Here is a 57,671-nt window from a genome sequence, read left to right on the forward strand (position 1 = left end):
ACTACTATTGATATAACAAGCATTGATTCCATTGGTTTTTAAACTATCAACCTGATCTTTCATCAAGGCGATTAATGGAGATATTACTATTGTAATTCCTGGTAAAACTAAAGCCGGTAATTGAAAACAAATTGATTTTCCTCCACCAGTTGGCATAATCGCTAAAGTATCCTGACCAGAAAGAATTGTATTTATAATTGTTTCCTGATTTGGTCTGAATTTTTCAAAACCAAAATTCTCTTTTAGCTTGGCGTGTAATATTTCTGAGTTCATTTGGCAGATATTTTCATCATTGTTTTGAGTGCTGTAAAAATATTAAATATACTAATTTTCCTATAAAATAAACATCTTACCACCATTTATTAATCACATAAAAAAAGGAACTCAATTTGAGTTCCTTTAATTTATTTTGAAAGACATAAATTAATCTTCATCGTCTTCATCATCTTCGTCAGCGATATCATCCGGATCTCTATCTTCATCATCATCGTCTCCACCATCAGTATCAGGTTTATCTTGTGTATCGTCGTCATCGTCGTCGTCATCGCTATCATCATCAAGATCAAGACCTTTTACTGGTTCGATTGTGTCAACATCAAGATCGATGTCGTCATCTTCATCGTAGTTTTCAATTCTGTCAGCAAGTTTAGTACTAATTTTTACTAAATAAATAGTGTCTTCAGTACGAACTTCAACAGCTTCGATCAATTCGTTTTTAGCATTTCTAAAACGGATTACATCCGAATCATCATAACCATCAGGAAATTTCTCTACTAAAAGGTTCAAAATTTCGTTGGTAAGTTTAGCGTAGTCTACTATAACTCTTTTCATAAATATCCTATAAATCTAATAAATAAGCAAAAATTAACGGTGCAACAATTGTAGCATCCGACTCAATAATAAATTTAGGGGTTTTAATATCTAATTTACCCCAAGTGATTTTCTCGTTTGGAACAGCTCCTGAATAAGAACCGTAACTTGTTGTTGAATCTGAAATCTGACAGAAATAACTCCAAAACGGGATATCATGCATTTCCATATCCTGATACAACATTGGCACAACACAAATAGGAAAATCTCCTGCAATACCACCACCAATTTGGAAAAATCCAATTCCGTTAGTACTATTTTTTGGATACCAATCTGCAAGGAATGTCATATATTCAATTCCTGACTTCATGGTAGAAGCTTTTAATTCTCCTTTTATTACGTATGAAGCAAAGATATTTCCCATTGTACTATCTTCCCATCCCGGAACAATAATAGGTAAATTTTTCTCTGCTGCAGCATACATCCAGCTATCTTTTAGATCTATTTCGTAATATTCTTCTAAAACGCCTGATAATAGCATTTTATACATGAATTCATGTGGGAAATAACGTTCACCTTTATCATCTGCATCTTTCCAGATTTTATAAATGTGTTTTTGTAAACGACGGAAAGCTTCATGCTCAGGAATACAAGTGTCAGTAACACGGTTTAATCCTCTTTCAAGTAAAGCCCACTCGTCTTCTGGCGTCAAATCACGATAGTTAGGTACTCTTTCGTAGTGAGAGTGCGCCACTAAATTCATGATGTCTTCTTCTAGATTGGCTCCAGTACATGAAATAATCTGAACTTTGTCTTGTCTGATAATTTCGGCAAAAATTTTACCAATTTCTGCTGTACTCATAGCGCCAGCCATACTTACCATCATTTTTGCACCATTTGCCAATTGTTGTTCGTATGCTTTTGCAGCATCAACAAGAGAAGCAGAGTTAAAGTGTAAATAATGTTTTTCAATAAACTGACTGATTGGTCCTTTCATTTGTTTTGTTTTTTGTTTTTCTTTTTTTGAATTAAAAGTTTTACCTTTTACATGATACTGCAAATTAATAATTTTAATTTTATTAACATTTAATTTGCAAGTTTTTTTTTATGCTTTTTTTGTATAACCTAAAATCTTCAATACATCGTCAGAAGTTTGTTGTTCTGAGAAAACTTCAGTCGCTAAAATGCCGTTTTCATCACGATCTATTAAAATGTGTTTAGGTTGCGGAATCAAACAGTGGTGTAAACCGCCATATCCTCCAATAGTTTCCTGATACGCACCAGTATTAAAGAAACCAATATATAATGGCTTTTCCTTGCTGTATTTAGGCAAATAAATAGCGTTCATATTTTGTTCTGAATTGTAATAATCGTCACTATCACAAGTCAATCCTCCTAATAAAACCCGCTCATAAGTATCATTCCAACGGTTAACCGCCAACATGATAAAACGTTTATTTATAGCCCAAGTATCCGGCAAAGTGGTAATGAATGATGAATCAATCATGTTCCATTTTTCTCTATCATTTTGTTGTTTTTGATACAAAATCTGATAGATTGCGCCACCGCTTTCACCTACTGTAAATGATCCAAATTCTGTAAAGATGTTTGGAACATCAACTTCAGCTTCATCACATGCAATTTTAATCTGATTGATGATTTCATCAATCATATATTGATAATCATATTCAAAAGCCAATGAGTTTTTGATCGGGAAACCACCTCCAATGTTCAAACCATCAAGAGTAGGGCATTCCTTTTTAAGTGCAATGTATACTTTAATACATTTTACTAACTCATTCCAGTAATATGATGTATCGTTTATTCCAGTATTAATGAAAAAGTGAAGCATTTTAAGCTCTAATTTATCATTTTCCTGAATTTGTTTTTTATAGAACGAAACGATGTTTTTATATCCAATTCCTAATCTTGAAGTATAAAACTCAAATTTAGGCTCTTCTTCAGCTGCAATACGAATTCCAATTTTGAATTTTCCTTTAATTTCAGCCTGAAGCAAATCTAATTCTTCATAATTATCAATAATTGGAATAGTATTTTTATGTCCACTATTGATTAATCGTGCAATATTACTAATGTATTCATCTCTTTTAAAGCCATTACAAATTACATAAGTACTTTTATTGATTTTACCATTTTCAAGCAAATTCTCTACAATATTAACGTCAAATGCCGAAGACGTTTCTATGTGAATGTTATTCTTGAAAGCTTCATTCATAATGTATTCAAAATGAGAGCTTTTTGTACAATAACAATAGTAGTATTTTGCATCGTATTTATTCTTTTCCATTGATTTTCTGAACCAGGCTTTTGCCTTATTGATATTTTCAGAAATCTGTGGTAAGTATGTAAATTTTAATGGTGTACCGTATTGTTCAACCAATTTCATCAAATCGATGTTGTGAAATTGTAAGTTGTCTTTATTTAATTTGAATTCCGTTTGAGGGAAATAGTAAGTTTGATTAATTAGATCAGAATATTTTGTATTCATTTATTTTTAAATATTATAGATTGTGATTTTTAATTTAGGAAACTGTGCTAAATCTAAAATTCAAACCCTAATATTTGCAAATACTATTTGCAGTTTTTCATGTTCTGCTTTCGAGCAAAGAAACACATCAAAACAAAACGGACTTTTACTATTATAAAAACGATTCAACATCCTTAGTAAGGAACTATTGAGCCGGTTTCTATAAGAGCTAAATTGTTGTTGTTTCTTGTTTGTTTTCATCGTGGCAAATGTAAAAAATAATATATACCCAAAGCAAAGCTTTTTATTAAAAAAAGTTTAAGATTTATAATCCTGAAACGCGTCTAGAATCAATTTATTTTCAACGGATTGATTAATTTTTATTTTTCCGATTCCTTCAATTAATGCAAATTGAATTAAACCGTACTCATTTTTTTTGTCGTGAATCAGCAGTTCAAGAATCGGATCGATATCATTTTCTTCGATGATTACATCGTCATAAATACCTTTTATAGCCGTTTTTATTTCAGCATATTCTTCTGCTGTAATTAAACCTTTATGTAAAGAGATATAACTTTCTAATATCATTCCGATTGCAATAGCTTCACCATGCAATAATGTTGTTTTTGTTTCGCTTTCCAGAAAGTAACCTTCGATTGCGTGACCTAAAGTATGACCGAAATTCAAAGCTTTACGGATATTTTTCTCCGTTGGGTCCTGAATTACGATTTCGTTTTTAATTTCGACAGAACGATAAATTAATTCGTCGAAATCAGCAAAATCAATGGCTTGCAAATCCAAAAACTGTTTCCAGTAGACTGCATCATATATAAGTCCGTGTTTTAGCATTTCTGCAAGACCGGAACGCATTTCGCTTTGCGGCAAAGTCTGAAGATAATCTGTATCAATTAATACCATTTGAGGTACATTAATAACACCAATCTGGTTTTTAAGATTTCCTAAGTCAACACCTGTTTTTCCACCAACAGAAGCATCAACCATAGATAATAAGGTAGTTGGGATATTTATAAAGTCAACACCACGCTTAAAAGTAGAGGCCACAAAACCGCCTAAATCTGTCACAACACCACCGCCAAGATTAATTACAAGCGATTTTCTGTCGGCACCAAGTTCAGTTAATACTTTCCAGATTTCAATACAGGTTTCGATATTTTTATTGATTTCACCAGATTCAAATTCAATAATTTCAATAGTTAAATCAGTTTCAAGTAAAGGTAAAAGTTTTGGCAGGCAATATTCATTTGTCTCATTATCAACTATAATAAACAAATTAGAGTATTTAGTTTCCTTTAAATGATTATTTAAGGCTTCGTAAGCATTTTGGTTAAAATGTACTAGATAATTATTGGCTTGAATAGATTGCATATATGTGTAGTTATATTGAAACCACAAAATAAGGCTTTTTTAAGGAAATAATATTCAATCTTTTGTTCTAATTTGTTTTAAAAAGCGCTTAAATAAAATGAAATTAAATAAGTAAATTATATTTGAATTGACTTTTATCAAGTAAACGAATAAATTCCAGAACAATTGATGCATTCTGCTTCATAAAAAATTAGGTTTTATTTGCAATACAAATCCAATAATGCTGCATTTTGAAATTTCTTAACCTTTGCCAAACTAAAATATCTACATGCGTTTTCTTTATCGTTAACCTTTATATAAGACATACCCAGATAGAATTCTGCCTTTCCATTCACTAATCCAGGATATTTTAATGCCTCCAAGAAATAAATTATTGCTTGTTTATTTTGCCCGGTATTAAAATAATAAAGACCAATATTTTGTAATGCATTGATGTTTTTTGAATCTATTTTCAAAGCTTTAGAATAAGCCTCAAAAGCTTTGTCTAATTTTGATTGAGACTCAAATATTTGTCCTTCAGTAATATACTCGTTTATTAGAAAATCTTTTTTTTGTCTTAAAAGCGTAGAGTCATTAGGAAGCATTTTTAATCCCTGATCTATAAATTTAATTAGTCTTTTTTGATCTACGCCGGCGTTCTGTAATCCAATCGCAGTTATACTCCAGGCTTCTGACATTTTTCTATATTGCGAAAAAAGCTTATGTTCTTTAAGAATTTCAAGAGTATCTTTTTTTGCAGCCGCCAGATTAGTTGAATATTTAAAAAAGAATAGATTTCTTGGTCGCAAATAAAAAGCTTCTTTCATATAAACATATGCACTGTCTGTATTTCCTTTTTCTGTAGATATTAATGACTTATAGAAATTAATCCTACCTGAGTATGGGCTAATTTTATTCGCCTTGGCAAAATTGTATAAAGCTTTATCGTAATTTTTTTCACGAGTATAGTAGATTGCTGCATATTCATAAAATGATTCTGAGCTAAGGAAAACATTTGGATACATTGGCATTCTCTTAATAACTTCATCTCCGATTAAGGTTCCTTTTATTTTTGTATTTATATCATCCCTAATAATTTCGGCTTCAAGACATGACGCTTTGTAAATTATCATTGTAGAATAACTGGTAATGCAGCTTATGCCAATTAAAAGATATATAAGCCTTATTTTAAAAGCTTTAGAATTATTTTGATTAATTAAATCAGAACTATTTACGACTGTTAACGCCAACATTAAACTAAAAAATATTTGCATTGTTGGTCTGTACATTGGGAAGTTAAAGAATGAGTCAACACCATAAATAATTAACAATAACAAAACCAGACAAGCAATTGTTTTTGTTTCATTATTCGGTGATTTTAGAGCTTTTTTAAGATTTATAAAAAAAACTGTAATAAATAGAGAAAGATAGATTAGACCATTTAGCACTCCTGTTTCTGCTAGAATTTCAAAAAAGTCATTATGAGCATGTAACGAAGCATTAAAATTATCTTCGGTTGTTTGTTCATAAGGCATAGATTCAATTCGATAATTACCTAATCCAATTCCGAATAATGGGCTTGTTTGGCTTATTTTTAAAGCATTGCTCCACAATATCAATCTGGTTTTTGATGAAGCATCATCGGTATTTATTGCTTTTACTCTATTCTCCAACGAAACAAATCGGGCTTTATCTTTAGATTGTTTAAAAATCATATTCGAAAAAAACACAGAAATCAACACTGGAATAACTATATACAAAATTTTAATAAAAGTAAATCTGTTAAAAGAGTATTCTCTTAAAAGATAGACAAAGTAGATCAAAAAGATTAAAAATAAATTAATCAAAGCTGTTCTGGCTCCCGTTAATAAAATAGTTGTTACCACACAAAACAAAGCAAGAATCAAGAGAACTTTCTTGTAATTTTTAAAATGAGTAATACCAAATAACAAAAAAGGGATTTTAATTGTAAGACTGGCAGCTAGTATATTTATATTTCCAGTGTTGCCCTTCATATTATTTAATAATTGGAGCAACGAAGTGTTTTTTTGTAAAACTATAAAGCTGTTCAATTCTTGCCAAGACTGGAGAAAACCACTGATACCAACAATAAAAACGATCTTATAAAGTAAGTGAAGCTTGTCTTTAAGTAAAATAGAAAGGTTTATAAATAAGCAAAAAACAATAACTAATTCAGTTATATTCATAAAGAAAAGCGAAGTGTTTTTTGCAGTAAAAAATGATAATCCGCAAAGAATTAGAAAGGCCAGATAGATCTTTATAAAATAACTTTTCTGTATAACCGGAATTGCATTCTTTGATATTAGTTCTGAATTAAAATAAAAATAAATACCCGTCAATACGTTCAAAACCGATAGATATAGATATTGTGGAGCAATAATTTCTCTACTTTTAAAATAAGGAAAAAAATCAATACTCAATAGTAATGCAATAAATAGAATTACTATAAAGTCTGGAATACCTTGCTCTTTTTTGTAAATTGATGTCATAATACGTTTTGCAGATTATAATTTTAAGTCAGCAACAAGCAAAATTACTGTTTTCTAAAGTAAAATCCTACTTTTTTAATTATTGCTATTATTTAGCTATTAACGATATTAAAAATTATGAGGCTGTTTGGTGAATAATATTCAAAACTCTATTTATATTTGCATAAAAAACTAACCTTAATGGAAAAAATATTCGATAACACTCAAGTTGCATTTTCACTAAAAAGCGATACGGAACTTGATAGAGCTTATTTTCTTTTTAAAATGATCGACAGTCAACCCTTAGTGAGGATAGGAACTGCTGTTACCAATTTTGCTATTAAAGCAAATCTTCCGGTAGAAGGATTGATTCGTGCAACTGTTTTTGACCATTTTTGTGGTGGTGTAAACGAAGACGATTGTATTACAGTGGTAGACAAAATGTTTACAAAAGGGGTTTCGTCTGTTTTAGATTATTCAGTTGAAGGAAAAGAAGAGGAAGAGCAATTTGACGCTGCCTTAGAAATGACTTTAAAAACCATTGAATTTGCTAAAGAACGTCTGGCGATTCCGTTTGCAGTTTTTAAGCCAACAGGTTTTGGTCGTTTTGAATTGTATGAAAAATTAGGAGAAAAACAAACGTTGACTCCGGCAGAACAAGCTGAGTGGGATAGAGTAGTAGCCCGTTTTGATCATGTTTGTGGTGAAGCGCACAGAAAAGATGTTGCTTTATTGATTGATGGTGAAGAAAGCTGGATGCAAGATGCTGCAGATGATTTGGTTACTGATATGATGCGCAAATACAATAAAGAGAAAGCAATTGTTTTCAATACTTTACAAATGTACCGTTGGGATCGTTTAGATTATTTGAAAAAATTACATGAAGTTGCCAAAAACGAAGGATTCTTTATCGGAATGAAACTGGTTCGTGGCGCTTACATGGAAAAAGAAAACAAAAGAGCGGAAGAGAAAAATTATGTTTCGCCAATTTGTGTTTCTAAAGAAGCTACAGATGTCAATTATGATGCTGCCGTACATTATATGTTGGAGCATTTAGAAATAATGTCAATTTTCGCAGGAACTCACAACGAATTGAGTTCTTATAAATTGATGGAAATGATGCAGGAAAAAGGAATTGCCAAAAATGATCATAAAATTTGGTTTGGACAATTATACGGAATGAGTGATAATATTAGCTACAATCTAGCCGAAAACGGTTATAATGTTGCTAAATATCTTCCATTTGGACCTGTAAAAGACGTTATGCCGTACTTGATTCGCCGCGCCGAAGAAAACACTTCAGTTGCTGGTCAAACAAGCCGCGAATTATCTATGATTAAAGCAGAACGCAAACGTAGAAAAGGGAAATAGTCTGGGTTTTAGATTTTAGATTTTAGATTTTAGATTTTAGATTTTAGATTTTAGATTTTAGATTTTAGATTTTAGATTTTAGATTTTAGATTTTAGATTTTAGATTTTAGATTTTAGATTTTAGATTTTAGATTTTAGATTTTACAAAAAACTCCATTTTGCATTCGCAAATGGAGTTTTTTTTATTCCTGAACCGGATGGCTTATAGTTATACTTGTATTCTCGTAAAATTTGCCATTTCGAGCGAAGGCGGAAATATAGAATTATTGATACCTTTTCAAAGTTTTAAACTTTGACAAAGGTTTGAGTGATCTAAATATACCCCAATCTTGTCATTTCGACAGAGGAGAAATCACACGCGGGACTCGACAAAGATTGGCGATTTTGATAACGGAGTTTCTAGCGTGATTTCTCCTCCGTCGAAATGACAAACTAGACGAAAAAAATATTATGAAAATAATTTAGCTCCTGAAAAAGATTTGGTTTTACAATAGAAACTGAAACAACAATAAAAAAAGCCTGAAATATTGAAATATTTCAGGCTTTTTTTTATTGGAATTTGGAATTTAAAAAAAATGAAATTTCAAACTTTAAGAATTACTAAACTGTAAGTTACTTAAGTTTTTATAAATCCCGTTTTCAAGATTTATTAATTCCTGATGCGTTCCTTCTTCAGTTATTATTCCGTTGTCTAATACAAGGATTTTATCAGCGTTTCTAATCGTTGAGAGACGGTGCGCAATAATAATACTTGTTCTTCCTTCCATTAATACCTCTAACGCTTCCTGAACAAGTTTTTCGCTTTCACTGTCTAATGATGATGTTGCTTCATCCAGAATCAAAATACTTGGGTTTTTAAGCAATGCTCTTGCAATCGCAATGCGCTGACGTTGCCCGCCTGATAATTTTACGCCGCGTTCTCCAACCAAAGTTTCAAATTTCTCCGGAAATCCTTCTACAAAGTTCAAAGCATTTGCTTGTTTTGCAGCCAGCATAATCTCTTCGTTTGTCGCATCTGGTTTTCCGTATGCAATATTTTCTCTGATTGTTCCTCCAAATAAAATAACATCCTGAGGAACTATACTCATGTTTCCACGAAGATTTTCTAAATCATAATCGTAGATATTTTTTCCATCAACAAGAATTTCTCCTGATGTGATATCGTAAAAACGCAATAATAATGACGAAATTGTAGATTTTCCGGCCCCACTTGGGCCAACAATTGCAATCTTTTGTCCAAATTCAGCTGAGAAATTTACATCTTTCAAAACCTGAACTTCTTTTCTTGAAGGATAACTAAATCCTACATTTTTAAAAGAAACAATTCCTTTAATTTTCTCAATTGGAGAAGTTTTTGGATTTGCATTGATTGCTTCCGGAGTTTCTTCTAATAATTCAAAAACACGCTCTGTTGCTCCAACTGCTTTCTGAATTTGAGCATACATCTCAGCAATTCCGCCAAAAGATGCTCCAATAAACGTTGTGTAAAGTACAAATGAAATCAAATCTCCAACGCCTTCAACTTCTCCTTTTATAGTTAATGTGATTCCGTACCAAACTACTGCAACGACGCATCCAAAAAGGCATAAAATAATAAACGAAGCAAAATAACCACGGTATTGACCACCTTTAATTGCAATTTGTACAATTTCTTTGATTTTGTTTTTATAACGCTGAATTTCGTACCATTCGTTAGCAAAAGCTTTTACATTGCTAATTCCCTGAAGTGTTTCTTCGACAATAACCTGACTTTCGGCTACTTTATCTTGAGTTTTCTTTCCGTATTTACGAATAAATCTTCCAAAAATAACCGCAGCAACAGCAACGATTGGCACAATAGCCAACATCATTAAAGTCAATTTTGGACTGATATTTCCCAGAATAACAAATCCTCCAATAATCAGGATTAATTGACGTAAAAACTCCGCAATTGTAGTCGTAAAAGTGTCTTGAAGTTGCGAAATATCGGCACTAATTCTACTGTTTAATTCTCCAACACGTTTTTGAGAGTAAAAAGACATTGGTAATTTTACCAAATTCTCATACAACGCAAAACGAATATTAGATAATGAATTCTCAGTAAAATTTACAAATAGAGAAATTCTGAAAAAAGAGAAAACTGCCTGAAGCGTCAGAATCACCATTAATCCAACGGCAATTTCGTTTGCTCTGTCAAGGTTTTTATTGGTAACACAATCAACCAACATTCCCATTAATTTAGGAAAGGCGAGGGCAGTGGCACTTGTTAATAATAAGAAGATCAAACCCAGGAAAAATTTCCATTTGTGACCTTTGCCGTATTTAAAAATTCTGAAAGCTTTTTGAAGTGAGTTAGAGTCTAATTTAGCCTTAGGTAAATCATTTTCTTGAAATCTTGCCATTTGAGTATACAATTAAGATATGCAAATGTATGACTATAGCAAATGATTACAAAAGAATATTATCAATTAGGTTTTCGTATTGGTGTTTTTAACTAAAAGTAAAATAATTTTTGAATTTTCTTTACTTTTAAGAAGCTGTAAAAGAGTTTACTAAAAAACATCTGCAAAAAGTATTTCATTTTTTTCTAAAATATGCTTGCAAACACGAAATCTAACTGTATATTTGCACTCGCAATCACAAACGATAGCAACCTAGTAAAATAGGGCGATTAGCTCAGCTGGTTCAGAGCACCTCGTTTACACCGAGGGGGTCGGGGGTTCGAACCCCTCATCGCCCACAAAAAAAACTTCTTAAGAAATTAAGGAGTTTTTTTATGCCTTTTATTTCCCTGAAAAATCTTTTTATTATAAGTTAGCGTGTATATTTAAATCGTCGCTAATTAGTAAAGTATGAAATCACAAAAGGGAATTTTTTTAATCATTCTAATATATTTTTTGAGTTTGTTGAATTCATATGCTCAAAATGATGTTAATAAATTATTCTTCAATTTACCTTTAGAATCAAATAGAGATACTATTTACTCATCAATCAAAAAATACGGTTTTATAGAAAAGCATTCGAATAGAACTGTGTCTCAAGATGACAATATTATTAAAACATTTGACGGTTACTTAGACACTAAAACATCAGGAAATGTTTTGGCTGATAGCATACAAATTCAATTATCAACTGGAGGCACTATTCTGGATGATGAGAAATATTACCAAAACCTACTAATTATTTGGAGCTATTATCATTTTTCAAATGCCAAAACCGCAAAAATATTCTATAGAGATAAAAAACTAGAAATAGAAAAAATAATACCTGAAAAACCAGTCAATTACAAAAATTCTGAAGACAAGATAAAAACAGATAAAGACGATAGAAAAGTTTCCATTCAGTTTAAAAGAGAAAAACAAGAATATATTGTTAGATTAGAATATCTAAGAAATGAAGGAGAAAAAAAACTCAAAAGACAGTTTGTCAAGAAAGAATTTATTTTTAGGGAAATAGACAGTAAAAATTTATTTTTAGCTAATAATGTAGAACAAGTTCCTATTACAAAAAAATGCTCAACGAAAAATGATAAATCAATAGAATGTTTTAAAGAAAGCATTGCAAATCAAATATGGACAGATGTAGATTTTTACACTTTTGGTTTGACTCCTGGCGCTCACCGTATTTTTTTAAAGTTTGTTATAGATAAAAACAAACAAATCATAAACATTAAAGTAAACCACAAAAACAGCAAACTTTGTGAAGAAATAACAAGAAGTATAAATCAAATAAATATTGCAGAACCTGCTATTAACAAAGGATTAAAAGTTGACTTTTTAGCTGAGATTCCATTAACTATTTCAATTAACAATTAGTCTATTACAACAATTTACCTCTTATTTTTACAAAATTATGCTAAACGAAGAACTTAAAGACCAAATTTTAAATACTAAAATCAACTATTTTAATGGCTATCTTGCATCTTTAGCATTACTTAATTCGTACTCAATAGTTGGAATGAAATGTAAATTATATGCTTTCAACTTTTCGGCTGGCGATATTGAAAAATGTATTCAAAATAATGTATATGAGTTATTTGGAGTTTATCCGAATGACTGGAATATTGAAATTGAACAAATTAATGATTGGGAAAACAGACTAAAATCAGAATTGAACGCGTCATTAAAAAGAAGAATACCAAGAGAAAGCGATAAATCTATTGCTCAGCAATTAGACTATACTGAAAACAGCTTAGTTAAAGACTTGGGACTTCGGACAAAACTTGTTAATGAGAATTTTATTAGTATGTTCAAAAATGAATTTATAACTGATTCAATGTGTGTTTACGAACTAAAAATCACAGAAAAAAGCTCATCTTACAGACTTATAGGAATTGATTTAATATTTGAAATAGATTCCACCAAAATATTATTTCTTCAAATACTTGGAAGTGATTAATTGTAATACCCGTTTAATTTTAAAGGTATTCCGTTTAATAATTCCCCACCAAAAAACAGTTCTATTTTAGTTTCTTCAGTTTGCAGTGTATTTTTATGTATTGCAAACCACTTTCCATCTAAAATAGCGATCTGGTCATGAATCGAAATCTCTTTATCGAAATTTTCAGCAGCTTCCAAATCAAAAGATGTATAACTATAAATATTACCTCCAATATTTGCTAAATATAAATCTTGATTGTAATCTTCAATCCAATCATATTCTGCAGGAATTATATACTCTAAATCAGCATTAATAATTCCCCATTTTCCATTCAAGAGTTTACCTTCTAAATAAGGCTCGCTTACACGATAAGGACTTTTAAGCCTTTCTTTGAGTGCTTTATCAAATTCATTATTAAATTTCTTGTTAGAAATCCACTCATAAGCACCAGTAAAAACTTTAAACTTATCTTTTTCAAGACTAAAATTAATAAAGTCGAAGATAGGTTTGATTATTTCATTACCACTAAAATCAATGATTCCGTATTTAACCGAATCGTCTTTATTAATAATAACTTTTACTAAATTATCATTATGATCAGACAATCTATGATAAGGCAATCTTTTAATCTCTCGATTTTTTAAATTCAAATTAAAAATTAAACCTTCTTTTTGAAGAATAGCATTATCATTTTCTTTGTTAACAACAATTATATTATAAAAATCTTCACTATACAAAACACCATTATTATCAGAAAGACTATAAACGACAATATCATCATCTATTATTTTAGATACCTCAAATAGGTTATAATCATGTATTTGTTCTAAGTAATAGTTTCGATTAAATGAAATAGGAATAATTTCATTCTCGATCATTGCGATATCTGGCAAGGTATTTAAATTACCAATCTCTTCTTTAATAAATCTGCTATGTATATCAAAATAATACAGTTGTTTTGCGTTTAAATTATTCGCGTCAATATTATCAAGAGATCTGGAACAAATAATTATATTAAACTTTTCGTGAAAAATAAAATTTTCAAAAAAAGGCAGAATAGCAACCTTATTAGGCTTTACAGATGCAAATAAATTGTTTTTAGAAGAAAATGTATATCTGTAAAATGAAAAAGCATAAAAATCACGATCTTCATAATAATCCATTTGAGATATTTCATATTCATTGCCATTGTAATTAAACAAATAGTTGGAATCTCTAAGATGCGAAATGGAGTAAGTTTTAAATTTTAAATTATCTAAATCTAAATTATTATCTAAAGAATTTAGATTTAAGTATTCGTTTAACTTTTCTAATGTCCCGAAATCATTTTGGAACATTTCATCTGTATTTTCCATTACTATATGTTTTGTATAGCTAATATAGAAAAATTGCTTCTTAGGATTTAAATTTTCAATTGAGAAATGATCATAAACCAGCACACAACGCCCGTAACTACGATTAGCTATATTTATTTTATTTTTTTCTAAAAACACTTGCAAATACAAAATCTAGCTGTATATTTGCACTCGCAATCACAAAATGATAGCAACCTAATAAAATAGGGCGATTAGCTCAGCTGGTTCAGAGCACCTCGTTTACACCGAGGGGGTCGGGGGTTCGAACCCCTCATCGCCCACAAATTTCCAAAAACTCCAAAGTCATTAGATTTTGGAGTTTTTTGCTTTATGTACTTTTATGAATCTTATCGTTTACATCTTATTTAGTGAAAGTAAGGATAGATTCTATATTGGATTTACCTCGGATCATGTTCAAAAGGGATCAAAACAAAACCTGTGGATCTATAAAAAATTATTGGACGAATTTAACCGCAAAGTACGTTAAGGATCTTGTCTAATAGTATGTTAAAAAAACACAAAGTTCGCAAAGCTATATCAACACAAAGCTTTGCGAACTTTGTGTTTTTTTTAAATCCGATATTTATAAAAAACTTAGCGTACTTTGCGGTTAAAATAATTAGTCAATACAAAATATTTTAAATTTCTCCACAGTTTTTTGTGTTGATTCTAGATATGCGCTATAAAGTATTACTTATATATTTGTTATCAGATCTTAAAATAATACTTATGCAAATAAAACTTTTAGGTTTAATAAGTCTATTACTATTGAGTAATCAAATTATTTATTCTCAGTACGCAGGAAAATATGAGAATGAAAAGCAATTATCATTAGATGGCAAATATCGTATCTATAGACACGATATAGGCTATGTTCTAATGGCCAATGAAAAGTTTGAAGGTACAAGATTGCTTAAAGAAAATGAAGATAGAAATAAAAATGAAGGTTTTGATCTAAGAGGATTAATTGGCTCCTGGGAATCAAATGACACTTTACAAGTTTATAGATTTGATAAAACTCTCGATAAATACAAGGATACAATCTGTCGTATTAGTTTTGAAAAGTACTATGATTTAGTTGTTAAAGTTAAAACTTATCACTCTCTTGATTCATATGGTTACGAAGAATATAAATTCAACAATTATAAGATACTGAAAAACAGAATTGTAATAAACGATATTGAAAAGGTTTTCGACAAAAGTTCACCAAATAAAAAAACTGTAAGTTTTCCTTTAGGAGGAGTAGAATTTAATGAAAAAGACGGGGAAATTAAAAGCATTATGGTGAGTATTGTAAAAACAAGATATGATTATGAAAAAGAAATGGAACCTGGCAAGTATTCAAAAGAAAAAAGAGCAAGTATAGAATATACGAATTTATATTTTTATCCAAAAAAATCAATTAAAATAGACACCACCAATTTTAGAGGAGTCTTTTTAGATATAAGATAAAATCTGTTATTTTAAAATTTAATTTCTAAGGAAAATATAACTAAAATAAAAAACTAGCAATCAATACTATCTACAATCAATTTAAATCAGTATTAATTGCATTTCTTAAGTTTTAGTTTTTTCATTTTTCCGGCTTCTGATTCGTTTTCATAAGTGTCTTGCAAATAGTCCCGATAAACCCATTTGCCATTCTGTTTTTCAAGGAAATCTTTTATTTTGTCAAAAACAGGTACTTTTTCGTTATTAAAATCAAACGAACCTTCGTGAATTCCAAAATGCTTTAATTCTGTCCATTTTTTATTGCAAAGCGAATATATTTCGCAATTATTGACTCTGCTAAAATCTAACTTATCGATAACTAATGCTATCTCGTCTTTATGATCGTCATTATTGTCTCCAATATTAATTAAGCAATAAAGTCCTTGTCCCGCGCCAAGATGCAAAGTATCACTGTTACTTTTATTTGTTGTTAAATACAAATCCGAATCCTGATTGTCAAACCATTTTACCACATTATCCCAATCGTTTTGAAAAACATCAGGAGATTTCTCGATTTCAGTTTGTGTCTGTTTTGAAAAATTATGCTGAAAAAGTGTGTCTTGTTTTCCGTTTCCATCAAAATCCCCAACTACAAATAGTTTTTGCAATTTAGTAAGTTTAATAACCGTGTCTTTATTAGCAGAAATAGGAGGGTGGTAAACTTTCTTTTTACTATTTCTATTGCAACTGAGAAGCGCTAAAATCAGTAATGTTATACAAAATGTTTGTTTCACGGTTATGGTTTAAAAGTTTTGAAAGAGATAAAATAACTTTGATTTCTGTTAATCTTATAGCTTGAATTAGCTATTTTTATACAATTCAATTTTTCTTCCATCAAGATCGGTTATTATAGCCATAAATCCGTAGTCTGTTTGGGTTGGCGGTAATAAAAATACAACTTCTAATTCTACTAATTTCTGAATTATAATTTCAAAGTTATCAATTCCAAATCCCAATCTCAGGTTTTTGTCAGCTTCAGTTTGTTCTTTTGCCAAAGGATAAATTTCTAAAACTGTTTTTCCAATAGTTGCAGAATAATGAAATGGTGAATTTCCGTGTTTGTGATATTCAAATTCCAATCCAAATAGATTGTAAAAGTCAGAAAGCTTTTTAGTGTCTTTTGTTCTTAAAACCAATAAACGTATTTCCATTATTGTTTCATATTGAATTTCTATTTGCAAAAGCTTTTTAATGTAGCATTATATTGTCAGTCTCAATAAAATAAGATTTGGATTATCTTCGACTACACTCTCTAATTTTTTAAAATTTAATTTCTCAAGAAGTTTAGTCGAACTTTGGTTCTCTTTATGTGTTTGCGCGTTTATTATCTTTATTCCAAGTGTTTTGCCTGCATAATCGATAACCTTTTTCGCAGCTTCACTCATAACTCCCTGACCCTGATATTGAGTAAGAAGTTCATATCCAATTTCACATTTTTTCGAATCTTCTATAAAGTCAAAAAGGCAAATTGTACCAATTAGTTTATTCTCATCGGTTTTTGTAATTGCCCAATAAAAAAGGTCATCATTTTCAATTATATTGTCAATGAAGTTCAAGGCATCTTCTAGTGTTTTGCTTAGTTTTCTGTCAAGGAATTTATTTATTTCTTTATCAGAACGCAATTGCAATATTTCTTCGGAATCATTTTTTGAGAGTTTCCGAAGCGTAAATCTATCAGTAATCAAAATAGGGAAGGTTTGTAAGTTCATCATTCCAGAGTCTCTTTTTTATTTATAATTGACATTAACTATTTTTCAATTTCATTCAGTTCTTCTATAGCTTCATCTGCGCCGATTAATCGTTCTTCAAAAAACGAATGATATTTCACTTTATCAATGTTTAATTCTTCAAATGCATTTTGTACAACTCTCAAATGAATATAATTTGGTTTTACTTTTCGATAAATAGTATAATCAATTATAGTAATATCCTGAATCAGATTAGTTTTAAAAATCACTTTTTCAATGCTTTTAATATTTTGAGAATTCTTGATTTCCCATGTAAGTTTACTTAATTTCCCTGACTCAACTTTTTCTATTTCATAGATTTCCTTTGAATTTAGGTCATATTTAGATATCGATAATAAAATTTTACCAAAGTTTGCAGCTTCTATGTATTTTCCGTCACTTTTACTGATCAATTTTCCGTGTCCGTTCTTTCTTAATTCATGAGCTAAATTCACACAAGTTTCAGAAAAATCAGTCTTACCAAACGATAAAACCTCTTTATTATTTGTAAAAGAATACAAAATGATAATTAGAAATGTGAAAGTAATTTTTCTCATTTATTGCTTTTTAACAGGTTCAAAATACACGAACTTTCTTCTTGAAGTATGATAATAATCTTTAGATTTAAAGCGAGACTTTTTGCGCGTTAAAATACGTTCAAAATTAGATTCGTAATGCGCTTTTACAATCCATTTAAAGTTCAAATCCGGATCTTTAAATTTTAAAATTCTTTTTCGTCCCTTATCTTCATAATTCCCAACACCAAACCACATTTGCCCATCATCTGTCTGAAAATAATGTTTAAAAGTACTATCCGCATAAAAAACATACCAATTCGAAAACATCACAGATTTAGACTGTTTCATCACAATACTATCCTGAGCAAACATATTTAGTCCAAAAAGAAACACAAGAATTGTTATATATTTCATTTTTGATGTTTTTTTATTTTTTGAAACAACTCAACAACGTACTTTTCGACAAATTCAGAATTTAGAGTTTGACTAAAATACTTTCTGTATTCTTCGTCAGTTTTTCCAAAAATCGCATTCATTTTTCCGGTAAAGCAAAAATTTTCTTTTCGATTCAACACTTTTCCATTTTCAAATTTGAATAAATTCGTTCGCCAAAAATCTTCTGGCATTGCACTGTCTTCTCTTGTTGAAATTTGATACGATGATTTGCCATAACCAGAATAAACAACACTCAATTTGCTTTTACTTTTTGTAAAATAACTTTCGGCTACAAATGCATTACCTTCGTAAATAGAAATTTGAACTTCTATACTGTCTATTTTTATATTTTCAGTTTTTAAAACTTTAGCCTTTTCGTGTACAACTTGAGCAAATAAACACAAACTATTAAGAAGTAGAAAAAGTAGTATTGTGCTTTTCATATGTTTTGTTTCGTATTAAGTTATAGGTTTTGAAGGTATTTACGAAAATAGGGAGTTTTTCTTTATCTATTCAAAAACTTAGACATTAAAATTATAGTGCAACAGAAAAAATATCTTATAAATCAAAGGCACAAGAAATTAATACTTGTGCCTTTTTTGTAATTATTCTATGCTTTATTTACTTTTCTTGAGAGAAATTATCGATTGCAAAACAACCGAAATCATTACAAAAAACAATCCAATATAAAATGACGTATTTACTTCTTTACTTTCGTCAAAGAAGATAAATGCTAATATAATGGCATAAATTGGTTCCAGATTAAAGCTGAGATTGACCGTAAAAGCAGGAATCTTTTTTAAAACTTCGGCAAAAGCCACATACAAACCAACTGTGCAGAAAAGAGACAATAAAATCAGGTAAAAAGTATCTTTTAAATTTGGAATAATACTTTCTGCAGGAAAAAAATACAGATAAACCGGAAGTAAAACTCCCAAACCAATCGTTCCGCCTAACATTTGATAATAATTGATGATTTTACTATCATAAATTTTCACAAGTCTTTCGTTATAAATCGTGTAAAGCGCTGCAAAAGCTGATGAAATAACACCCAAAGCAATCGCTAACTGATGCGAAGTGTCAAAATGGAAGATCAAACTAATACCTAATAATGTCAACGCACTTAAGAACAATTCCAGGAATTTAACCTTGGCTTTATCAATAAAAGGTTTAAAAACCGCCGTAAAAAAGCTTGTCAAACAATAACAGACAACGCCAATAGAAATATTAGAATATTTGATACTTGCATAAAAGAAAATCCAATGTATTGTGATTAATAAACCAATCCTGGCGATATAGAGTTTTTCTTTTGAAGTGGTTTTGTCAGCTATTCTAAAAAGTTTTAGAATCAAAAACAAAATAATAGCCGAAAAAAAGATCCTGTACCAAGTCAATAAGCCTTCATTAAGAGAAATGAGTTTCCCGAAAACACCGGTAAAACCGGCAAGTATTACAGCAAAGTGTAATAATAAATATGATTTTTTCATAAAAAAATTATCTACCAATCCTTTAAGGACAAGATTTTTAAATTAAAATTTAATTGAGAATTTTAAGTACAAGGAATCATCGGACAAAATATCCGAACTGTACTTTTTAAATTTCTAAGAAATATTAAAATCTTGGCGGAGGAAGACAACCTTTTCTGTTCATATTTTTTTTATTGTAGATTGCAAAAATAATAAAAAGCGCTATAAAACTGGATAATAATAGAACTTAATATTTAAAGAATAATTTATTTATTGTTTCAAAAATCCAAAAAAACAATAATAATAAGCTTAATTTAGTCCAAAACACTGTAGTACAAAATCATTCTACAAATAAAAAGAAATTTTATAATGAAACAACTTTTAATGATAATGACGCTGCTAACTATTTGTATAAATAGCTTAACAGCACAAACTCAAAAGACTATCGATAAAATAGGAGGCAGCATTTATTATGGAGATTATGTTAAAGAATTAAAATCAGAAAATGATTTACCAAAAAACATACAATCTAATTTAAAAGGATATTTGAATAAGATTTTACCATCAATTACTGACAGTATTACATTTTCTCATGGTCAAATTATAGATTTAAAAAGGCTTTTCGAAAAAGAGCCTTCAACTTATAATAATTTCAGAATAATACCAGCATATGAATTAAGTTTTTACTTAAGAAAGAAATCAATTGGTGTGAAAAATTACTATTTAGAGATTGGACTTGATGAATACGGTCAAATATTAGAAACTAATTGGCCGAAAGAAACATTTTCTTTTGAGAGCTTTAAAACTTTAAAAGAAATCGAAACAACTGCTTTAAAGCATATTGCAGCTAAAAAAATGGAATATAAATCATACACATTCGATTTGGTCTATAAAAAAGACACTGACAAATTATTTTGGATTATTGCATTTCTCACTAAAACAGAAGGAACCCGAAATGAATATTACGAAATCGAATTCCCTTGGAATTCATTAAAAATTTCAGATGAAGGTTTTGGATATAAACAAATTCTTTATTAGTTTTTTTTTAAAGTAACACGATCATTTTTATTTACTTAAAAAAATCATCAAAGCTTTCTTTTTTGGATTTTTGATACTTTTGAATATATACATCCAAAAAACCGCTTTCTTTCAAAAATTGCATTGGATCATTTATATTCATTATCTCCTGAATTGCTTTTTGTTTGTCTTTTTGTTTATTAAAATAGGATTCGATTATTTTATAACCAATCCAATATCCTAAATCATTTGGTCTGTCATCTTTATTAGAAGTTCCGTACAACCAGTCCTGATAATCCGGATTTTTTAATCTCGTTACAAATTCCTCGCATAATTTATCGCGGTTTTGCTCGCCATATTTATACGATGCCTGATTTATAGCTTCTCCCGAAGTAAGTTCGCCCATAAAATCTGCACCGCCTTCAAGCAAACACCATTTTAAGAGCACATCTTTTCCTTTAATTTTTTGCTGATAATGAATAAGTTCATGAGCGATTAAACCCGAAACTCCATCTAGATTTTGAAGTTTTTCAATTCCAATGATAATTCCTTCAGGAGCAGATGTTCCTCCCGAATTAAATCTTCCGTAAACAAAATAAATAGGAGGGAACTTGGCATTTGGGTACCAATATTTTAAGGCACTATAAATCGCTATTACGCGCTTTTTCTTGACAGAAAGACCGTCGAGAACGTTTCTTGAAAGTTCATAATCTGACTTTCTTTTTTTTACAACAGCAAAAAGCGAATCTGCATTGATTATTCGATTTTCTGTAAATGCTTTTACTCCCGGAGAACCTTTTTGTATGTATTCTACAAACGGATTTTCTTTTGATTTGTCCATTTTATCAAACGCTTGCCAAAAATTTTTTGAATCTTTTGTTTCAAAAACCGCATCCAAAGGATTCTCTGAGAAATTACTTTGTCCAAGAATAACATTAGAAAACACAATAAAAAATGTTGTAAAAAATAGATTTAACTTCATATGCGACAGACTTTATGTTTATTTCTTTAACGTTAAATTCTTCAAATTAATATTCCCGCATTGAATTTCTTTATCGTTTATTTTATAATAAAGAATTTGTCCTTTTAGGCTTAGTTCTGTTCGCAAAACTCCTTCAACTCCTTTAAGCAAGCGAAGCGTTACGATATAAAAAGCACTAGATTCTTTCGGGTTAATAGTTTTTTTCAACGAAGATAGTTTATCAATATTTTTATCAAAAAAAGAATCCAAATCTGTTAAACCATAATTAAATAAAGGCATTTTCTCAAGCGTCATCGTATCTTTAGGAATCAATATTTTAAAATATTTATCCGGAACTGATGGAATTTCAAATGAATCTTGAGGAAAGTCAATATTCACTTCAAGAGGATAATCAGTTTCATTACTTATTTTGGTCCAAAATACAGCGTAAACATATTCATCGCCTTTAGAGTCTTTATATCGCATTCCGCCTTTTGGAAAGCTGTTTTGTATTGTTACACTTCCGCCGTTAGAATCAGTATATTCATATTTAGAATAAACATTTTTATCATTTTTTTTGCTTTGATCATTTTTTACCGAATCTGGCGTTGCCTTATTTTCTTGTTTACACGAAAAAAGCGTTGTTGCCAAAACTAATAATAGGATACTTTTCTTCATTTTTCTATAAGGCTTATTTGCTATTAATGACAATATACAATCTCTATTTTGTCGTCTATCTTTTCTATTTCGTTTCTGAAATTTTCAATTAATTCAGTTCTTCTTCCCAGATTTACAGAATAGTCTACAAAACCCTCCATAAAGTCAACTCCTTGTTGTACAAACAATAATAGCTTTCGTTCACTACAATAATTGTCTAAAATATTTGTAATATAGTCCAAATGTTCCTCGCCAGTTTTACCTTTTAATTCTATTCGATACATAATTGGTAGTTCTATATTCATGATGTAGCTTTATTTTAATTCATTCAATATCAATCTTATGCTTTGTTATTTAAGATCGACTTGCCAAGTGATTTCATTATTTTCATGAAACATTGGGCAAAGTGTTTTTTCTGTTTCACCTTTATCATTTATTAGCAGCCAATCTGAGCAATATATCAGATCAAGATAGTTGTTTGCTTCCTCAATCAATTTATCTTCGTTTTCTACATCACCATTTTCGTAAAATTGACTCACTTCAATAGAATGTTTGATATAATTAGCCAAATGTGGATTTTCAGGAAACTCTGCTAAATAATCAAAAGCATAGATTATGTCTCCAGAACTTCTCATATCCCAGTTTGTTTCGGTCAGAGATCCAATTAAAGTCTCCTTAAAATATAGTTTATATTTCTTCATATCTACTTTTTTGCTTCATTAGTTATTTTTATGTCTTTCTCAGAAATTCGTTTCATCATTTGCAAGTACTGAGCTTTATTTTTTTTACGATTACCGGGTACGTCGGGCGCGATTACTTCCTGAATTGGCTCATCTTGCAATAATATCACATTTATTTGAGCTTTATTTGCAATAATTTTCTCCGGACACATTCCGACATACGTAAAAACCAAAAATTGATCTGAATTAACTTTTATAGCATAGTTACCATCAAAATCTGCTTGAGTATCCGTTTTTGTTCCTTCAATAAGAATATTTGCACCTGGAAGAGGTTGCCCAAAATTATCTTTTACAATTCCTTTAACTTCTCTTTTTTGTGCAAAAATTAATTGCGTAAAAAGAGATACTATTAAGACCATTTTACCGCATTTCATATCCAAAATTGACTTAAATTAATCTATACTTTCTAATTTGCATTATCATAAAATTCCCAATCATATTTATTTCTATATAATTTTGAAATACGTAATTTTTTGTTCGAGACAATATCTACTTTACTTAAAGACTTAAATTTTGTCAAATCAGGAATTTTCACCAAGTTAGAATTATGTCTTAATCTTAAATCTTTTAGCTTTTTGAATTGTATTAAAGACGACAAATCTTTAATAGAACTTTGATAAAGTTCAAAAACTTCCAGATTTTCGTTTGTATAAAGAGAAGCAGGAATTTTTGATAAGCCATTAAATGCTAAATGCCTTAATTCTTTTAAATTTTTAATCATCGAAATATTATCAGTGCCACTAATAGTAATTTCTTCTATTTTTTTTGATTTTTCTAAATCTAAAGGCAATGAAAAAGATCTGTTTAACGAGCTAATATCCAGTGTTTTTAAATTCTCTAAATTCGAAATCCCATCTAAAATAATTAGACTTTTCATGGATTCAAGTCTTAATTTTACTAAATGCGAATTACTCGAAAATGAAGATGGAATTCTCTTTAATTTATTGCATTCATAAAAAACTACTTTTTCTAAGGATTTCATATCTCGCAGATTTGAAATATCTTCCAATTGATCGTTATGACCAAAATATAAGTTGTTGAGATTTTCTAATTTATAAAAGTTTGTTGGTAAATCTTTTATCCCTGTTTTAAATAGTGACAAATATTCTAATCTAGTATTACTGCAAATACCATCAATGTTTTTAAGATTAAGAAGATTTGATAAAGTTATTATTTTGAACCTGCATTTACTCATATCAAAATCAATTTTGTCCAATGATGGTAAATCCGCAATCTCGATTTTTTCTAATGAATTTATAGTAGATAATCCTTCTATAGAACGCAAAGAATCATTTTCTGAAATTGTAAATTCAGACAATTTTATGGACGAGAAATCACCTTTAAACTCTCTTAATCCTGTTTTTGTTAAACGAATTGCAAAAAGCTTTTGATATTTTCCAAGTTCCGAAACATCCTCTAATAATTGCAAATTATATAAACTTACTCTTTCAAGGTCTTTACCAAAATTAGAAGGAAACTTTGTCATAGCACCATCTAAAATAGTCAATCTTTTTAAATTTTGTAATGTACTAATATTCTCAAAACCATTAAAACCAGATCCAGTATATAAATCAAGATCTTGAATAGTATTATTCAATTTAAATCGGGGAAAGTTTTTAAGTTTTTCGCATTTTAAATATATTCTGCTTAATTTTTCCATCTTACTTAAAGCCTCAATATTCTCAATTTCAGATGAATCAAACCTTATAGAATACAACGAAGTAAGTTTTTCAAAATCATCTGGAAGCGTTTTTCCTCTAAAATTATATATCGATAAGGATTTTAAATTTGTAAGATGCTGTAATCCATCAAGATCCTGAAGATTAGAGTCGAAACGAATAGTTAAATCTTCGAGATTTTCAGCTTTTATATTCGAAAACTCTTTTAAACTGACAAAATTTGGCCCAAATCTAATGTTAAGATCAGTCAAACTATCAAATTCTACAGCACTAAATTCTTTTGGAATAGCAGGCAGATCAATAACAAGCGTCAATGATAGAAAGGATGACAAAAGCTTTAATCTCTCTAAATTGGTTGTTGAATCGATGATAAAAGTACATCTAAAATAATGTTCCTGTTTGCCTGGTCTAATTTCAGATTCTGAATAATCATTGAGATTTTTATGAACTTCTACATATCCAGGCTGAGCAAATGCATAATTAACCAGCATCAAAAAAAACAGAATCAATCCTCTTGTTTTCAACATATATTTATTTTAAAAATTATTAAAAAAACTAGAAGATTGATTTATATACAATAATCAATCTTCTATTTATTGATAACAATTTCATCCAAAAGGTTGGGAAACTATTCAAAAATATTTCAGCAAAATCATAAACTATTTAAAACCTTTTTACCGTTTTCGTTATCAGGATTTAATTCAACAGATTTTTGATACATCTTAATTGCGTCTTCCTTTTTACCGGTTTGAAGCAATGCTTCGCCGTAACTATCATAAATATTCCAGCTTTTTGGAAAAATTAAAGTTGCCGCATGAAAGGTTTCCAAAGCATTATCACTTTTTTTAAGTCTCAGAAATTGATATCCTAATCTATTAAAATCTCTTTCGGAAGCGTTGTAACTATCTGGATTTTTTAAATATTCTTCGATTAACTGATTTGCTTTTTCCTTATTTCCGCTTTCAAGTAAACTTCCGTAAATTCTTGAAAGATTTTGCGAAGGAATTGTAACTGGTTTTTTATCCAAAATTTGAAAAACAGCCGTAGATGTACCAAAAACAGGGTTATTTCCGATACTTGATAAAAGTACCAAAGTTTCATTTTTTGCAATATTATGCATCAAAATAGAAGTTAATCCGGTCACTGATCCATCGTGGAAAACTATTTTTCCGTTGCTTTCATCCGTATACATTTCCCAACCTAAACCATAACTTACCTCTTTTCCTTCTATAACATAACTTACCTTTTTTCCATCATTAAGAATTGTCGCCGTTAAAGCTTCGTCTAACGCTGCCTTTCCCAAAAGTTTATGCCTAAATAAAGCATTTAGATACTTTTCTAAGTCTAAAGCCGTGCTTACAATTCCGCCATTTCCGTAAAAATTACTTTTTGCATCGATCAAAGAAGGTTCTTCTAAGGTTTTTACGTTAACAAGATTTGTAGAATAAAAATTAGAATAGGAGTATTGTTCAACCTGATTTTTTTCTTTAATCTGCCTGTTTTTCGGAACAAAAGTATCTTTCATGTTTGCAGGTTTGAAAATATTTTTATCAAGATAATTTGCAAAACTAATTCCTGATACTTTTTCAACAATCAATGCTGCAAGGCAAAAATTGACATTGTTGTATTCCCATTTACTTCCCGGTAAAAACGAAAGTGGCGTTTTAAAACGAATGAAAGCTGGTATAATATCCTGATTTGAAATCAGTTTCTCTGGTTGCTCTTTCATTATACCATCAAATAAATTATAATATTGTCCCAATCCAGAAGTATTACTCAGTAATTGTTTGATACTGATATTAGGATAAGGAAAATCCTGAAGATATTTTTGAACCGGATCATCAATACCAAGCTTCCCTTTTTCTACAAGTTGTAATATTGCTGTAGAAGTGAAAGTCTTTGTTACTGATGCAATTGTAAATTGAGATTTTTCGGTGATTTTTTCCTGTTTTTCGATATTGGAAAATCCGTATGAATTAGAAAAAATATTTTTACCTGATTTAGAAATTACCACATTTCCGTTAAAAAGATTATTCCTGGAAAGTGTCAAAAATAAATTATTTAATTCCTGACCCGAAATACTACATGTCAGAAAACTGGTCAATAAGACCAGAAAGATACGTTTGCTCATTTTGATTGATTGATTGATTGATTGATTGATTGATTGATTGATTTTTCTTGAAGCCAATATATGAAATATTATTACTACAATTAGTTTTTATAAATGATAAAAAAATTTACACACAATTTTAAACCCTAATTCACCATTTAAAGAACATATTAGTTTTAAAACCCATAATGATTTTTCACTACATTTGGCATAGATATTATTTTGTTTGGCAAGTTTATTGCGAGACGAAAGACATCAAATCATCAACCCCAAATTTTGAAAATGAAAAAAAAATTAATAACTCTTTTACTTGTATTTACAGTTATAAATACGTTTGGGCAAGCGCCGACCACTTCAAAAACCGGCAAAAATAATTATTCAAACAATAAAGAATTAACCGCTAATGACATCGTTACCAATAAAGCAATAAAAGCTGTTACAAAAGTTCCATTAGACGAAGCTTTGGTTTTAATTTACGATTACGACGGTTCTCTTTTTGCATTTGATTTAGAATCTGAGACCATCGCCTGGACCGTAAAAGCTACTGATAATCATACCGAAATGTGTGCAAATCAAATAACATTATTAGATGGAGTAGTGTATGTTCCGTTTATTAATGGTGAAATTTTCGCAATTGATAATCAAACCGGAGCCATTTTCTGGAAAACAAGATTAGGTAACATTACCGATCAAATTATACTAAAAGATCAAATTCCGGTAATTCACGATGGAAAATTGTTTATTACAACTCAAAGTCCAAATAATAATATTTATGCGCTTGATCTAAAAGATGGTAGTTTAATATGGAATTACAAATTAGATTCTACAAATAATGATATTTCGGTTCTGTATTTTGACAACAAAGTTTTTACTCAAAGCGGAACTCAATTCTATAGTTTTGAAGCAAATACAGGAAAACTTATTTACCAAAAAAGCTTTGACGAACCTATACACGGAAAACCCGTAACAGATGGCGAAAATGTATTTGTTGCAAATGAAAAAGATATAGTTTATGCTTTAAGCCCAAATAAACCAGATGTTTTATGGCAGTTTAAATTAGATGAAAATCAATCTAATATTAAGGATCGTATCGTTTGCAAAGACAAAAAAATATATTTTGCAGCACAAGGAACAACGGTTTCTTCTCTATATGCATTAGATTCTAAAACAGGAACTCAGCTTTGGAAAACGGACTTTAAAGACGATAATATCGAATATATCCTTGAAGAAAGTGATAATATATTTGGATATACACACAAAGCAAAACTTTTTCAAATAGACATTACGAACGGCGAAATTGCATTTGAAGCAAAATTAACCACAAAACCTATTTCAAATCTTGAATTTGCAAATGATGATTCCTTGTTTTATTATTCTGATGCCGCTTTAATTCAGTTTGAATTTAAAACAAAAGATGAAAATGAAGTTTATCTCCGAACTTCTATTAAGGACAATGCTTATAGCGCATTTGTAAAGAAAATTAGATAATAAAAAGAAGAGCCATTTCGATATAGAAGTGGCTTTTTTATGCAAAATTTGATCTTTAATTAAATGGATATAATCGAAAAACAAATAAATTTAATAGCTCAAAACAGAATTGAATTTAATGAAGGTATAAGATTGATTTTGAATAAATCTGAATTCGATTTTAAGAAGACATTTGAAAGCCTTAAATTTTTCATTTTTAACTCTATTCCTGAAAAAACCAATTACAATTCAGCTTCTTATCAAAAAGCAATTTTAAGTATTCCGCTTAAACAAACTTTTACACCAATAGTTATACTTACTAAATTTTCGACTAAAATTGCCTTCATAAAATTAAGTGAATTACCTGAAAGCGAATATGAAAAAATAATCATTTCCCTTCTATGGATTTTTAAAATCACAGATACTGAACGTCGTGAAACAGAATGTAAAAACGGATGTGGACATGATTGGCATAGTATTTCTTAAATATGCTAAGAATTACATTTTTAAATAAAAATAAAGTAGATTTGAGAAGCAAAACGCCTTTAATCTTTTTAAAATGAAATGGATTACCCGAGAACGACCAAAAATAGATCGGATTGCATGTCCTTGGTTAATTAAAAAATTTGTTGATCAGGAAGCCGAGTTTATTTATGTGCCTTTTAGTCTTGTTTTAGACAAAGCCAAAGAACTTAATGCAATTCCTTTTGATATTCCAGATGTCGAGTTTACGCATTATAACGACCAAAGTACATTTGATTATATCATTAAAAAGTATGAAATCAATGATCCTGCAATTTTAATTATTGCCGGAATTGTACGCGGAGCAGATACAGATCGACACGATATAGCCAAAGAATCTGCGGGACTTTGGGCAATTTCAGCCGGACTTTCTTATAATATTACTGACGATTATAAATTACTGGAAAGCGGAATGATTCTCTACGATGCCTTATATAGCTGGGCAACGCATCTTTATAAACAAAATCATTTGCAGAATAGTCCTTTTGAGAATTTGCTGCATGAGGTTTATAATAAATTCCTGAAAGACAAGAAATCGACAGCCAAAACACCAACTTGGGTCAAAAATTTAAAAGAAATAATTCAAGACCAAATCGACGCACAATTTGCATTCGATTTAAAGAAAATTTCCAACGAATTGGATTTAAATCCTTCGTATTTATCAAGAGAATTTTCAAAGCATTTTGAAGATCTGAATTTTGGCGAATACGTTAGAAAACTCCGAATTGAAAAAGCGATCAGCCTTATTTCAAATTCTTCACATTCTTTAACCGAAATAGCGTACATGACAGGATTTTCAGATCAAAGTCATTTTACTCGAATTTTTAAAGCGCATACAGGGAAAAATCCATCTTCTTATCGAAAAAAAGCCGGAAAAAGTAATCCTGATACAAAAGGTAAATAAGGTTCTATTTTAAATGAACGTTGAATTTTAGCTTTGTTTTTATAACTAAGACTAAAACCATGTATTTAAAATTAACTTTTCTGTTTACCGTATTATTAGCAACTTTGAATGTTTCTTCGCAAACTACGTACCCAAAAATTACAGGTTATTTTGGGATTATGCATCCAATTGTAACTTTCAGCGAAGACGAAACGACTGTAAATTTCAGAGATTATTATGCAGTAGGTTTCCCAACGGGAATTAATATCTGGAAAAACGAAAAAATTGGATTTTCACTTGAATTTGTCCCAAACATAAAAGACGACAACGGAACAAGTAAAGTAACCAATTTACTGTTTCATCCCGGAGTTTTGGTTGCATTAGGAAAAGGATACACTTTTGCCGGAAGACTTGCTTTTGAAACTAGCGGAAGATATGGATTCACGCCCGTATTCAATAAAACAATCATAAAAAGCACCAATTGCAGTTATTATGTGGCCGTTCCTTTGCCGGTCCGTTTTGGTAATGATCATCCGAGCACTTTTACAGTTGGTTTTCAATTTGGAATCGCCTTCTAGAATAAAAAAAAGCTCCAAATTTAGTAGACTAGATTTGGAGCTTTTTGTTATTTACAAAGAAAATAAAGCATTATTTCTTACTTTCAAAAGCATCAGGAATATTTTCATTTAGATAGTTTGAAAGCTTTTCAAAATCTTTAGAATTCCTTTTAGACAAATTGAGTTTAGTTCCTCCATTCATGTTTAAAACGATTACTAATGCTGTATTAACGTCCAGAAAATGATATCGAGTTTCCGTCCAACTTGAAATAGCTTTTAAACTATATTGTTTCTCCTTAGAGAATAATTGGCGAGTAACCAGAACATCGTCAATAAGCTTATAATATAAAATTTTATTTGTATTTGAAATGTATAGTACCATAATAGCAACAGCAAATATAATTAAAACTACTTTTTGCCATAATTCTTCAGATCTTTCTATCATTAGAAAAGCTGCTGAACTAACAAGTAAAATATAAAAAACAATCAATAACTTATCCTTTGTCATTTTTCCCATGAAAATCAATTTCCAGTTTTTTATTTAGCCAGCAATTTTTCTATTTCTGCCGCCATGTTTTCTAAATTATTCGGAGTATTTCCCATTGAGACAAATTTTATAACGCCTTCTTTGTCTATTATAAAACTCTTAGGAATAGAACCTTTAGCATATTCATTCCATATTTTTGAATTTGGATCAAGTCCAAAATTAAAATCAATTCCGTCTTTTCTTAGTTTTTCTACTTTCTTCTGAACCACAGCTTCTTTTTCACCAATTGAAATTGCAAGAAAAACAAAGTCTTTGTCTTTATTCGGCTGAATGATTTTTGATGGTATATCATAAAATTCCATTAAACAAGGCGCACACCAAGTTGCCCAAAAGTTTACCAGAACAACTTTTCCTTTTAAATCAGAAAGTTTAACTTCTTTACCGTCTATTAATTTTAATGTAAAATCTTTTGCTTTATCTTCTACATTCAAAAAAAACTCGTTTTTAGGTTCAGCTATCTTTTTGAATTGTACTGCCTGAACTTTGGCTTTTTTGTCATTCTCCAGTTTTTCCTGCTCGGTATAAATCTCAATTTTCATTATAAATTCTCTGTCTCCAATTTTATCCCCAAACTTTTTTGCTAATTCGTCTCTTTCTTTTTCAGAAACTCCTTTGTTCATGGATTTGACATAACCTTCGGCGCCGTATTTTTCGACTTGTGCCATTGTAGAAATTTCGTTGTTAACTAATATTACATATTCTGGTTTTTTAACAACACTGGTTTGTCCGTAAAAGGACTGCGACGCTATTACAAGCGCTAAAAGAAGTAATTTTTTCATTTTTTGATTGATTTGTGATTTGATTGATGATTTTAGTTCATTTAATAATCGGAATAACAGGATTCTAATTGACTTTGTTTAAGCCGATTTAGAACCATAAAATTAAACTTACTAATAACGAATATAAGAAAATTTTTATTCTGATTAGCTTAAAACTCGCATTACCGGAATAAATATTTTTTAACACAGACTAAACATCTTATGAATTAGAATTAAAATATTTCAAATCATTCTGTAACATATTAGTTAAAATCATACATATATAAGACAGTAGAATTTGACTGATTTAAATAATTCAAATAACTAATAAAATTCAATCTATGAATGCATCAGAATGGCTCGTTTTTATTTTAATCATGCAATTTATTCATGGTTTATCTACGTGGAAACTTTACTTAAAAGCAGGTATAAAACCTCTTGAAGCATTTATACCAGTTTATAATTTGGTTGTTTTAATGAAAATTATAAATCGGCCTGGTTGGTGGGTTTTTCTAATTTTTATTCCCATTGTAAATCTTATCGTAATTCCTGTAGTTTGGGTCGAAACCATTAGAAGTTTCGGAAAAAATTCCAGCTTTGACACCGCTGCAGTTTTGCTAACATTTGGTTTTTATATTACTTTTTTGAATTATACTTCTAAAGATCTTACTTACATTGAAAATAGAGATCTAACACCAAGAACAAAAACAGGCGACACAATAAGTTCGCTATTATTTGCTATTATTGTTGCAACATTGGTTCATACTTATGTGATACAACCATTTACAATTCCGTCTTCATCATTAGAAAAAACATTATTGATTGGCGATTATTTGTTTGTCAGCAAAATTAATTTTGGACCAAGAACACCCATGACAACCGTTGCATTGCCTATGGTTCATGATACAATTCCTTTTATCGGACTAAAATCTTATCTGTTTAATGATGATTTTACTAAAAAGGAAACATCGATATTAAACAAGTTTCAATTGCCTTATTTTAGATTTCCGGCAATAGAAACAATCCAACGAAACGAAATTGTAGTTTTTAACCAGCCAGCAGACACGTTGCGCGATATGGATAATTTTAAACCAGATCGAAATTATTACAAACCAATTGATAAAAAAACAAATTTAGTAAAGCGATGCGTCGGAATTCCAGGTGATTCTCTGGAAATTAAAAATGGAGATATTTATATAAACGGAAAATTAAGCATATTACCTCAAAGCGCTAAACCTCAGTTTAATTATATTGTAGATACAAAAAGTGTTCCGATAAATCAAGATGTTCTGGTAAATTATTATGGCGCAAAAGATGGAATGAAATATGAAAACGGAGATTTTGCTCAAACCCGTAACGGTGAATATTTTCTAACTTTAACGGATAGCGAAGCAAAAGCAATTGCAAACAATTCGGTTGTAAAAAGCGTTAAGAAATATTTGTCTCCAAAAGGACAAAATGACGACGTTTTTCCACACGTCGCTTCTTTACATTGGAATGTTGATAATTTTGGACCAATCTATATTCCTAAAAAAGGTGCAACTGTTAAGTTAGATTTAAAAACACTTCCGTTCTACAGACGAATTATACAAGAATATGAAAAAAACACTTTAAAAGTAGAGGGCAATAAAATTATAATCAACGGAAAAGTAAGCAACACTTACACATTCAAACAAGATTATTATTGGATGATGGGAGATAACCGTCAGAATTCTCTTGATGCACGATTCTGGGGATATGTTCCTTTTGATCACGTACTTGGAAAACCGGTATTTATTTGGTTTAGCTGGAATAAGGAGGGAAGCGGCTTGAACAAAATAAGATGGAATCGTATTTTTTCTGTTGTAAACGGAAACAGCGAGCCTAAATCTTATTTAATTCACTTTATAGTTTTAGTTTTTCTTTACATAATAGGGAAGAAAGTACTAAAGAAAAAAGTCAAAGAATAATCATTCGCAAAATCATAAAAAAAGCTCCAAAATTATGGAGCTTTTTTTATACTGTTTTTTATTTCGTTTGCTATTAATTTTGATGCTATTGGCGACCAATGTGTATCATCATAAAAGTAAATATCCTTTTGAGTTTTTAATTTTTCAGACAATATTTCCTTTGAATCGATATAGATATAATCCTTTTTTAACTTCTTAAAGTTTTCAAAGAATAAAGGCTTTGTAAAACTCTTTTTATCAACTATATAATCGTAATACATATCGTATTTGTCCGGTGACGGCAACACGATTAGTTTTATATTTTTTTGTTTGAGTTTTCCCGATATTGCATTTAAAATTGCATTCAGTTTTTCTGAATTTTCTACCAAATTATTTTTATTGGTTTGAGTAAAATCCTGATAGAAAAACAGCAATTTATCCGAATTATTACTAAACAAAGATTTAGTATTAAGCTGAACATTATAAACCTGTTTATTGGACAAATAATTCTCCTTAATGAAAAACAGAGTAGAAGATAATGGAAATTTCAGGGTTGCACTAGAGAAAAAATCATATTTAAAAACCTCTTTTTTGGGTTTAGCATTAGTAACCAAAGTATCGACATCTTTAATCGTTAATTTACCATTAGAATCAATGTTTTCGCTATTATCTATAATATAACGTTCTACATTTTGAAGTACAACATAATTGATTTTGTAAGTCTCAAAAAAGTCTCCATTTACTAAATTCATTAACGTCTGAATCTGATTATCCGATATAAATCTGTTAACATGAAGAACCGTAAAATCATTTGCAAGTTCATTTTTATATCCGATAGCGCCTTGCTCAGAAAAGGAATCTCCAATAGTTAGGATTTCGAATTTTCTGTGTTTGGATTTAGACAATAACTCATATTTTTTAGGTTTACTAAAATCAAAAGCTTCTCTATAATCCTGATAAATATCTGGTATATAGCCAAGTCGCAACAAATCCGGAGTTTCTTTTGTAGAATAAAACAAAGATGTAATGAGATACAAAGCCAGAAAAGGAACCGTAAACAATAGGGTTTTGAAGATAAATTTTCTCATGGCTTAAAATTGGAAATAAATAAATTGAGATTCTTTTCCTCCAAACCAAAATATCGCGATAATAATAACATAATACATTGCATATCTAAAACCTCGATTCCATTTTAAACCAAGATGAGCAATCGCATATTCTCGTTCTCTGCCAAACCATTCTATAAGTATAAAAATTAAGAGCAAAACAAACAAAAATGACGGTCTTACAGTTGGAACTGAGAATAAGGATCTTGAAAATATTTGAGAAATATATTCTACTGCACGATTTAAGCTTTCGGCTCTAAAGAAAATCCATGCAAAAACCGTTAAACCAAATGTTGTCACAATAGCCAATACATCTTTCAAACTTGGCAAATATTTTCCTTTTGCAACAATTTCGAGATTATTTCTATTCGAATTTAAAAGAATCGAAGGCATAATATATAACGCATTCAGCAATCCCCAAACGACAAAAGTCCAATTTGCGCCATGCCATAATCCGCTGACAATAAAAATGATAAAAACGTTTCGCACTTTCATCAACATACTTCCTTTGCTTCCGCCAAGCGGAATATAGAGATAATCTCTAAACCATGTAGAAAGCGATATATGCCAACGTCTCCAGAATTCGGCAATATCACGTGAAAAATACGGAAAAGCAAAATTTCTCAATAACTCGATTCCAAACAAACGTGCGGTTCCCAAAGCAATATCAGAGTAACCGGAGAAATCACCATAAATTTGGAACGTAAAAAAGATAGCGCCTAAAACATGATCGCTTCCGGAATAGGTTTCAGAACCATTAAAAATCTGATTTGCATATTCGGCACATTGATCTGCAATGACGATTTTCTTGAATAATCCCCATAAAATTTGCCTTAAACCATCTACTGCATTTGCATAATCAAAGGTTCTCTTTTTTTGAATTTGTGGTAAAAGATGTGTCGCACGTTCTATTGGACCCGCAACTAACAATGGAAAAAAGCTAACAAAAAGGGAATAATCGATAAAGTTTTTTTCTGCTTTTATTCGGTTTTTATAGATGTCGATTACATAAGATAAACCGTGAAAGGTGTAGAATGAAATCCCTACCGGAAGAATAATTTTTAAGGTCCAAACATCAAATTTTAATCCAACGCCATTTAAAACTTCTGAAAAAGATTCGATGAAAAAATTATAATATTTAAAAACTCCAAGAAAACCAAGATTAACAGAAATACTTAACCAGAACCAAAATTTCTTTGCTTTCTCAGTTTTTGCGTCACACATTTTAATACCCGTATAATAATCTAATAATGTCGAAAAAACGAGAAGAAATAGAAATCTCCAATCCCAACAGGCATAAAAAAAGTAACTGGAAACAAGTAAAATTATATTCTGAAGTCTTAAGTTTTCTTTTGCAATAAACCAATATAATATAAAAACAAACGGTAAAAAGAAAACGAAATTTATGGAATTAAAAAGCATGTTTTTAGTCAGTTTTTGTGGTATTTATTGCTTGCCCAGTAGTTTCATTCAGCATAATGCAAAATGTTTAGACTAACAATAAAACTGATTCCAATAGCTTCAATTCAGATTGCCTTTAAGTATAAATAAAACTGGTATTTTCGGCTAATATAAAAAAGATTATCCGAAAAAAATTAAAGTTTTTATTTATGCCGAAAATTTTAATAATTATCAATTATCCATTCATGATCAATAACATCTAAGTTTACATCGTGATAATTAATTTCTTCCTTGCTAACTTCTCTTTTATACGGATCCAGGATTTCCCAAAGCGTTTCGTCAATGTCTGAAAGATTTGCTTTTATTAGATCTTTCAGTTGTCTTTTTAGATAAAAACTATAATGCAATCCGCTTGAAAAACCTTCTGACATACCGTTTTCCGGAAGCGTTATTTTATAAATTTCTTCTCGAAAATGCATTAAATCATTAAAAAGCCAACCGATATCAACCGTTCTGTGCCTGATATGATCCAGAAGGTCGGGATCAGAATATAAAGCAGTTATCTGGGTAATTATTTTATCTGATAATTCTTTGTTTGCGTCTTTTTCTCTGTCATGAAGAAATTCTCCTGACAAGACATATTCAAGATTCGTTAACTTATTAAGATGCTGCGCTCTGGTAAGTTTTTCAGTATTACCAGTAAACGAGTATTTTATTTGCACCAGCGGATTGACATACTTTTTTGTCAACTCAAAAGCTTCCAGAAGCGTTTCGATTTGCGAAAGTCTAATTTTAGCCGGTTTAGAATTTCTTCTTTCCGGTGAAGACCACAAATAATTATAGTCTAATATTTTATATAATAAATCTTTTGCTGTCATAGCTTAATGCCTTAAAAAATACTGATCCTAAATCTATGTAGAATCTCTTTATTTCTGAACTCTTTTTAAGTCCAAATCCTGAAAGTCAAAACTAAAATCAATATTTGGAGAAATTCCTTTCATTTTAATAGCTTGAGCTTTGCCATTTTCGTCAAGCGAAAACATAGCAAATGCATCACAATTCATTGCTTGATATTCCCATTTTATCGCAAACGTGTTAGCATTATAAAAAGCCATCGGGCCATTTAATTTTGGCGAACGATATGATTTGAACCATAATTGTTTGTTCTTTTCGAAGACTTCAATTCCTCCAAACCATTTGTCTACGTAAACACCAATAAAGTCTTCATTTTTAATTTTCACATTCTTAGAAGACGCTACTTTTTCCCAAGTTTTTTTAGTAACATCGTCTCCGCTAGCTTTTTCCTCGCTCATCCAAGTGGCAAATTTATCTGTCCAGCCAAAATCATCCAATCCTAAATAAATGTCAGAAATAGTGTTTGAAACCGCCATAAAAAGTCCTCCGCCGCCATTCTCCGTATTGGTCAAAATTACAATACCTAAATTCTGATCCGGATACATTTTTACAATCGACAACATTCCAGGCAAACCTCCGGTGTGAGATACTTCCAGATTTCCTTTTACATCTGTCAATTCCCAGCCTAAACCATAACCTCTAAAATGAGAATTATATCTAGGATTTGGATCTGCTTCTTCAACAGTATGAATGCGCCACATTTCGTTATGGTTTTTCTCAGAAAATAATGTAGTTTTCAAATCAGGCCCATACTGACCTTTATTCATAGAAACCGTCATCCATTTTGCCATATCTGCAACATTCGAAATTATTCCGCCTGCTGCGCTATTCATTTGAACTCCAAAACCATCAATTGTTTTTATCGTTCCTGATTCAGAGGAATGTGGTACCGCCAAATTGCTTTTGTCTTTTATCAAATTACTAGCAGCAAAACTATTATTCATTTGCAAAGGCTCAATAATTTTTTTTTGCACAAATGCTTCATAACTCATTCCGCTTATTCTCGCAATCAATTCGCCTGCAACAACATAAAGTAAATTATCATAATCAAATTGCGTTCTAAAAGCAGAAACCGGCTTAAAATATTGAAAACTATTCAAGACATCTTTAATCGTAAAATTTGAACCATCAGGAAAAAACATCAAATCACCAACGCCCAAACCAAGTCCGCTGCGATGCGTTAACAAATCCTGAATATTGAAATTCTCCGTCACATAATCGTTATACATTTTAAACTCAGGAATATGATCTTTTACTTTATCCGTCCATTTCAATTTTCCTTCGTCTTCAAGAATAGAAAGTGCAGCTGTTGTAAACGCTTTACTATTTGATGCAATTTGAAAATTTGTATTCTCGTTTACCGCTTTTTTAGTTTCAATAGAAGCAACTCCATATCCTTTTTGGTGAATTATTTTTCCATCTTTAACAATTGCAATCGAAGCACCGGCAACTTTAAATTTTACCAAAGCATCTTCCATCAATAAATCAATTTTTTGCGATGTTAATTGTGCAAAAGTTGGAGTAGAAGCAAGGCAAATAAAAAATAATAAAGTTAAAATAGTTGTTCCTTTTTTGGTGTAGAGATTGCTTTTGAACATTGTGGTTTTTTGGGTTTTATAGTTAACTTTTTGAAAGAAATAAACCAATCTCGATAATTTAAAATTATAAGGATTTTTTTTATAAAAATAGCATTATTTTATTGAATATGAAAAATAATTTTATGTTAAATTAGTAACTAATCCAAGATAATAATAGTGTTTATTAAACAATTATCATAACGATTCTCCAAATTAACCACAAAAAACAACAATAAAGGAAGTAATGAAATATAAGACAAAAAACCTCCAAAATCTAATGATTTCAGAGGTTCTCAGGAAAACCTCGTTTAGTACGGTTTATAGATAAATTCTCAATTTGGTAATTCATGAAACATTTCGACCATAATCTCCAAGCCTTTTGGTGAGTACATAAAATCAAGAAACTCTTCGGTTACTTTTTTTTCTTTGACAAATCTTTCTAACATTTCTTTTTCATAATCGGTAATTGCTTCTTTTAGATTCGGAAATTTCCCGTTTGTTAGATTTTCGCTTAAATCCAGAGCGTCAAGCATTGCTGCATTTACACCTTCGCCATTTGGAGGAAGCAAATGCGCCGCATCGCCAAGCAAAGTAATATTCGATTGTGATTCCCAGTTTTGATCAGCAGGCATTCCGTATAAAGGTCTTGGAACAAAAGTGGTTTCATTTTCTTTAAATAATTCCTGCCAAATAGGTGACCAATTCTTAAATTCTTCATTAAACCAAGTTTGAACTTGTTTGACATTTTTAAAATCAATACCACTTTTTGCAGCCCAATTTTCATCCGTTTTCCATCCAATATAAAAATCTAAGCTTCCGTCGCCTTTAGCGCTTAGAAATAAGGTTTTAGAATCTGCCATTGCCGATATTTTTCCTCCTTTTAATAAGTCATTAATTTGCGGCGTATTCTTTTGTGAGTTTTCAATATTTCCAACCAAATAAGTAACACCCGAATAAACGGGCTTGATTGGCGTAACAAACGGACGGATTTTAGAATTTGCGCCGTCAGCTCCAATTACAATATCGGCGTGTGCAATGTTTCCGTTTTGAAAAACAATTTGCCACGTATTCTCAATATTTTCTACCGAAACAATATGACTGTCCCAGACAACCGTTTCAGGATCAAGCGAATCTAGCAAAATATCTCTTAACGGTCCGCGATCGATTTCCGGTCTAAACCATTCGTCGCCAAAATCGCCCGTTGATTCTTTCTGATGATCGTCATGAAAAATGATTCCGTTTTGATCCACAACCCGATATTTATCGTTGTCAGGTCTGTAGTTTTCTTTGAAAGCGCCCAATAAACCGGCAGTTTCAAGTGCTTTCAATCCTGATTCAAAGTGCAAATCGAGTGTCGCACCTTGCAATCTTATATGTCTGCTTTCGTCTCTTTCGTATACTTTTACGTTTGCGCCTTTAATTTGCAAAAGTCTCGCTAAAGTAAGTCCGCCCGGACCACCGCCAATAATTGCTATACTTTTATTTGCTATCAGATCTATTCCTTTTAATGCTTCCATTTTTGATACCTTTTATTTGTAGTGCAAAGAAATGGCACTTAAACGGATTGCAAAATATCAAAACAAAGTAAGTATTGGACTATTCGTGGTTTTTATTTCTAAAACCTAAAGGCGTTATTCCGGTTACTTTAGAAAATAATCTCGAAAAATACGGATAATCATCATAACCCAAATCAGCTGCAATCTCTTTTGCAGATTTATCTGAATGATACAACATACGTTTTGCTTCAAGAATAATACGTTGCTGAATGTGATATGTAACAGAAAAACCTGTCGTGTTTTTTACACATTCGTTAAGATAAGCCGTTGATATATTTAGTCTTTCAGCATATTCCACAGGTTTTTTCATCGAAATGAAATTACGTTCCAAAAGTCCTTTGAAAGCTTTTGTTATTGTATCAAATCTGGAAAGTGAATCTGTGGTTTTTGTATGTTCTAAATATTGCGAAATAGTCAATCCAATTAATACATTACAACTTTCTTTAAGTATCGAATTATATAACTTTTCGTGGTTTCTTTCAGAGAAATTCATACAAAGCGTTATAGTATCAGAAATAATAGAAAAGGTATCCTCATTTATCAACAAAGGCTTTACAGGCGTGATATCTTCTAATAATTTGAGATATTCGGGATTTAGATTTTCATTATCAATTGCCCATCCGCTAAAAGTTACATTTTCGAAACCTATTAAACGATGTATTTGATTGGGATGAATATAGAGTAGAGAAGAAGGCTGAATTTTATACGTCTGAAAATCAATTTCGATACCCGTAGTTCCGCTTTCCTGCAAAAGAAACAAATGAAAATTATCCCGATGTGACTCTTCAAATTCTTCAAAAGAATCTAAATCTTTAACGGAAATTCTTCCAATAATAGCAATTCCGGCCTCAAATTCGCCAGCCGCAGGATTTACAGGAATTGATTTTGTTTTTTTAGACATTATAATTTTGCTTCTTTATACAAAGATATTTAATTATTTTATGAGAATTTTAGGAGCAAAGCAAACCGTTTTTTCAAGACCCGAAGTCCCGCTTTCACCTACATCTTTGTTCGTCCCTCTCAAAGGATACCGGCTCTATCGGGGCTAATTTAGAAGTATCTGTTTTTCAAGACAAAGCTTTGTGATTAATCCTCTACAAATTTCAAATGGATTTCTTTAAGCCAAAACCTCCATTTTTAATTTATTCAAATAAATATAGAATAACTTATTCTTATCAAAACAATACGAAGTTCCTATATCACGATTATAAATAGAAATTCGTTCTAAGGTATGAATGTTATAAACTTCAATTCTATCGTAAAAAACCAATAAAATTAAATTGGCATCAGAAAAAAACAGTTCGTGCGGAGCTGAATCCTCTTTTGAAAAGGAAAGTGTAAATTCAATTGCATTTTCAAAATCATTTTTAGACAGTTCTCTTATTTTAATTTTTATCTCACATAAATCTATATAATAGTAATACAATATTTTATTTCCACTAGAATTAAAAATATGATTGCTTCCAAAATCATCGATTTTATAAGAAAACAGAAGCACAGGTTTTTTTATATCATTAATTCTAAAAACATTAAAACTTCCTCTTGGATAATTTCCGTCTCTGTCGAAAAAAACCAAACCAAGAAGATTTTTATCAGGCAATGAAAATATTGGATATTCATCACCATTGAATCTTAAAAATAAAAAATCGTCTTTATAAAAAACCGTATCAAAAAAATCTGCTAAATCATGTTCGCTAAAGTCCTCTAAATCTAAAAAAATAAAATTATCACTTACAAGATATTTCTTCAAAAAACAGTAATCGTCCAGAGGGTTATGGGATTCGTCTTCTATTTTTTCAAGAACTACTTTTCCTTCAAAATCAATTTTAAAATGACAAACTTCCTCTTTAGTTTTTTTAAATCTTGCTTTTAAATAAATGAATTCTAAATCTTCAGATAAATAAAACTCAAAAATATGTGTTAAAGAATATTTGCCTAAATGACTCAAATCCTTACTATAATTGACAAAAGTATTATGTTCGAATTCACGATAATAAAAACGCAACTTATTGTCGAGCGTAATTTTTGCTTTTAAAGAACTATTAAAATCGATAATTTCAACAAATAATCGCCAAGATGAATTAACCTTAAGCAATGCAAGTTTATTAGAATTCGGAATAAAATGCATCTTTAAAATATTCTCGTAAGACACTTCAATATCTTCTGTCAAATTATAAGTTACCAATTCCATATATTCTATTTTATTCTTGCTTTAGCGAGATATTTGTCAAACGAAAATAGAAATTATAAATTCAATTATCTTTATATTTATTACAGAAAACGATTTTAAAGACAATAAAAAAACTCCATCAAATGCGATGGAGTTTTAAATATATAATTGTTTTAAAGCTAATTAAGCCAGAACCGTTTTTCGATCAGCTGGTCTAAAATACCACGATATTACAGTTAAAACGATTAATAATAGTGGACCAAAAAGTTCTTTTGCTGCATCTCCGCTGGCTACGTGTGAGAAAACAGCGCCAGACATTGCAAAGAAAAATCCCGCATAAGCCCATTCTTTCAACAAAGCAAACTTTGGAATAAGAATCGCAATAACACCCAGAAATTTCCAAACTGCCAAAAGCGTTAAAAAATAAAGCGGATATCCCAAATGAGCCATCATATCACCTTGATCTTTTACTTTTATAAATTGTACAATTCCGGTTGCAGTCATTCCTAATGCAAGCCAAAGCGTTGCAACCCAATAGATAATCTTGTTTCTCTTAGTCATAATTACTTGATTTAATTAGTTGATAGTTATTTTAGTTTGTTTACAGAATCCTGCAAACGGTTATGTGCCATATTAATACCCTGAGCAAACGGAAGTTTCAGCATTTGATCTCTAAGCTCCGGTGATTTGTAAACGATTTGCATGGTAAGTGCGCTCGTTTGATCTGATACTTTTGTGAATTCTAAAAACTCAAGCTGTGCCGGAAAAGGAGTATTTTCCATCTCAAAAGTTCTGGTGATTCTTTGATTTTCAATTATTTCGTGAATCACTCCATTTGCCTGAAATACAACATTTCCTTTGGCATCGGTGGTTTCAAATTGCCAACCGCCATGTTTTACATTTTCAAGTTTCAAAACTTTTGTTCCCATCCATTGTTCAACAATTTCAGCCTCTACATAAGCTTTGAAAAGTAATTCAAGAGGCAAATCAAATTCTCTCGTAATTACTAAATCCTGTTTGCCATTTTCGGCATGAATTTTAGTTTTTGGTTCCATGAATTTTATTTTTTAGGTTGATAGTTCTTCATTATGGCTTCGAGTTTATTGAACTTTTCGTCCCACATTTTTCTAAAAGGCTCAATGAAATTGTCAATTTCTTTGATCTTTTCGGGATTTAAATGGTAATAAATCTCTCTTCCGTTCTGTGTTTGATGTAATAATTCACATTCACTTAAAATCTGAATATGTTTTGAAATAGTTTGTCGTGACGAACTAAAATTTTCGGCTATTGTACCTGGTGTCATAGCCTGAAGCGCAACCAAACTCAAGATTGCTCTGCGAGTAGGATCTGCTATTGCCTGAAAAACGTCTCTTCTAATTTCCATTGTGCAGTTATTTGACTGCAAATATAATGCAGTTATTTGACTGCGCAAATTTTTTGAAGACTTTTTTTAAGCAAAACCTTAAAATATTTTTTAAAACCTAAATGTAAAGCATTAAAAAAGAGTAAAGTAGAAACCTGTTAACTGCAATTGTTTTAACACATAAAACATTGCCCCGAAGTGCAATTTCATTAAGTTAAGCTAAAAAAAATCAGTATTTATCTGCGTTTTTACGAAGTAAATCTGTTTTATCCGCGTCAAAATTAGACACTGATTTTACTGATTCGCTAAAGCGAAAACGCTGACAAAAACTGATTTTTCTATTTACTTTCTTGATAAAATCTATGTTTCTATGTGTTTAATTTTTTTTTTAGGCATTATATCCAACGGGCTAGAGTAGAAGTAATAGTTAATAAGTAGCATTTATTCTAATACTGGCTTTTATAAGTGCTAAGCCTTTTACAGCATCAATGTGGAAGTCTTTTGGCTGATGGTGTTTGTTCTCAGAAACGAGCTTTATAAATTCGTCACCTTTCTCAGATTTTTGAATCCATTTTACCATTACAAATTCTTCGCCTTCATCATTAACTAAGGAAATCAGGTACATTTCGCCCCAATAAATATTCCCGATCGAAGTGGTGATTTTTTTATATATAATGATATCTCCTGATTTTAGCAACGGATACATACTATCGCTGCTTACATAAACTGCGCCATCACATTTTGGTAAATTTGGTACAGTAATCTGATCGATTAACTTCTCCGTACTTTCGTCATCAAATAATGTTGATGCGGATGCGTGAACGTCAAAAAGTGGTATATTTTGCTTTTGATATTTGTCTTCTTCTGATGGAGATTCGTTTACAAAATTATTATGCTCGTTATTTAAATTTTCAGTATAAATCTGATTTTTAATCATTTTTTGCTTTCCTGTAAGCAACCAGACTGGATTTAAATCTAAACAATTGTCTATTATCTTATTGAAGACGTCTTCTCCTAAATTTCCATTTCTTTTTAATTGGGTACCTAAATATCCATTGGACAAGCCATTCTCCTTCTCAAATCGAGTTGGCTTAATTCCTTTGTAATCAAGGTATTGATAGAGTCTTTCAATTGCTTTCATAAAATATAAGAAAATATTTACTAAACCTTGCTATTTTGTAGACTATTGTTTATACATTTGTTCCCGCAACAGGAACAGACAAGGCAATGGACAAAGAAACGAAAAAGAAAAACATTTACAACACAGAAATCCTTAATCGTATCAAAGAAAAATACGGTTTATCAAAAAGATTTATCACAATGAGCCTTTCCGGTGACCGAAAAAGTGAAATGACAGACACTGTAAGAAAGGATTACAAAAAGATGGAAATTGCAATTGCAGCGCTTCTTAAAACGCTTTAAAAAAATAGAATAATTTCAATATTACCACACATAATAAGCTAATAATATCAAAATAACTTAATTCTTTGATTTAGAGAATTTCAATCACTAATCTCTAAATCGAAAGCCTCCTTAACCTTGGATTTTGGAGGCTCTTTTTTTATTCTAATGTTTCAATTTTCTGTTTCGCTTATAGCAGAATATCTATTGCGTTAGTTTATAAGGTTATAAAGTCCTCACTATTAATTTGTTCCAAGAAATGAGAATCGTGCGAAACTACAATTAGAGAACCTTGATATTCATTAATTGCTTTGGTCAGGATCTCAATATTCTGAATATCCAAATTATTTGTGGGTTCATCTAAAACAATAATATCCGGAGATTCTTTGTTTATGGTAAGACAACAAAGCATTAATCGCATTTTTTCGCCTCCGCTTAGAGCAAAACAAGGCTTATCCCAATCTTCTCTGGAAAATAAGAAGCGATTAAGCCGCATTTTAATTTCATGTTCTTCTAATCCTGATGTGTTGAAATACTGAGCCTGATCGTAAACTTTAAGCTGATTTTGAATTAAAGAATAATCCTGATCGATGTAAATAGATTTGTTATCAGCTCTGAAAACCGTTCCAATTTGCGGATTAAGTTCTCCTAATATAATTTTTATCAAAGTCGTTTTGCCGGAACCATTCGCACCTTTCAATGCAATTCTATTCCCGCTGATGATTTCGATATCTAAATTCTCTTTCCAAAGAAGTTGTTCTTTATATTTAAAATTAATTTCAGTAGCCTTAAAAAGCACTTTTCCTTTGTGTAACACAGAGTTATCAAAACCTATTTTCATTTGATCAATATCTGGTATAGAAGAGTGCAATTCGCGTAATTCCTGCGAAATACCATCTATCTTTTCTGCATGAACTCCTTTTAGTTTCGAACTGCTATTTTCAGCATTATTACGCAGCGTATTCATCATGATTCTTGCAACTCCGGATTTCTCTTGTTTCTTTTTGCCTCGAGCGTCTAGTTTTTGCTGTCTTTCTAATGTTTCACGTTCTTTTTCGCGGGCTTTTCGCAGTGCTTTTTCTTTGGAATGCAAATCCTGATTTAAAGCATTAATTTCGATTTGCTTTTGCTCAGCATAAAAATCGTAATTTCCGCCATACACATTAACGTCGTGTTTACTTAATTCGTAAGTTGTATTGAGTTTGTTAAGCAAACTTCTGTCGTGACTCACAATTAATAAAGTACTTGACGTTGACTCAATAAAATCATACAATAATTCTCTGGCAGTTGTATCAAGATGATTGCTGGGTTCATCCATCAAAACCAGTTCCGGCTGATGAATTAGAATACCGGCAAGAAAGATTTTTGTCTTTTGTCCGCCACTTAAAGTATTCATTTTTGACATTAAATCTAAATCTTCAAGTTTCCAGTATTTTAAAGCATTATCGCAACGTTCTTCAATGGTCCAGTCATCGTTTAGAATGTTTAGATTTTCTTCGGTAACATTTCCTTCGATTATCTCTTTAAATGCTTTAAGTTTATCGGCAATACGCAATGCTTCGGCAATTGTAAGTTCGTTGTATTGCCCAAAAATCTGCGGAATATAATAGGGTTCAGAACCTAATCTCAACTCTCCGTTTAAAGGTTCTGATTCGCCGGCAATAATCTTAAGCAAAGTCGATTTTCCTGAACCGTTATTACCAATTAATGCAATTTTTTCGTGATTGTTTACAGTAAAACTGATGTTGTCAAATAACAATTCCTTGTTATTGTGTTTATATGAAATGTTTTGTAGAATAAGCATAATTTCTTTCTCTAAAGATGAATAAATTGAGCCACCACAAATTGCGGTTTACTCTCTAAATTGCCTGAAAGAAATTATTTTTCACATAAAGAAATGCTTTAGTTATTAGCTTTGTAAAGATATAATTTTATACGAAAGCTTGCAAAAGGTGAAAAAAGTTTTTTTCGCCGCGAATTTCACGAATTTACTTGAATTTTTATTTTGATTGTGCAATTGAATAAATCTGTACGAATCTGTGCAATCTGTGGCAAACTTTTTAATCGGTTTCAAGGTAAAAATTCGCATAAATTCGTGAAATTTGTGGCAAACTCTTTTTATATATAAAACAAAAAACCATATTGCTTTTGGGTACAATATGGTTTTTGGTTAAATATTTTGAGTTCATAAACAATGAACTTTGATGGTTATATTTTGCTAAGCGTGAGCTTCATTTCTTTACTATCCAGTACCAGTTTGTCTTCTGTTATAGTACTTTCGCAAGGATATGGAGTACCAGTTTCATCTTTAATTACTAAACTTTTTCCTCCTTTTGTCAAAGCATAAGTACCATTATTGATTTCGCTCTGCAAATATCCGGTTACATGCCCGTCTTTAGTGAAGGTTAATGTTCCCTGAGTTAGAATTACATTTTTAATAGAATCAGTGATAGGCATTTTTGGCTCAACAGCGGTAACTTTCCAAGAGTTCACCAATTCATTTCTACTCTTATGACATGAAATCATTAATACTGCCACCATTGCAATTCCGAAGATAAATAATTTAGATTTTTTCATGATTTTGTGATTAAAGTTAAACTACAGAAAATTACAAAAATTTTTCTAATTAAAAATCTAAAAATCAAATATTTATAAATAACCAGGATTTGAATATGGAATTTTAAATTAAAATGACGTTTTTAATAAGAAGATAAAAAGAAAACATTGACGCCAATATATTTTACAAACATTGATTATCGTAGAGTCGCACAGCAATGCGTCTCCGCAAAGATTAGACACAATGATCAAGCACAGAGAATAGAACATAGAGAATAGAACATAGAGAATAGAACATAGAGAATAGATATTAGACGCACTGCTGTGCGCCTCTACAGAAAACCTTTGAACCTTTGAACCTTAATTTAAAGTTAACGCTCCCAAAATCTCTTCGTACAAAAATGGTCCTCCGGGATATTTCGCTGTATAATCCAGATTCATCCAAACCTGACCGCGATCATCAACGTGGTAATGTATTTTTTTGCCGTAACTTTCTTTGACAAAAAGCACGTTTTTAATCAAATAGTTGACTTTCTCTAAATCGATTAAAGAACCAATTAATATTTCAGGATAAATATGTCCTTTTGTATGGATTAATCGTGGAGTTCCGCCAATAGAACGCACTGCTGCAGCCATTAGAATAGAATGATCGTCACAATCTCCGGAGAAATATTCTAACGATTCACTTGCTGTCGCAATATAATCACCTTCTTTTGGGTCGTTGACATAATTCCAACGGCTATTAATCTCTTTAAAGACTGCAAAACACTGAATAATGGTTCTGTAATCAGAATATCCTTTTATACCTTTAAAATGCTTTGTAGTTGCCATAATAGCAAAATTCCGGACTTTTGGATTCTGATATTCGATGGCATTTATGATTTTTGATTTATTTGGAAACGGAAGCAACTTTGCCACAATAATATCCTGCGGAAAAGGATTATCAGACATTGTATAAATCATTGAATTATAATCCTCGGAAATCTCACTGAAGCCATAATTCCCGATAACAGTTCCGTAAACTAAAATCAATAAATAAACCGCGATACACAATATTATAATCGTTCGCAACAGCATTAAAAGAAAGAAAACTGCAGCAAAAACAAATATAAAAATGAATACACGATCTAAGTTAAAAGCCCAATTTAAATCAATTAAATTCTGGTGTAAAATGATAAAAATCGGGATTGTGATCAAAAGACTCAATATCATAATAATAACCCTATCCCAAGGTGATTTCACCTGTAACCTGGATTTTAATTGCGGAAAGTCAATTTTAGGGAATTTTATCATAAGAATCAAAAGCAGTTTTTTTACAGTGCTTTTACCGTTTCAACAAAAGTACTTTTTTTATCAATAATACCTAGGTCAAATAATTGATTTTGAATTTTAATAAATGCTTTTTCGCTCAAATGCTTTTGAGACCATTGTGTAAGCTTTAACCATTCCTGAATGTCTTCTAATTTTTGATTAAAAAGCTCCGATAAAGTTTTATCAATATCAGGAATCTGAGTAAAATCGTGCGTTGTATTGTTTATAATTTCAAGGATTTTTTCGACAGTTTTTGGATTCTTTTTCAAGAATTCGTCGCGAACGGTAATCACAAATGACGGCCATGGAGTAGGGCAGTCGCCAACACGTCTAAAAACGCCTTTATCAACAAGAGGTTTCGTCATAAAACGTTCCCACATAAAATAATCAGCAGTTCCGTTTGTCAGTGCTTCAACAGCTCCATCGATAGTATTTATAATTTCAAACTGTAAATTATCTGTTTCCCAGCCCTGTTCATGTGCATTTACATACGCCATTAACTGAGATCCTGACCCAATTCTTGAAATCGCAACTTTCTTATCTTTAAGATCATTTATAGTATGAAAATCTGATTTTGCAGCAACATGAATTCCCCAAATTAAAGGCGATTGCACATAAATCTGAACAATTTTACTTGGATTTCCAGCAACAATATCCTTTACAATTCCTTCCGTTAAAATAACCGCTATATCAGCTTCTCCATCACGCAGCATCTGACACATTTTACCAGTACCTTCCGGAATATTTTTCCATTGTAAATCAATGTTTTCAGCTTCAAATTCGCCATTTTCAATGCATAGATGCCATGGCAAATTGAAGTGTTCAGGAACACCTACAATTTTTACAGTTTTCATTATAGTTTAAGTTTAAGTTAAGTTTGGTATGCGTATTATAAGTTTGTTTGTGTTTTATTTAGGTTTAGTTTTTTAATAAATCTGCACGGTGTTTTTCAGAAAGACAAGGTTCTGCAAATTCTATTACTGAATTTGATTCATACTCATCTAAAATGCTTTTTACGATCGAATAATCGACTTCTTTTGTAATTTCGGCAGCAAGAAATGTCTCGTTTAGACTTTCTGAAATGCAATTAATTGATTTTAATTTTTCTCTGATTATTTCTTTATCAAAACCTTCGTCTAAAATTAAAATCTGAACAATTGAATTTCCGGAACTTTCAATTGTTTCTCTATGAATAAAGCACTTTTCGGTTTCATCATATTCTGCACGAAAAATATCATCCGTAGCAATCAAAGGTCCAAAAAATGGAATATTATCCAATTTATAATATCCTTTTTCTAAATCTATAATTTCAGCCCACATCGTTTCAGAAACTATTTCTTCGAGGTAAGTACTATAATATTTAAATAGGATTTTTTTATGCGTATCTGCCATTATTTCTTTTGTAATATTTTTTTTTTAAGCGCAATCTTTTTTTATTATCTAATTCTCAAATTAACTAATTATCTAATTAGTTAATTTCATTTATTATTGCTTTCAACGGTGATACAACAATGCGATAACCATCAGGATCGAGAAACATTTTTCCGTTTTCATTCCAGAAAGGATTACTTGCAGTTATTATTGAAATGTTATTATGTAACAATTGGCTAATCAATACATCATAATCTATAATTGATTTTGGATAAAGTACAATTACATCGTCCTGATCAAAGGTATGATTGGCTTTTTCATGGGATTTTGTAAATTCAAAATGCCAGTCCAAACCGGATTTTCCAACAAAAACACCGTCATAATTATTATGATTCTGAAAGTCTCCTAATAGCTCAAAACCAAGAATATCAACATAAAAGTTTACAATTCTTTCTAAATCATCAGTATGTCGGGCAACTCTCAAAAACATAATTTAAGCTTTTATCTGGTTTATATGATGTTCTAAATGTTCAACATAATCTGTCATCAGAAACTTTAAATCAATTACAGAACCGTCACTTAGCACAATTTCATAATCTAAAGCTTTCTCATCAACAGATTTCATAAGTCTGACAATCTGTTTATTAAGCACAAACCACAACTGCGTCAACTCGTCAATATCCATTGTTTGATATTGGTTTAAATTTACCAAATCTATTTGATTATATGGCCTGTGTTGATAAGGTTTTTCTACATAATTTATTTCTGTAAAACGAACCAGATTATGAATTGCAGAATCAACCAAATGTCCTAAAACCTCTTTTTTAGACCATTTTCCAGGTTTTCTTTCTTCTAAAGTATTTTGATTTATTGTTGGAAAATAAGAACCATTTTCCAATAATAATCTTTCAAATTTAAGAATAGCTTCTTGCATGAATAGTTATTTTTTATTGATTTCAGATCAACCTTCTATTTTTTCAATCAAAATTATAAAACAGATAAAAAGCATAAATCCAGCAAATAAATTTTTCTGAGCAGTAGTAAATCCATTTTTGTCAATACTTTCATCATCATTATCCCAATAATAATCTAAACTTTTAGGATATTTTTCTTCGATTGATGCATTTAGAAGCTGAAAAAAACTCCATCTAAATAAACCTCCCATACCTAAAGTAAATTTTCTTAGCGGTTTAAAAATCAAATGATCAAAGAAAAAAGTAAACATTAATTACCCGCCAGTTTATTCAATGTATAAGTAATCAATTCATCAACAGCTTTATAAGGATCTTCACTAAAAGTTCCTGATGCACGATTTGCAATAATAGCATTCAAAGACAAAGCATTATGTCCGAGAAGCGCCGAAAGCCCATAGATCGCAGCCGTTTCCATTTCTAAATTAGTGATTCTTTGGTTATCAAAATTAAAATTATCCATTTTATTGTTTAATTCCTCATCTTGAATATTCAAACGTAAAACACGTCCTTGTGGTCCATAAAATCCTCCGGCAGTTGCTGTAATTCCTTTAAAAATTTTATCAGATTCAATGATTTTTTCCAGTTTTTCAGAACACGCAATTGCATAAGGTTTTCCTTTTCTGATATCCCAATTAGTATGCGCAACAAAAGCATCTTCGATAGCAGCATTCGAAACTTCGTCGATCAAATAGGAGCGAAGCATATTGTCTAATCCTAATCCGAATTTAGACATTACGAAACTATCCACAGGAATATCATTCTGCAAAGAACCCGAAGTTCCGATTCTGATAATATTAAGCGAAGTCAGGTTTTCTTTAGGCAAACGAGTTTCTAAATCGATGTTTACCAAAGCGTCTAATTCATTAATAACAATATCAATATTATCAGGACCAATTCCGGTTGACATTACAGAAATTCTTTTTCCTTTATAGATTCCGGTTTGCGTTTTAAACTCTCTTTTTTGAGTTGAATATTCGATAGAATCAAAAAACTGAGTGATTTTCTCGACTCTATTTTGATCTCCAACAAAAATTATATCGTGAGCAATATGTTCAGGACGAAGGTTTAAGTGGTAAACGCTTCCGTCTGGATTTAGTATTAATTCTGAGTTTTGTATCATTTTTTTTGAGGTTCTGAGGTTCTAAGTGACTAAGGTTCTGAGGTTTTCTTTCGAGACGTATAACTTTGTGTCTTATTTTGCCCGCAGATTTAACGGATTGAACGGATTGTCACAGATTTTTATTTTTTTCTTTTAAGGTTTTGAGGTTTTTTATTGGGGTTTTATGATGTTTTTTTATTGTAGAGGCGCACAGCAGTGCGTCTTTTTTTTGCCCACGGATTTAACGAATTGAACTGATTGTCACAGATTTATTTTCTTTTAAGGTTCTGAGTTTCTAAGCAACTAAGGCGCTAAGTTTTTTTTCTGAAATTCCAAATTCCAATGATTGGAAATCTTTTTTTCAACACAAAGCTTTGCGATCTTAGCATTTTTATTGCCCAACGTTTCGGCATCAAATTATAATTCTTAGCGAGCTTTGCGGTTAAATTTTATAATCATCTGCAATCTAAAATCATTATCCACCCACACGTTTCGTTTTAAATCCTTTTGCTTTTAGGATTTCCATGATTTTGTCGCGATAATCGCCTTGAATAATGATTGAACTGTCTTTAAAAGTTCCGCCAACACTTAATTTGGTTTTGATTTCTTTGGCGAGAACTTTAAAATCTTCGTCAGATCCTTCATAACCTTCGATAATTGTGGTGGCTTTTCCTTTTCGTTTTTCAAATTTGCAAATCATAGGCTCTTTTTGAATATAAAGCACATGATCCTGCTCCTGAATTTCCTCAGGCTCATTTGATTCGACGTGATCGGGAAATAAGTTTTTTAATTGATCTTGTAAGTCCATAGAATTTTTATTCTAAAAATAAGTTTCAATAAATATAGTTTGTAAAAATTAAATTCCAAATACCAATTTACATTGGAATTTGGAATTTAAAGAATTGAGATTTAAAAAGTTTATTTTTTAATTAACCCTAAATCTACTAAACGTTCGTATAAATAATCTCCCGCTGTAATATCTTCGAATCTCTTAGGATTTTCAGCATCAATACAGTTTTCAAGACAATCCAGACGCATATCGCTTACCGGATGCATAAAAAACGGAACCGAAAAACGTGAAGTTCCCCATAATTCTCTAGGCGGATTTACAACCTGGTGAATCGTAGATTTTAGTTTATTGTTTGTATGTCTTGACAACATATCTCCAACATTAATTACTAATTCATCGTCTGCAGCGATTGCATCAATCCATTCGCCATCATGATTTTGAACTTGTAATCCTTTTCCCTGTGCACCCATTAATAAGGTAATCAGATTAATATCTCCGTGAGCAGCTGCACGAATTGCGTTTTCCGGCTCAGAAGTAATTGGTGGATAATGAATTGGTCTCAAAATAGAGTTTCCGTCTTTTGCATATTGGTCAAAATAAAATTCATCTAAACCTAAGTGCAAAGCCAAAGCTCTTAATACATAAACACCTGTTTTTTCAAGCATTTGATACGCTTCTTTACCTACAACATTAAAACGAGGTAATTCAGTCACTTCAACATTGTCCGGATATTCCGAAGCATATTTTGAAGAAGCATCAACATATTGGCCAAAATGCCAAAATTCTTTCAAATCACCTTCTTTGCGACCTTTAGCATGTTCTTTTCCAAAAGATACATAACCTCGTTGTCCGCCAATACCGGGAATTTCATAATTATGCTTAGTTTCCACTGGCAAAGCGAAAAATTTTCTAATTTCGCCATAAAGCTCGTCTACTAACTGATCGTCTAAAAAGTGACCTTTTAGGGCTACGAAGCCAATGTTTTCAAATGCACTGCCGATTTCATTTACAAATTTTTGTTTACGTTTCGGGTCGTCCGAAAGGAAATCACGTAAGTCTACACTAGGAATGTTTTGCATACTTTACATTTTTATTTAAAGATAAAAGGTCAATTAAGACCTTTCAATAACAAAGGTAGAGAATATTTTATATTTGAATTTTAAAAGTTAGAATAAAATTAAAAATATCTAACAAAAAGAAATAAAATTGTTATAATTTTCTATATTTGAAATACTTAAACAGCGGATCAAATGATTTTCTATAAACAGAACCTTTCTGATACTCAATTATTAGACTTATATAAAAAAATTCTAAAACCTCGTTTGATCGAAGAAAAAATGCTGATTCTGATTCGGCAGGGAAAAGTCTCAAAATGGTTCTCCGGAATCGGGCAGGAGGCAATCGCTGTGGGAGTTACTGCTGCATTAGAAGACAATGAATACGTCTTGCCAATGCACAGAAACCTGGGCGTTTTTACGACCAGAAACATTCCGCTGTATCGATTATTTTCGCAATGGCAGGGAAAAGCAAATGGTTTTACTAAAGGAAGAGATCGCAGTTTTCATTTTGGAACGCAGGAATACAATATTATCGGAATGATTTCGCATTTAGGTCCGCAATTAGGAATCGCAGACGGAATCGCTCTTGCCGATAAACTTCAGAATAATAAAAAAGTCACAGCCGTTTTTACCGGTGAAGGCGCTACAAGTGAAGGAGATTTTCATGAAGCATTAAATATTGCTGCTGTCTGGAAATTGCCTGTAATGTTTATCATCGAAAACAATGGTTACGGACTTTCGACTCCAACAAATGAACAATATTCCTGCGAAAACCTTGCTGATAAAGGTATTGGCTACGGAATCGAAAGTTATATTATTGATGGAAATAATATACTTGAAGTCTACAATAAAATTTTGCAGCTCAAAGAACACATGCAACAAGATCCGCATCCGGTTTTATTGGAATTTAAAACCTTTAGAATGCGCGGACATGAAGAGGCGAGTGGCACAAAATATGTTCCCGATGAATTATTAAGAAAATGGGCAACGCAAGATCCGGTCGATAATTACAGAATGTTTCTTTTAGAAGAGGGTATTTTGACTGAAGAACATGACGCAGCTTTCCATGAAGAAATTAAACATGAAATCGAAGAAAATTGGGCTATTGCAAATGCAGAACCTGAAATTATTCCAACTTATAGTGAAGAATTAAAAGATGTGTATGAACCTTTTCAATATGAAGAAGTTAATACAGAATCAGAATCTAAGAATATTCGGTTTATAGACGCTATCAGAAACAGTTTAGACCAATCAATGCAACGCCACGAAAACCTGGTTATTATGGGTCAGGATATTGCCGAATATGGTGGTGCATTTAAAATTACAGAAGGCTTTGTTGAAACGTTTGGGAAAGAGCGCGTACGTAATACTCCAATTTGCGAAAGCGCTGTAATATCTGCCGGAATGGGTTTATCAATCAACGGATATAAAGCAATTGTCGAAATGCAATTTGCCGATTTTGTTTCTACAGGATTTAATCCAATTGTAAATTTATTGGCAAAATCACATTATCGCTGGGGCGAAAAAGCCGATGTAGTCGTTAGAATGCCTTGCGGCGGCGGAACTCAGGCTGGACCATTTCATTCACAGACAAATGAAGCCTGGTTTACCAAAACTCCGGGTTTAAAAGTCGTATATCCTGCGTTTCCATATGATGCAAAAGGATTACTGAATACTTCGATAAATGATCCAAATCCGGTTTTGTTTTTCGAACATAAACAATTGTACAGAAGCGTTTATCAAGACGTTCCAACAGATTATTATACAATTCCATTAGGAAAAGCGGCTTTATTAAAAGAAGGAAATGCTATAACCATTATCGCTTTTGGTGCTCCGGTTCATTGGGCATTAGAAACTTTGGCAAAATATCCTGAAATTGACGCTGATTTAATCGATCTAAGAACTTTACAACCTTTAGATACTGAAACTATTTTTGCTTCAGTTAGAAAAACAGGAAAAGTAATTATTTATCAGGAAGACACGCTTTTTGGTGGAATTGCCAGCGATATTTCGGCTTTAATTATGGAAGAATGTTTCGAATATCTTGATGCTCCCGTAAAAAGAGTTGCGAGCTTAGATTCGCCAATTCCGTTTACTAAAGCGCTGGAAGATCAGTTCTTACCAAAAGATCGTTTTGAGAATGTTTTATTAGATTTATTAAAATATTAGACCCAAATAGTAAATAGTTTTGCATAAACAACATTTTTTTTATCTTTAAACAATAAAAAAATAATTTATGAAAAAACTATTCGTTTCTTTCTTTGCAATGACTTTACTTTTTTCTTGTAATAAAAGTACTAAGTCTAATGAGGATAAAGCTTTAGATCAAAAATTTGATACTTATAAAGATGGTTTTGTAACCGCTTTATGGAAAATTAGTCCAAATTGGGCTTCTAGTGTTGGCTATCATAAACTAGATAGTGTTTTGACTATACCAAATGATAATCAGAAAAAAATAACACTTGAGTTTGTCAATGCACAATTAGATTCTTTGAAAAAATTCAATATTGACGAGTTATCGGACAATAACAAAACCGATTTTCATTTGATTAAAAATGAACTTGAAAGCGATATTTTCAGCATTACTGAATTAAAAGCAGGCGAGTGGGATCCTTCCAGTTATAATGTTTGTGGTGCTTTTGCCGAAATTTTAAATGGTACTTATGACACTCCAGAGATTCGTTTACGTGCTTTTAATGCAAAAATGAATAATATTCCAGCATATTATGAAGCTGCGAAAAACAATATCAAAAATCCAACAGTTGAACATACAGAACTTGCCATTGCTCAAAACCTTGGCGGATCGACTGTGTTTCAGGATGAACTAAAAACAGCATTAGATAAAAGTAAATTAACTGATGTTGAGAAAAAAGAAATGCTTGCCAAAGCACAAGTTTCTGTGAAAGCAATTGCTGATTACGCAAATTGGTTAAAAAATCTACCGAATAAAACACCTCGTTCTTTTAGACTTGGAGCAGCATTATATGCTAAGAAATTTAATCATGACATTCAATCAGGTTATTCTGCCGATGAAATTTTTAAAATTGCAGTAGATCACAAAAAAGATTTACATGATAAAATGTTTGTTCTGGCTGATAAACTTTGGACAAAATACAAGGGAACTGAAGCAAAACCTGCTGATAAATTGGAGTTAATTAAGCAAGTAATCGACAAAATCTCTTTGCAGCACACAACGCCTGAGAAATTTCAATCTGAAATAGAGAAGCAAATTCCGGAATTAACAGCTTATGTAAAAGCTAAAGATTTATTGTACATAGATCCTTCAAAACCACTTGTAGTACGCAAAGAACCGGCTTATATGG

At 30.9% G+C, this 57,671-nt stretch carries 59 protein-coding genes and 2 tRNA genes (2 of these 61 running past the window's edge); 15 read left to right on the forward strand and 46 right to left on the reverse strand.

Features of this window, described 5'->3' with window-relative positions:
• The 6 genes from recQ to C8C83_RS22460 all read right to left on the reverse strand — a co-directional run.
• Nucleotides 1–273 carry the 5' end (the start) of a DNA helicase RecQ gene (gene recQ / locus C8C83_RS22435; protein ID WP_121330777.1) on the reverse strand. 2,046 nt of this gene lie to the left of the window's left edge, so 273 of the gene's 2,319 nt are visible here — the first part of the coding sequence; the start codon lies at nucleotides 271–273; its stop codon lies beyond the left edge, outside the window.
• A gap of 150 nt (nucleotides 274–423) precedes the next feature.
• Entirely contained in the window at nucleotides 424–831 is a 408-nt protein-coding gene (locus C8C83_RS22440; RefSeq protein WP_121330778.1) for a DNA primase, read from the reverse strand.
• Between the two features lie 7 nt (nucleotides 832–838).
• Nucleotides 839–1,807 carry a deoxyhypusine synthase family protein gene (locus C8C83_RS22445; RefSeq protein WP_035681188.1) on the reverse strand — a complete coding sequence of 323 codons (969 nt, stop codon included), beginning with the start codon at nucleotides 1,805–1,807 and terminating at the stop codon, nucleotides 839–841.
• 108 nt (nucleotides 1,808–1,915) lie between these two features.
• The gene (locus C8C83_RS22450; protein ID WP_121330779.1) at nucleotides 1,916–3,319 is read right to left on the reverse strand and encodes an arginine decarboxylase; all 1,404 of its coding nucleotides are present in this window, start codon (nucleotides 3,317–3,319) and stop codon (nucleotides 1,916–1,918) included.
• A 297-nt stretch (nucleotides 3,320–3,616) separates the two neighbouring features.
• The gene (aroB, locus tag C8C83_RS22455; protein WP_121330780.1) at nucleotides 3,617–4,684 is read right to left on the reverse strand and encodes a 3-dehydroquinate synthase; all 1,068 of its coding nucleotides are present in this window, start codon (nucleotides 4,682–4,684) and stop codon (nucleotides 3,617–3,619) included.
• 197 nt (nucleotides 4,685–4,881) lie between these two features.
• Nucleotides 4,882–6,870: an O-antigen ligase family protein gene (locus tag C8C83_RS22460; protein ID WP_158598186.1), complete on the reverse strand. Its 1,989-nt coding sequence runs from the start codon at nucleotides 6,868–6,870 to the stop codon at nucleotides 4,882–4,884.
• Between the two features lie 483 nt (nucleotides 6,871–7,353).
• Here C8C83_RS22460 and C8C83_RS22465 point away from each other — a divergent pair, with 483 nt between their 5' ends.
• Nucleotides 7,354–8,523, forward strand: coding sequence for a proline dehydrogenase family protein (locus C8C83_RS22465; RefSeq protein ID WP_121330782.1), 1,170 nt, complete (start codon nucleotides 7,354–7,356; stop codon nucleotides 8,521–8,523).
• A gap of 590 nt (nucleotides 8,524–9,113) precedes the next feature.
• Here C8C83_RS22465 and C8C83_RS22470 read toward each other — a convergent pair.
• The gene (locus tag C8C83_RS22470; protein ID WP_121330783.1) at nucleotides 9,114–10,904 is read right to left on the reverse strand and encodes an ABC transporter transmembrane domain-containing protein; all 1,791 of its coding nucleotides are present in this window, start codon (nucleotides 10,902–10,904) and stop codon (nucleotides 9,114–9,116) included.
• 263 nt (nucleotides 10,905–11,167) lie between these two features.
• Between C8C83_RS22470 and C8C83_RS22475 the strand changes: the two genes are divergently transcribed.
• The 3 genes from C8C83_RS22475 to C8C83_RS22485 all read left to right on the forward strand — a co-directional run bounded on the left by C8C83_RS22475 (nucleotide 11,168) and on the right by C8C83_RS22485 (nucleotide 12,900).
• Nucleotides 11,168–11,242 (forward strand) — tRNA-Val (locus C8C83_RS22475).
• Nucleotides 11,243–11,354: 112 nt separating this feature from the next.
• Nucleotides 11,355–12,317, forward strand: a complete 963-nt coding sequence (locus C8C83_RS22480; protein ID WP_121330784.1) for a hypothetical protein — start codon at nucleotides 11,355–11,357, stop codon at nucleotides 12,315–12,317.
• A 37-nt stretch (nucleotides 12,318–12,354) separates the two neighbouring features.
• The gene (locus tag C8C83_RS22485; RefSeq protein ID WP_121330785.1) at nucleotides 12,355–12,900 is read left to right on the forward strand and encodes a hypothetical protein; all 546 of its coding nucleotides are present in this window, start codon (nucleotides 12,355–12,357) and stop codon (nucleotides 12,898–12,900) included.
• Here the strand turns inward: C8C83_RS22485 and C8C83_RS22490 are convergent.
• Nucleotides 12,897–14,237: a WG repeat-containing protein gene (locus tag C8C83_RS22490; RefSeq protein ID WP_121330786.1), complete on the reverse strand. Its 1,341-nt coding sequence runs from the start codon at nucleotides 14,235–14,237 to the stop codon at nucleotides 12,897–12,899. The two genes, C8C83_RS22485 and C8C83_RS22490, sit on opposite strands and share 4 nt — an antisense overlap.
• Nucleotides 14,238–14,443: 206 nt before the next feature.
• Here C8C83_RS22490 and C8C83_RS22495 point away from each other — a divergent pair.
• A tRNA-Val gene (locus C8C83_RS22495) sits at nucleotides 14,444–14,518 on the forward strand.
• Nucleotides 14,519–14,966: 448 nt separating this feature from the next.
• A complete protein-coding gene (locus tag C8C83_RS22500) occupies nucleotides 14,967–15,689 on the forward strand; it encodes a hypothetical protein (RefSeq protein WP_121330787.1) in 723 nt (240 codons plus the stop codon).
• Between the two features lie 92 nt (nucleotides 15,690–15,781).
• On the opposite strand, the gene C8C83_RS22505 is transcribed toward C8C83_RS22500, so the two are convergent.
• From C8C83_RS22505 to C8C83_RS22535, 7 genes are all read right to left on the reverse strand, one after another.
• Nucleotides 15,782–16,336: a hypothetical protein gene (locus C8C83_RS22505; protein ID WP_132011911.1), complete on the reverse strand. Its 555-nt coding sequence runs from the start codon at nucleotides 16,334–16,336 to the stop codon at nucleotides 15,782–15,784.
• Between the two features lie 192 nt (nucleotides 16,337–16,528).
• Nucleotides 16,529–16,879, reverse strand: a complete 351-nt coding sequence (locus C8C83_RS22510) for a VOC family protein (RefSeq protein WP_121330789.1) — start codon at nucleotides 16,877–16,879, stop codon at nucleotides 16,529–16,531.
• Between the two features lie 48 nt (nucleotides 16,880–16,927).
• The gene (locus tag C8C83_RS22515) at nucleotides 16,928–17,440 is read right to left on the reverse strand and encodes a GNAT family N-acetyltransferase (RefSeq protein ID WP_121330790.1); all 513 of its coding nucleotides are present in this window, start codon (nucleotides 17,438–17,440) and stop codon (nucleotides 16,928–16,930) included.
• Nucleotides 17,441–17,475: 35 nt separating this feature from the next.
• Nucleotides 17,476–18,012, reverse strand: coding sequence for a hypothetical protein (locus C8C83_RS22520; RefSeq protein WP_121330791.1), 537 nt, complete (start codon nucleotides 18,010–18,012; stop codon nucleotides 17,476–17,478).
• The gene (locus C8C83_RS22525; RefSeq protein ID WP_132011912.1) at nucleotides 18,013–18,387 is read right to left on the reverse strand and encodes a hypothetical protein; all 375 of its coding nucleotides are present in this window, start codon (nucleotides 18,385–18,387) and stop codon (nucleotides 18,013–18,015) included. It abuts the gene before it with no gap.
• A complete protein-coding gene (locus tag C8C83_RS22530) occupies nucleotides 18,384–18,851 on the reverse strand; it encodes a hypothetical protein (RefSeq protein WP_132011913.1) in 468 nt (155 codons plus the stop codon). The genes C8C83_RS22525 and C8C83_RS22530 overlap by 4 nt, the downstream gene beginning before the upstream one ends.
• Nucleotides 18,852–19,025: 174 nt before the next feature.
• Nucleotides 19,026–19,895 carry a DMT family transporter gene (locus C8C83_RS22535; protein WP_121330793.1) on the reverse strand — a complete coding sequence of 290 codons (870 nt, stop codon included), beginning with the start codon at nucleotides 19,893–19,895 and terminating at the stop codon, nucleotides 19,026–19,028.
• 348 nt (nucleotides 19,896–20,243) lie between these two features.
• Between C8C83_RS22535 and C8C83_RS22540 the strand changes: the two genes are divergently transcribed.
• Nucleotides 20,244–20,912 carry a hypothetical protein gene (locus tag C8C83_RS22540; RefSeq protein WP_132011914.1) on the forward strand — a complete coding sequence of 223 codons (669 nt, stop codon included), beginning with the start codon at nucleotides 20,244–20,246 and terminating at the stop codon, nucleotides 20,910–20,912.
• Between the two features lie 31 nt (nucleotides 20,913–20,943).
• Here the strand turns inward: C8C83_RS22540 and C8C83_RS22545 are convergent, their stop codons facing one another.
• From C8C83_RS22545 to C8C83_RS22575, 7 genes are all read right to left on the reverse strand, one after another.
• Nucleotides 20,944–21,873 (reverse strand): DUF2268 domain-containing putative Zn-dependent protease, encoded by a 930-nt coding sequence (locus C8C83_RS22545; protein ID WP_121330795.1) that lies wholly within the window; start codon nucleotides 21,871–21,873, stop codon nucleotides 20,944–20,946.
• A gap of 18 nt (nucleotides 21,874–21,891) precedes the next feature.
• Nucleotides 21,892–22,530: a hypothetical protein gene (locus C8C83_RS22550; protein WP_132011915.1), complete on the reverse strand. Its 639-nt coding sequence runs from the start codon at nucleotides 22,528–22,530 to the stop codon at nucleotides 21,892–21,894.
• A gap of 23 nt (nucleotides 22,531–22,553) precedes the next feature.
• Nucleotides 22,554–22,814 (reverse strand): hypothetical protein, encoded by a 261-nt coding sequence (locus C8C83_RS22555; protein ID WP_121330797.1) that lies wholly within the window; start codon nucleotides 22,812–22,814, stop codon nucleotides 22,554–22,556.
• 45 nt (nucleotides 22,815–22,859) lie between these two features.
• Entirely contained in the window at nucleotides 22,860–23,210 is a 351-nt protein-coding gene (locus C8C83_RS22560; RefSeq protein ID WP_121330798.1) for a hypothetical protein, read from the reverse strand.
• Nucleotides 23,211–23,212: 2 nt separating this feature from the next.
• Nucleotides 23,213–23,608 (reverse strand): carboxypeptidase-like regulatory domain-containing protein, encoded by a 396-nt coding sequence (locus tag C8C83_RS22565; protein WP_158598187.1) that lies wholly within the window; start codon nucleotides 23,606–23,608, stop codon nucleotides 23,213–23,215.
• Between the two features lie 47 nt (nucleotides 23,609–23,655).
• Nucleotides 23,656–25,455: a hypothetical protein gene (locus tag C8C83_RS22570; protein ID WP_121330800.1), complete on the reverse strand. Its 1,800-nt coding sequence runs from the start codon at nucleotides 25,453–25,455 to the stop codon at nucleotides 23,656–23,658.
• A 125-nt stretch (nucleotides 25,456–25,580) separates the two neighbouring features.
• Entirely contained in the window at nucleotides 25,581–27,059 is a 1,479-nt protein-coding gene (locus C8C83_RS22575) for a serine hydrolase (protein ID WP_121331429.1), read from the reverse strand.
• A 261-nt stretch (nucleotides 27,060–27,320) separates the two neighbouring features.
• On the opposite strand from C8C83_RS22575, the gene C8C83_RS22580 reads away from it, so the two are divergent.
• From C8C83_RS22580 to C8C83_RS22595, 4 genes are all read left to right on the forward strand, one after another.
• A complete protein-coding gene (locus C8C83_RS22580; RefSeq protein ID WP_121330801.1) occupies nucleotides 27,321–28,526 on the forward strand; it encodes a PQQ-binding-like beta-propeller repeat protein in 1,206 nt (401 codons plus the stop codon).
• Between the two features lie 63 nt (nucleotides 28,527–28,589).
• Nucleotides 28,590–28,991: a DUF5958 family protein gene (locus tag C8C83_RS22585; protein WP_121330802.1), complete on the forward strand. Its 402-nt coding sequence runs from the start codon at nucleotides 28,590–28,592 to the stop codon at nucleotides 28,989–28,991.
• Between the two features lie 73 nt (nucleotides 28,992–29,064).
• Complete coding sequence (locus C8C83_RS22590) at nucleotides 29,065–29,931, forward strand: chromate resistance protein ChrB domain-containing protein (RefSeq protein ID WP_121330803.1); 867 nt, start codon at nucleotides 29,065–29,067, stop codon at nucleotides 29,929–29,931.
• 59 nt (nucleotides 29,932–29,990) lie between these two features.
• Nucleotides 29,991–30,488: a hypothetical protein gene (locus C8C83_RS22595; RefSeq protein WP_121330804.1), complete on the forward strand. Its 498-nt coding sequence runs from the start codon at nucleotides 29,991–29,993 to the stop codon at nucleotides 30,486–30,488.
• Nucleotides 30,489–30,558: 70 nt separating this feature from the next.
• On the opposite strand, the gene C8C83_RS22600 is transcribed toward C8C83_RS22595, so the two are convergent.
• Both C8C83_RS22600 and C8C83_RS22605 read right to left on the reverse strand, forming a co-directional pair.
• Nucleotides 30,559–30,912 carry a hypothetical protein gene (locus tag C8C83_RS22600; RefSeq protein WP_165877252.1) on the reverse strand — a complete coding sequence of 118 codons (354 nt, stop codon included), beginning with the start codon at nucleotides 30,910–30,912 and terminating at the stop codon, nucleotides 30,559–30,561.
• Between the two features lie 92 nt (nucleotides 30,913–31,004).
• Nucleotides 31,005–31,793, reverse strand: coding sequence for a TlpA disulfide reductase family protein (locus C8C83_RS22605; RefSeq protein ID WP_121330806.1), 789 nt, complete (start codon nucleotides 31,791–31,793; stop codon nucleotides 31,005–31,007).
• 320 nt (nucleotides 31,794–32,113) lie between these two features.
• Between C8C83_RS22605 and lepB the strand changes: the two genes are divergently transcribed.
• Nucleotides 32,114–33,721 carry a signal peptidase I gene (lepB, locus tag C8C83_RS22610; RefSeq protein WP_121330807.1) on the forward strand — a complete coding sequence of 536 codons (1,608 nt, stop codon included), beginning with the start codon at nucleotides 32,114–32,116 and terminating at the stop codon, nucleotides 33,719–33,721.
• A 32-nt stretch (nucleotides 33,722–33,753) separates the two neighbouring features.
• Here the strand turns inward: lepB and C8C83_RS22615 are convergent, their stop codons facing one another.
• From C8C83_RS22615 to C8C83_RS22665, 11 genes are all read right to left on the reverse strand, one after another.
• The gene (locus C8C83_RS22615) at nucleotides 33,754–34,788 is read right to left on the reverse strand and encodes a hypothetical protein (RefSeq protein ID WP_121330808.1); all 1,035 of its coding nucleotides are present in this window, start codon (nucleotides 34,786–34,788) and stop codon (nucleotides 33,754–33,756) included.
• 3 nt (nucleotides 34,789–34,791) lie between these two features.
• The gene (locus tag C8C83_RS22620) at nucleotides 34,792–36,228 is read right to left on the reverse strand and encodes an MBOAT family O-acyltransferase (protein WP_121330809.1); all 1,437 of its coding nucleotides are present in this window, start codon (nucleotides 36,226–36,228) and stop codon (nucleotides 34,792–34,794) included.
• A gap of 200 nt (nucleotides 36,229–36,428) precedes the next feature.
• Nucleotides 36,429–37,085: a hypothetical protein gene (locus tag C8C83_RS22625; RefSeq protein ID WP_121330810.1), complete on the reverse strand. Its 657-nt coding sequence runs from the start codon at nucleotides 37,083–37,085 to the stop codon at nucleotides 36,429–36,431.
• 48 nt (nucleotides 37,086–37,133) lie between these two features.
• Nucleotides 37,134–38,720 carry a serine hydrolase gene (locus C8C83_RS22630; RefSeq protein WP_233566184.1) on the reverse strand — a complete coding sequence of 529 codons (1,587 nt, stop codon included), beginning with the start codon at nucleotides 38,718–38,720 and terminating at the stop codon, nucleotides 37,134–37,136.
• Nucleotides 38,721–39,031: 311 nt separating this feature from the next.
• A complete protein-coding gene (locus tag C8C83_RS22635; protein WP_121330811.1) occupies nucleotides 39,032–40,216 on the reverse strand; it encodes an FAD-dependent monooxygenase in 1,185 nt (394 codons plus the stop codon).
• Nucleotides 40,217–40,295: 79 nt separating this feature from the next.
• Complete coding sequence (locus C8C83_RS22640; RefSeq protein ID WP_121330812.1) at nucleotides 40,296–41,156, reverse strand: helix-turn-helix domain-containing protein; 861 nt, start codon at nucleotides 41,154–41,156, stop codon at nucleotides 40,296–40,298.
• A 216-nt stretch (nucleotides 41,157–41,372) separates the two neighbouring features.
• Nucleotides 41,373–42,446, reverse strand: coding sequence for a hypothetical protein (locus tag C8C83_RS22645; RefSeq protein WP_121330813.1), 1,074 nt, complete (start codon nucleotides 42,444–42,446; stop codon nucleotides 41,373–41,375).
• Nucleotides 42,447–42,608: 162 nt separating this feature from the next.
• A complete protein-coding gene (locus C8C83_RS22650) occupies nucleotides 42,609–42,986 on the reverse strand; it encodes a DoxX family protein (RefSeq protein WP_121330814.1) in 378 nt (125 codons plus the stop codon).
• Nucleotides 42,987–43,012: 26 nt separating this feature from the next.
• Entirely contained in the window at nucleotides 43,013–43,480 is a 468-nt protein-coding gene (locus C8C83_RS22655) for an SRPBCC domain-containing protein (protein WP_121330815.1), read from the reverse strand.
• A gap of 5 nt (nucleotides 43,481–43,485) precedes the next feature.
• Nucleotides 43,486–43,809 (reverse strand): metalloregulator ArsR/SmtB family transcription factor, encoded by a 324-nt coding sequence (locus C8C83_RS22660; RefSeq protein ID WP_099712465.1) that lies wholly within the window; start codon nucleotides 43,807–43,809, stop codon nucleotides 43,486–43,488.
• A gap of 406 nt (nucleotides 43,810–44,215) precedes the next feature.
• Nucleotides 44,216–44,929 carry a S24 family peptidase gene (locus C8C83_RS22665; RefSeq protein WP_121330816.1) on the reverse strand — a complete coding sequence of 238 codons (714 nt, stop codon included), beginning with the start codon at nucleotides 44,927–44,929 and terminating at the stop codon, nucleotides 44,216–44,218.
• A gap of 86 nt (nucleotides 44,930–45,015) precedes the next feature.
• Here C8C83_RS22665 and C8C83_RS22670 point away from each other — a divergent pair, with 86 nt between their 5' ends.
• Nucleotides 45,016–45,210, forward strand: coding sequence for a hypothetical protein (locus tag C8C83_RS22670; protein ID WP_121330817.1), 195 nt, complete (start codon nucleotides 45,016–45,018; stop codon nucleotides 45,208–45,210).
• A 196-nt stretch (nucleotides 45,211–45,406) separates the two neighbouring features.
• Here the strand turns inward: C8C83_RS22670 and C8C83_RS22675 are convergent, their stop codons facing one another.
• From C8C83_RS22675 to C8C83_RS22725, 11 genes are all read right to left on the reverse strand, one after another.
• Nucleotides 45,407–46,993 (reverse strand): ABC-F family ATP-binding cassette domain-containing protein, encoded by a 1,587-nt coding sequence (locus C8C83_RS22675; RefSeq protein ID WP_121330818.1) that lies wholly within the window; start codon nucleotides 46,991–46,993, stop codon nucleotides 45,407–45,409.
• A 404-nt stretch (nucleotides 46,994–47,397) separates the two neighbouring features.
• On the reverse strand, nucleotides 47,398–47,766 hold the full coding sequence (locus C8C83_RS22680; RefSeq protein WP_121330819.1) for a hypothetical protein: 369 nt from the start codon (nucleotides 47,764–47,766) through the stop codon (nucleotides 47,398–47,400).
• Between the two features lie 339 nt (nucleotides 47,767–48,105).
• A complete protein-coding gene (locus tag C8C83_RS22685) occupies nucleotides 48,106–49,038 on the reverse strand; it encodes a transglutaminase (RefSeq protein WP_121330820.1) in 933 nt (310 codons plus the stop codon).
• Nucleotides 49,039–49,058: 20 nt separating this feature from the next.
• Nucleotides 49,059–49,910 (reverse strand): substrate-binding domain-containing protein, encoded by an 852-nt coding sequence (locus C8C83_RS22690; protein ID WP_121330821.1) that lies wholly within the window; start codon nucleotides 49,908–49,910, stop codon nucleotides 49,059–49,061.
• 64 nt (nucleotides 49,911–49,974) lie between these two features.
• A complete protein-coding gene (locus C8C83_RS22695; RefSeq protein WP_121330822.1) occupies nucleotides 49,975–50,448 on the reverse strand; it encodes a DUF4265 domain-containing protein in 474 nt (157 codons plus the stop codon).
• A gap of 76 nt (nucleotides 50,449–50,524) precedes the next feature.
• Nucleotides 50,525–50,917, reverse strand: a complete 393-nt coding sequence (locus C8C83_RS22700; protein WP_121330823.1) for a VOC family protein — start codon at nucleotides 50,915–50,917, stop codon at nucleotides 50,525–50,527.
• Between the two features lie 3 nt (nucleotides 50,918–50,920).
• A complete protein-coding gene (locus tag C8C83_RS22705; protein ID WP_121330824.1) occupies nucleotides 50,921–51,361 on the reverse strand; it encodes a DinB family protein in 441 nt (146 codons plus the stop codon).
• A gap of 27 nt (nucleotides 51,362–51,388) precedes the next feature.
• Nucleotides 51,389–51,652, reverse strand: coding sequence for a hypothetical protein (locus C8C83_RS22710; RefSeq protein ID WP_121330825.1), 264 nt, complete (start codon nucleotides 51,650–51,652; stop codon nucleotides 51,389–51,391).
• Nucleotides 51,652–52,521: a nucleoside phosphorylase gene (locus tag C8C83_RS22715; protein WP_121330826.1), complete on the reverse strand. Its 870-nt coding sequence runs from the start codon at nucleotides 52,519–52,521 to the stop codon at nucleotides 51,652–51,654. The genes C8C83_RS22710 and C8C83_RS22715 overlap by 1 nt, the downstream gene beginning before the upstream one ends.
• A gap of 454 nt (nucleotides 52,522–52,975) precedes the next feature.
• Nucleotides 52,976–53,308, reverse strand: a complete 333-nt coding sequence (locus tag C8C83_RS22720; protein WP_121330827.1) for a translation initiation factor — start codon at nucleotides 53,306–53,308, stop codon at nucleotides 52,976–52,978.
• A gap of 110 nt (nucleotides 53,309–53,418) precedes the next feature.
• Nucleotides 53,419–54,369, reverse strand: coding sequence for a 2-oxoglutarate and iron-dependent oxygenase domain-containing protein (locus C8C83_RS22725; protein WP_121330828.1), 951 nt, complete (start codon nucleotides 54,367–54,369; stop codon nucleotides 53,419–53,421).
• Between the two features lie 171 nt (nucleotides 54,370–54,540).
• Here C8C83_RS22725 and C8C83_RS22730 point away from each other — a divergent pair, with 171 nt between their 5' ends.
• On the forward strand, nucleotides 54,541–56,517 hold the full coding sequence (locus C8C83_RS22730; protein WP_121330829.1) for a dehydrogenase E1 component subunit alpha/beta: 1,977 nt from the start codon (nucleotides 54,541–54,543) through the stop codon (nucleotides 56,515–56,517).
• 67 nt (nucleotides 56,518–56,584) lie between these two features.
• Nucleotides 56,585–57,671: the 5' portion of a DUF885 domain-containing protein gene (locus tag C8C83_RS22735; RefSeq protein WP_121330830.1), read on the forward strand. It continues 656 nt past the right edge of the window; 1,087 of the gene's 1,743 nt are visible here — the first part of the coding sequence; it begins with the start codon at nucleotides 56,585–56,587; its stop codon lies off the right edge, out of view.

This window comes from Flavobacterium sp. 90, assembly GCF_004339525.1.
Classification (GTDB): domain Bacteria; phylum Bacteroidota; class Bacteroidia; order Flavobacteriales; family Flavobacteriaceae; genus Flavobacterium.

Bases quoted from the DNA above. Each gene is read 5' to 3' on its own strand.
- C8C83_RS22590 (WP_121330803.1), top strand. From the start codon at position 29,065: ATGAAATGGATTACCCGAGAACGACCAAAAATAGATCGGATTGCATGT.
- C8C83_RS22645 (WP_121330813.1), bottom strand. From the start codon at position 42,446: ATGGAATTGGTAACTTATAATTTGACAGAAGATATTGAAGTGTCTTAC.
- C8C83_RS22595 (WP_121330804.1), top strand. From the start codon at position 29,991: ATGTATTTAAAATTAACTTTTCTGTTTACCGTATTATTAGCAACTTTG.
- C8C83_RS22545 (WP_121330795.1), bottom strand. From the start codon at position 21,873: ATGAAGTTAAATCTATTTTTTACAACATTTTTTATTGTGTTTTCTAAT.
- C8C83_RS22540 (WP_132011914.1), top strand. From the start codon at position 20,244: ATGAAACAACTTTTAATGATAATGACGCTGCTAACTATTTGTATAAAT.
- C8C83_RS22715 (WP_121330826.1), bottom strand. From the start codon at position 52,521: ATGATACAAAACTCAGAATTAATACTAAATCCAGACGGAAGCGTTTAC.
- C8C83_RS22585 (WP_121330802.1), top strand. From the start codon at position 28,590: ATGGATATAATCGAAAAACAAATAAATTTAATAGCTCAAAACAGAATT.
- C8C83_RS22720 (WP_121330827.1), bottom strand. From the start codon at position 53,308: ATGGACTTACAAGATCAATTAAAAAACTTATTTCCCGATCACGTCGAA.
- C8C83_RS22500 (WP_121330787.1), top strand. From the start codon at position 14,967: ATGCAAATAAAACTTTTAGGTTTAATAAGTCTATTACTATTGAGTAAT.
- C8C83_RS22525 (WP_132011912.1), bottom strand. From the start codon at position 18,387: ATGAAATATATAACAATTCTTGTGTTTCTTTTTGGACTAAATATGTTT.
- C8C83_RS22575 (WP_121331429.1), bottom strand. From the start codon at position 27,059: ATGAGCAAACGTATCTTTCTGGTCTTATTGACCAGTTTTCTGACATGT.
- C8C83_RS22485 (WP_121330785.1), top strand. From the start codon at position 12,355: ATGCTAAACGAAGAACTTAAAGACCAAATTTTAAATACTAAAATCAAC.
- C8C83_RS22615 (WP_121330808.1), bottom strand. From the start codon at position 34,788: ATGAGAAAATTTATCTTCAAAACCCTATTGTTTACGGTTCCTTTTCTG.
- C8C83_RS22460 (WP_158598186.1), bottom strand. From the start codon at position 6,870: ATGAATATAACTGAATTAGTTATTGTTTTTTGCTTATTTATAAACCTT.
- C8C83_RS22480 (WP_121330784.1), top strand. From the start codon at position 11,355: ATGAAATCACAAAAGGGAATTTTTTTAATCATTCTAATATATTTTTTG.
- C8C83_RS22605 (WP_121330806.1), bottom strand. From the start codon at position 31,793: ATGAAAAAATTACTTCTTTTAGCGCTTGTAATAGCGTCGCAGTCCTTT.
- C8C83_RS22580 (WP_121330801.1), top strand. From the start codon at position 27,321: ATGAAAAAAAAATTAATAACTCTTTTACTTGTATTTACAGTTATAAAT.
- C8C83_RS22570 (WP_121330800.1), bottom strand. From the start codon at position 25,455: ATGTTGAAAACAAGAGGATTGATTCTGTTTTTTTTGATGCTGGTTAAT.
- C8C83_RS22685 (WP_121330820.1), bottom strand. From the start codon at position 49,038: ATGATAAAATTCCCTAAAATTGACTTTCCGCAATTAAAATCCAGGTTA.
- C8C83_RS22640 (WP_121330812.1), bottom strand. From the start codon at position 41,156: ATGTCTAAAAAAACAAAATCAATTCCTGTAAATCCTGCGGCTGGCGAA.
- lepB (WP_121330807.1), top strand. From the start codon at position 32,114: ATGAATGCATCAGAATGGCTCGTTTTTATTTTAATCATGCAATTTATT.
- C8C83_RS22620 (WP_121330809.1), bottom strand. From the start codon at position 36,228: ATGCTTTTTAATTCCATAAATTTCGTTTTCTTTTTACCGTTTGTTTTT.
- C8C83_RS22700 (WP_121330823.1), bottom strand. From the start codon at position 50,917: ATGTTTTTGAGAGTTGCCCGACATACTGATGATTTAGAAAGAATTGTA.
- C8C83_RS22510 (WP_121330789.1), bottom strand. From the start codon at position 16,879: ATGGAAATACGTTTATTGGTTTTAAGAACAAAAGACACTAAAAAGCTT.
- C8C83_RS22470 (WP_121330783.1), bottom strand. From the start codon at position 10,904: ATGGCAAGATTTCAAGAAAATGATTTACCTAAGGCTAAATTAGACTCT.
- C8C83_RS22535 (WP_121330793.1), bottom strand. From the start codon at position 19,895: ATGAAAAAATCATATTTATTATTACACTTTGCTGTAATACTTGCCGGT.
- C8C83_RS22675 (WP_121330818.1), bottom strand. From the start codon at position 46,993: ATGCTTATTCTACAAAACATTTCATATAAACACAATAACAAGGAATTG.
- C8C83_RS22660 (WP_099712465.1), bottom strand. From the start codon at position 43,809: ATGGAAATTAGAAGAGACGTTTTTCAGGCAATAGCAGATCCTACTCGC.
- C8C83_RS22515 (WP_121330790.1), bottom strand. From the start codon at position 17,440: ATGATGAACTTACAAACCTTCCCTATTTTGATTACTGATAGATTTACG.
- C8C83_RS22520 (WP_121330791.1), bottom strand. From the start codon at position 18,012: ATGAGAAAAATTACTTTCACATTTCTAATTATCATTTTGTATTCTTTT.
- C8C83_RS22705 (WP_121330824.1), bottom strand. From the start codon at position 51,361: ATGCAAGAAGCTATTCTTAAATTTGAAAGATTATTATTGGAAAATGGT.
- C8C83_RS22635 (WP_121330811.1), bottom strand. From the start codon at position 40,216: ATGGAAGCATTAAAAGGAATAGATCTGATAGCAAATAAAAGTATAGCA.
- C8C83_RS22560 (WP_121330798.1), bottom strand. From the start codon at position 23,210: ATGAAGAAATATAAACTATATTTTAAGGAGACTTTAATTGGATCTCTG.
- C8C83_RS22655 (WP_121330815.1), bottom strand. From the start codon at position 43,480: ATGGAACCAAAAACTAAAATTCATGCCGAAAATGGCAAACAGGATTTA.
- C8C83_RS22665 (WP_121330816.1), bottom strand. From the start codon at position 44,929: ATGAAAGCAATTGAAAGACTCTATCAATACCTTGATTACAAAGGAATT.
- C8C83_RS22565 (WP_158598187.1), bottom strand. From the start codon at position 23,608: ATGGTCTTAATAGTATCTCTTTTTACGCAATTAATTTTTGCACAAAAA.
- C8C83_RS22440 (WP_121330778.1), bottom strand. From the start codon at position 831: ATGAAAAGAGTTATAGTAGACTACGCTAAACTTACCAACGAAATTTTG.
- C8C83_RS22465 (WP_121330782.1), top strand. From the start codon at position 7,354: ATGGAAAAAATATTCGATAACACTCAAGTTGCATTTTCACTAAAAAGC.
- C8C83_RS22690 (WP_121330821.1), bottom strand. From the start codon at position 49,910: ATGAAAACTGTAAAAATTGTAGGTGTTCCTGAACACTTCAATTTGCCA.
- C8C83_RS22550 (WP_132011915.1), bottom strand. From the start codon at position 22,530: ATGAAGAAAAGTATCCTATTATTAGTTTTGGCAACAACGCTTTTTTCG.
- C8C83_RS22625 (WP_121330810.1), bottom strand. From the start codon at position 37,085: ATGACAGCAAAAGATTTATTATATAAAATATTAGACTATAATTATTTG.
- C8C83_RS22445 (WP_035681188.1), bottom strand. From the start codon at position 1,807: ATGAAAGGACCAATCAGTCAGTTTATTGAAAAACATTATTTACACTTT.
- C8C83_RS22670 (WP_121330817.1), top strand. From the start codon at position 45,016: ATGGACAAAGAAACGAAAAAGAAAAACATTTACAACACAGAAATCCTT.
- C8C83_RS22555 (WP_121330797.1), bottom strand. From the start codon at position 22,814: ATGAATATAGAACTACCAATTATGTATCGAATAGAATTAAAAGGTAAA.
- C8C83_RS22600 (WP_165877252.1), bottom strand. From the start codon at position 30,912: ATGATAGAAAGATCTGAAGAATTATGGCAAAAAGTAGTTTTAATTATA.
- C8C83_RS22710 (WP_121330825.1), bottom strand. From the start codon at position 51,652: ATGTTTACTTTTTTCTTTGATCATTTGATTTTTAAACCGCTAAGAAAA.
- C8C83_RS22695 (WP_121330822.1), bottom strand. From the start codon at position 50,448: ATGGCAGATACGCATAAAAAAATCCTATTTAAATATTATAGTACTTAC.
- C8C83_RS22725 (WP_121330828.1), bottom strand. From the start codon at position 54,369: ATGCAAAACATTCCTAGTGTAGACTTACGTGATTTCCTTTCGGACGAC.
- C8C83_RS22450 (WP_121330779.1), bottom strand. From the start codon at position 3,319: ATGAATACAAAATATTCTGATCTAATTAATCAAACTTACTATTTCCCT.
- C8C83_RS22630 (WP_233566184.1), bottom strand. From the start codon at position 38,720: ATGTTCAAAAGCAATCTCTACACCAAAAAAGGAACAACTATTTTAACT.
- C8C83_RS22650 (WP_121330814.1), bottom strand. From the start codon at position 42,986: ATGACTAAGAGAAACAAGATTATCTATTGGGTTGCAACGCTTTGGCTT.
- C8C83_RS22730 (WP_121330829.1), top strand. From the start codon at position 54,541: ATGATTTTCTATAAACAGAACCTTTCTGATACTCAATTATTAGACTTA.
- aroB (WP_121330780.1), bottom strand. From the start codon at position 4,684: ATGCAATCTATTCAAGCCAATAATTATCTAGTACATTTTAACCAAAAT.
- C8C83_RS22680 (WP_121330819.1), bottom strand. From the start codon at position 47,766: ATGAAAAAATCTAAATTATTTATCTTCGGAATTGCAATGGTGGCAGTA.
- C8C83_RS22490 (WP_121330786.1), bottom strand. From the start codon at position 14,237: ATGGAAAATACAGATGAAATGTTCCAAAATGATTTCGGGACATTAGAA.
- C8C83_RS22530 (WP_132011913.1), bottom strand. From the start codon at position 18,851: ATGAAAAGCACAATACTACTTTTTCTACTTCTTAATAGTTTGTGTTTA.